This is a genomic window from Terrilactibacillus tamarindi, assembly GCF_009718825.1.
Taxonomy (GTDB): domain Bacteria; phylum Bacillota; class Bacilli; order Bacillales; family Sporolactobacillaceae; genus Terrilactibacillus; species Terrilactibacillus tamarindi.
Window position 1 is genome coordinate 1 of sequence record NZ_WNHB01000020.1, and the last position, 56,630, is coordinate 56,630.

A 56,630-nucleotide genomic window follows, 5' to 3' on the forward strand; every position below is an offset into this window, starting at 1 on the left:
GCCAGGATCAAACTCTCCGAAGTACAGGATGTACAACTCCGGCGTTAGCCGAAGTACTTAGCCTGTTAGTTCATTTATAATGAACAAAAATAATTAAATCGTTTCATTTGATCCATCGCTCTTTTTTCAAAGAAATCAATCGGTATTACCCGTTTGATATTACGCTTGGCTTTTGTTTAGTTTTCAAAGAACAATCGTTTAAATGTTTGCCACTTGTTTAAGCAACTCTGTTATTATATCACTTTTTAACTAGTGATGTCAACAACTTTTTTTCAACATCATATTGAGTATTTAACTCAACAAATACTGCTTTAGTAGTTTATCAAAAAAACCAGTTGAATGTCAACTTTTTTGTGTTGTTCATAACAGCAACTCTAATAGTATATGCTTTTTTATTTAGGTTGTCAATACATAATTTATAAACACTTTAAAAATCCTTTTTAAAGACTACTTATTCATCAACCACATTTAAAACAAAATATCAATGATAGGACATAAAACAGAAAGCTAGGCCATAAAATTGTACAAACGTAAAACAGATGAGGTGTTTAAACATGAGATTTATTTGGGTTATTAATGGAACAAAATTAAGAAATACCATATTCATTCTAATTGCATCTTTCTTTGCAGCACTAGTTGCGTTTATACAAAACCAAGAAATGAGTGTCTTTTCAACAACCGAAGGTCCAAGAGCGTTAACAAGCGTCCATACGGAACAGCCTCATGTTGCTTTAACTTTCGATATTAGCTGGGGGGATGAGCAAATAAAGCCGATATTAGAAATACTTAAACAAAAAAATGTTAAGGCTACATTTTTTGTTTCTGGGGAGTGGGCTGAACGTCACCCTGAAATTATTGAGAAAATAAAAAAAGACGGTCATGAAATTGGATCACATGGCATGAATCATACAGCGTATACCAAATTGGATGACGGTGAAATAAGAAAAGATCTTACTTTAGCAGAATCATCCATCTATAAAGTCAGCAATCGGCGCACAACCTTGATGCGGCCACCTTATGGAAAAATTGATCATGACGTACTGAGTATCGCCTCTACACTCGATCAACAGGTCATTTTGTGGAGCGTTAATCCTCAAGATGATACAAATCCGGGTTATCAAAAAATAGCGGCTTATACCATTAATCATACTGAAAAAGGAGATATCATTCGACTTCACGCTTCTGATTCAGCTAAACAAACCTATCGAGCTCTTCCCTATATTATTGATAATATTCAGAAGAAAGGTCTATCTTTCACAACGCTATCCGACTTAATATCAGACACAAAAGTAAAAACAAAATCACTAAATTAGTAAAAAGGGTACTGAGGATAAAGTTCCCCGTAGCCCCATGTTATTATTGACTTTTTGCTTGTTGTGCTTTCAATTGCGTTTTTACGGCTTTTTCGATAGCTCCAGATAGTTGGGTTGCAAAGAGCGGGCTTGCTAACGTGTCTGCAACTACTTTTTGCATTTGCGACCGGAATTTCTTCGTTTTCATAAGATCTAAGTATTCATTTTGCATGTTTGGATCTTTTAAAATATCCATCATCATACTTTGATAACTTGGATCTTTCATTAATTGCTTCAATAAATCTTCATTCTTACTTTCCATTGTCTTTGCTAATTTCCCAGCAAACTCAGGATTGGAAATAAGAGTTGACCAATATTGTTGACCTTCTTTTGTTTCAAATTGTTGAATAATCGTATCTTTTACGTAGGCGTGATCTAAGACAAGTTCTTTTTTAACATCATTATCTTTAAGTATATCTTTTATCGTTTCTTTACCTTCATCGGTTTTAAGCATATCTATAACCATACGCTTTGTTTCCGGATAATTGGTATTATCAGATTTTGGTTGTGCAGCACAACTACTTAAATTTAGTATAGCGATCAAACAAAAGACAAAGCATATTACTTTCTTATACACCATGACCACCCCTTTCTTATTCCTTAATATGTAACCGAGAATCAAGAAATATTCTTCTAGAGCATTTAATTTTTAAATTGAATTTCGTCATGATTCTATCCTTACTATGCTCATACAAAAAACGTTTGCAGATTCGCAAACGTTTTTTGATATCAATCATTATTTTTTTATATGATGAACAACTTTCTCCGCAATCTCGTCGTATATTCTCCCGATTGGATGGTCATTAAAATATACACTTGGAGCAAAAACAGTGCTATTTTCATCTGGCTGTTGGAGTGGAATATGTCCTAAAAGTTCTGTATTAAGCACGTTGCTTAACTTCTCTCCTCCGCCGCGACCAAATACAAATTCAATTTCACCGGTTTTTTTACTTTGATAATATGCCATATTTTCAATAACACCAATAATTTCATGATTTGTTTTATGTGCCATTTCTCCCGCACGTGCAGCTACAAATGCTGCCGTTGGATGCGGAGTTGTGACGATAATTTCTTTCATATCCGGTAGCAATATGTGTGAGCTTAGGGCAACGTCTCCTGTACCAGGTGGCAAATCGATAATTAGAAAATCAAGCTCTCCCCAGTTCACTTCACTAAAAAAGTTGTTAAACATTTTCCCGAGCCTCGGGCCACGCCAAATAACCGGAGAGTTGTCTTCCACAAAAAATCCCATAGACATGACTTTAATACCAAATCGTTCAACTGGAATAATGTGATTATCGGCGGTCGTTGGTCTTTCTTCGATGCCCATCATGTCAGGAACACTAAAACCATAAATATCGGCATCAAGAATGCCAACCTTATGTCCAAGTCTACCTAGAGCAACTGCAAGATTAACCGATACAGTGGATTTTCCTACGCCACCCTTGCCGCTGGCGATACCAATAAAGACGGTTTTACTTCGTTTTGATAGTAAGGGTGAAACATCGTCTTCCGGTAACCCCCCTAATTTTTCTATTTCCTCTTCACTTAATTGTTCAAATCGAAGACCTACTGATTCAGCCCCCTGCTCTTTTAGCTTCTGAACAATAGCCTGTTGTACCTTCATTTGTTCTTCGGTTTTTATTTTAGCTAATGCGATCTTCAAGCTGACTAGATGCTCTTTAATACTTAATTGCCGTAAAGCACCTGTTTCGACTAAGTTTTTATGTAAATGTGGATCTTTAATTGTTTGAAGTATTGTTATAACCTGTTCTTTTGAAATCATGTCTTTCCCACCTTTGAAAAATTCATCGTCCACAATGATTACCACTTAGTATAACAAACTCAACTAAAAATTCCATTTAAAACAACCTTTTGAATAATATAAAACTTTCCTAATAAAAATAGGAAAGTCGAAGCAACCGATTCGATTATGGTTTTGGTGTTTTTTCATTAGTAAAATAGCGCATCATCCCTTCATAAATGGAAACCGCTACTTTCCTTTGATAATTACTTGTTGAAAGAAGGGCACGTTCTTCAGGATTAGATAAAAAACCAACTTCCACAAGTGCGGCCGGTGGCTTAATTTTCTTTAATATATAAACATGGTTAATGGGTTTAGCATACCGATCCGTATTTTCTAACTGCACTTTAATAGAATCTTGAATGAATTTAGCAAGAGATTCATTTTCTTTTGATTTCGGAAAATAAAAAGTCTGGGCTCCCCGCCATCTTTCAGAAGGAATGGCATTTAGATGGATACTAACAACACAATCAGGATCTGTCTTCTTGATTAATGCCACTCGTCGCATTAAATCCTGTGTCTTCCTCCTGCCGGTAGGATCTTCGTCGGCTAGGTCTTTATCTTCTTCACGTGTCATGACAACGACGGCACCGGATTGCTGTAAGTAATCTTTTAAATGCTCCGCTATACTGAGCGTCACGTTTTTTTCAAGTATACCCCCGCCAGTAGCCCCACCATCGGGTCCCCCATGACCTGCATCAAGAACGATGATACGGCCTGATAAAGGTAAATTCCAATGCTTTCCGGAATTTTGGCTAATCAGTTTATAATTGATAAGGCCAAAGATAAGAGCGGCAACACATATAAGTAATCCAACTTGTAGTTTGCTTATTTTCATTGTTCTCCCCCTGCCTGCCAGGTGGCATAATATAACCTTGTACATTATATGGGACAAGGGGAAAATATATCACGATAAATGTAAATTTAATGAAGACGCATGCGATATCGTTTTAACGCTGTTTCGAATCCTTCTTTCCACCAATAATATAGAAACGATTCACACGCTTTATAAATAGCTTCATTTTTTATATTATCTATATAATACCAAAAAATCCAAAAGTCATATAGATCATCCGTGAGCATTTTAAATGGTTCACGACTTCTCTGAAAAGCATTCGTCATTTCCTCGCCATAATAGCCTAATCGTGAGAAAGATGCACCGAGTAAAAATGATTCAACGGCATAGTCTATACACATGTCTACTACCGTTTGCATATATGATGAAACAGGCTCTAAAAATCCATCAAAGACATCCTTTATAGATTCCTGTATTTTTATTAACGAAACATCCTGCAGATTTTGTCTTTCAAAATCAATTTGCTTATGTCTGTATTTGTCATAAAAATCCATGACTTCTCCCAATATCATTCCCTCCTTTACTTATATCATCTAACAAGTAAAGGGAATCCAAACTAACACTTTTTGCCATGCTTTGTTTTGTGTTCCATTGAAAGGAATGATTTGGTATTCACGAAACATTAGAACTTCATCAACGACTCACGCAGGCAAGGACTTTTTAATGTTTAGAAAATGTTGTTTCAGGAACTTTTTCTACTCTTATTAGAGGTTGAGTGGATTTAAACCATTGTAAGCAAAAGATAAAAATTATAGCCATGTCAATGACATCTCCGCCGTAGTACATGAGCAAACTTCCTAATTCTGCTTGATTTTGCGGCACGCCAACTGGTGTATGTACAAAAATATACTTTGATAATATAGCATGACCAGCTAAAGCCAAAATCAACATAATTCCACGATATAGAAATGAAACGCGGTGAGGAATAGGGTCAATATATAAGATAGATATAGTAAAAAGATAACCAGCCATGAATACATGAATATGTATCAAAAGGTATAATAAAACATGATGGTGCATAAGCGAGAACAGCTCTGTACTATATATGAGCCATAGACCTCCTATATTGAGGATGACGGCTGTTATCGGGTGCGTCAATATCATTAAAGGCCATTTCCTTAACAAAGACGTAAGACGTCGTGCTAATGGAATGCTTAACATGCGTAGTAATAACGTCATTGGTCTAGATAATGCCATAAGTAAAGGCGCTAGCATGCCTAATAATAAGTGGCCGATCATGTGGACTGTAAAATTCATATGGGCATGACTGGCTAGAGGTCCGGCTACAGAAACTATTGCAAGAACGCCAAGAGTCCAAAAGACGATACGGTACTTCGGCCATGGTCTGTAGCGGCGGTTAGAAATAATGACAGCAAAAATATACCAGACAAAAATTATCACAAATGGCAGCGATAAAAGCAATTGAGGGCCTAATCCGATTATATAAAAAAAATCCGTTTCACCATTAAAATGATGACGATCATGCATGTTATTCATGTGACCTCGTTATTCTCCGTTTTTTATGGTTCATTGTAAAAAAAATTAAGCTAAATCCTATTAAAAGCATGATAACAGCGGCGACGTTCCACACTAAGTCATAAACAAACACATTTTCTACATAACGTATTTGATGGATGCGCATGAGTTTATGCTGGATTGTTCCATCATAAAGCTGGAACCCGCCTGCTCCTAGTAAGACTCCTCCCCACCATCTCGCCCGTTGCCATTCGTTTCGCCTCCTGAGATCAGCAAATAAAAAGAGACTTGCTATGGTAGCAAACCAGCTAAAAGCATGAAAAAGGCCATCTGAGATGAGCCCAATAGCGGTCGACGATTTATCATAAAAATGATGCCAATGCAAAAGTTGATGAAATATGGCCTCATCCATAAAGGCCACAAGACCTACCCCAAAAAGAAAACCTGACCATAGATTGCGACTTGAGAAGACTGAATGTTCTTCAGTATTTACATGGTGTTTTGAAGGTTTAATTTTACTATTCATTGATTATTCCTTTCTTTCTTATTAATGACCATTTCCTCCCTATTCCCTTATTAAACAAGTAACATTCAATTTTATAGATTCATTCTTGCCAAAAATTTCTCAAGATATGATATAACTAAAACTTTATTAATCACTCTCTATTAAAATAAAAATTTTTAAAAATAAGGCTCTGTTAAAGTTTAATGTTGATATCTTATAAAAGTAAAACTTCCTAATTTATGGAAGTTCTGCTTTTATAATATTTGCTTGTTAAACTAACGCATCTCGTTAATTCAAGAGAGTTATCAACATTTAAATTCCATCTTTAGAAACTCAAATGTGCTACCATTTGTATCTTGTAAAAAATGTCCTACATCTTTAAATCCAACTTTTCTGTATAATTTTATAGCTCTTTGATTAAAAGTTGCTACTGATAATGTGACTTTTTCAGGTTTATATTCTGTTTGAATAAAGTTAATACCTGCCCTTAAAAATTCTAATCCATTACCTTTTCCAGTTAAATCTGGTCTCATTCCTAAACCAATATCAAAAGTTCCGTCAGCAACCCTACTAATACTAAAAAAAGCAACCAATTCATTTTCTTTTGTTACAGCAAATGTAGAATTTCCTCGTTCTTCTGGATTTAAAAATTCGTCTAAATCCTCTTTATCAGCTTCCATATTATAAAAAGAATATTCACCATCATAATGCCAATTAAATGCAATATCTTCTGCTTGTTCTTGTGTCAAAACACTAAAATTATAAGCCATACAATCCCCCCTAATAATAAATCTTTCTTATTCCACATTACTGCTCTTTAGTTGGACAAGCAGGAATGTTTATATCGTGAATTTAGATAACCTAAGTGTATCATATGTTTCCATATTTTGTATTAAATTCCCCTTAATCATCAAGTCACTAATAGTAATAGGATTCCTTTGATGTTAAATGGATTCTAACACCTGAAACCAAACAAGGTAATTATTTAGATATTTAGTTGCAACTCCATTAAAACGTTGTATCCATCCTTTAAGCCTTCGGTGATAATTGTTAACGTTCTGGATATGATATAGCCCCTTTGTGCGAACCTTACCATCAGACTTGAACTGATAAATATCCATCCCTTTTTCAGCAGCATATGTTTTAAAAGCACGCCAAGAATCGGTGCATAAAACATTTTCATTTGAAAGTTTATGTCCGATAGCCTTGTCTAACTGCTCTTTTGTTAATCGACCCATTCCCAATGTCTGCGAAAAAGTCATCTTTTCACGGTCTCTTGCGACTAAGACACAAACTTGTTCGTTGCTTATGCCCCGTTTCTTAGCGGAACCTCCACGTTTGCGGGGTTTTCTGTCTTTTATCTTTCTTTGTCCTTTTTCTGAGTATAGAAAATAGGTCTCGTCCATTTCAACAATACCTTCAAAATTAGATATTTCCATTTGTTTTAATGATGATAAGAGTTTGTGCCTCCAGTAGAACAATGTAACGTGAGTAACATTACCAACTAATTCAGCAGATTTACGCAGAGAATATCCCTCTATCATACATTCGATGAATTTAATCCATTGATTGAGATGTCGTGTTCGATATAGAGCAGTATTTGTTAGGTCAGTAAATGTCTTTTTACACGCTTTACAGCGATAACGTTGCTTTTCTACTTCATCTCCATCCACAATCGTTGAGTATGTGCCATACCGAACGATATGTTCTGATTCGCAGTCAGGACAATGATAACCGCTCTTATTTTTGCGTTCAGATATTTCTTGCAGAACAGTTCCTGTCGAAGAAGATGCAGTAAGTGTATCAATTAAATACTCTCGTAGTCGGTGCTTTTCTGCTGGATTTAGTTTTTGAATGGCTTTAAGAATATCAGTTGCTCTCACGTTCATCACCACTTTTATATAGTTAAACCCATTATAGAACATAAGTTCCTATAAATCAAATTATCAACAACAGGCTTTAACAGAGCCAAAAATAAAAAAGACCCTCTCCACACAAGTGAAAAGAGTCTTGAAACGCAAGATTTTAACGTTTTGAGAATTGAGGTGCGCGACGAGCGCCTTTGAGTCCGTATTTTTTACGTTCTTTCATACGTGGGTCACGAGTTAAGAAACCAGCACGTTTAAGAGTTGAACGATATTCTGGATCAGCTTCAAGAAGAGCACGTGCAACGCCGTGACGTGCAGCTCCCGCTTGTCCTGTGAATCCGCCGCCTTTTACGTTGATAAGAACATCATAACGACCTTCAGTTTCAGTTGCAACAAGAGGTTGTCTAATGATCATTCTTAATGTTTCAAGGTCAAAATAGTCGTTGATTGATTGTCCGTTAACAACAATGTTACCGTCTCCAGGTACGAGTCTTACGCGAGCAACAGAGTTTTTACGACGACCAGTTCCGTAGTATTGTACTTGTGCCATGGTATTACCTCCTTTTTATATTATCCGCGAAGCTCGTAAGCTTCTGGTTTTTGTGCTGCATGTGGATGTTCGCTACCTTCATAAACATGAAGTTTTTTAGCCATTTGACGTCCTAGGCTGTTGTGTGGAAGCATCCCTTTGATTGTGATTTCAAGCATTTGACGAGCGCGAGTTTCACGCATTTCGCCTGCTGTACGTTCTTTCAATCCACCTGGATGTCCAGTGTGTCTGTAGTATTTTTTGTCAGCCAACTTGTTACCAGTAAGATGAATTTTTTCTGCATTGATAAGAATGACGTGATCACCAGTATCAACGTGTGGTGTAAATGTTGGTTTATGTTTACCGCGCAAGATCGAAGCTACTTCACTTGCAAGACGGCCAAGTGTTTGACCTTCAGCATCAATAACGAGCCATTTACGTTCAACGTTTTGGGCATTTGCCATAAAAGTTGTGCGCATGAGAGTTCCCTCCTTGGGTTATATCTATTTTCAAATGTCAGTTTTCATTTCATAAGTAAAGACCAATATCGTTTCGGGGCTAATAGTGGTCGAATTTCGAAATGCCAAAACATATCTTATAATATTTCAAACAAAAAGTCAAGTGAGCTTAAGAGGATTAATAGGTTACTTTCCACATGGTAAGCCCTTGTGCAGGGGCTGTTTGAGACGCATAGGATCGATCTTTTTTTTCTATGATATCTGCCACGTCTTTTGGTGCAAGTTTGCCTTTTCCCACGTCAAGAAGCGTTCCCACAATAATTCGAACCATTTGGTAAAGAAACCCACTTCCAATAACTTGAATCACCCATTCATGATTTGAATCTTCTATGATCGAAAGCTTGTGGATTGTTCTCACCTTATTTACAACCGGTGTATTGGCTGCACAAAAAGAGGTAAAATCATGTTCACCGAGAAATGCCTTTGCGGCTTCTTCCATTGCCTCTTTGTTCAGAGCCATAGGTATATGACACGTGTAGTTCCGCCTAAAGACATCTTTCTCTGTGTTAACAAGGAGTCGATAACGGTACTCTTTCTTTTTCACGTGATAGCGGGCATGGAAGTCCTCTGTGACCTCTTCCATCTTTCTAATGTAAATGTCATCTGGCAAGAGGCTGTTTAACGCTTTTTTCCAGTTTGCAAGTGGAATAGTGAGGTTCGTCGTATAATGGAACACCTGTTCATGAGCATGAACGCCTGCGTCGGTCCGACCCGAAGCAACGATTTTCACTTCAGACCCTTTATGTATTTTCTTAAGGACCGCTTCAATTTCCCCTTGCACGGTTCTTTTATTCGGTTGTATTTGATAACCAGAAAAGTTAGTCCCATCATATGTCACAGTACATTTCAGCTTAACCATAGATTAGATACCCCTTATTCTCATCAAAATTAAGGCCGTGACAAGGAATATAACAAGAACGAGAACGATTGAATCAGAACTCGACCATTTAAGCTCTCTAAATCTTGTCCGACCAACATCACCCCTGTATCCTCTCGATTCCATAGCCATAGCTAGGTCATCTGCACGTTTGAAGCTACTTACGAACAATGGCACCAGTAGTGGGACAATGGCTTTCATACGCTGCCTTAATGGGCCTGTCGAGAGATCTGAACCTCTTGCTGCCTGAGCCTTCATGATTTTATCCGTTTCCTCCATTAAAGTCGGAATAAACCGAAGGGAAATCGACATCATTAGTGCAAATTCATGTACAGGAACCTTTATTTTTTTCAAAGGTGAAAATAAAACTTCAATCCCGTCGGCAAATGAGATAGGGGGTGTCGTCAAGGTTAATAGTGTTGTTATCATCACAATGATCGTAATACGTAAGGTAATAAATATGGAAAAGACGAGGCCACCCGACGTGATATGAATGACTCCATAATCGATTAAGGGCTTACCCCCATCCATACTCAAAACATTGACAATGAATGTAAATAACAGAATAAAAAATACCGGTTTGAGTCCTCGATAAATAAACCGAAGCGGCAATTTGGATGCTGCGACACTGATGCAGGTGAATAAAAACAACATCCCATAAGTTGTCCATGAATTGGCTATAAAGATAATACAAACAAGAATAAAGACACTAATCAACTTTGAGCGTGGATCTAATCGATGTAGGTAAGAATCGCCCGGGAAATATTGCCCAATAATAAGATTGTTCATCTTATCACCCCTTTCTCACCGTTTTTAGAGCTCGAATAATCTCATCAGCTGTATCTTCTATTGAGAAGACGGGTTTTATGACCTTTAAATCCTGCTTAGCATAAAAAAGTCTTAAAAATTGCATGCTTTGAGGAAGATCGAGCCCTAACTTTTTCAACGCCTCTATCTGTATAAACACATTCTCTGGAGAATCATGCATGGCGACCGTTCCTTTATCCATGACAACCATTTGGTCAGAATAATAGGCTGCATCCTCCATACTATGTGTGACCATAATGGTTGTCCATTGTCTATCTTCATGAAGTTGCTTAAACAACGACATAATGTCTTTTCTCCCTTCGGGATCTAGACCCGCTGTAGGTTCATCTAGAATGACGACTTGGGGCTCTATCGCTAAAACCCCAGCAATCGCCACTCGCCTCATTTGACCGCCGCTTAGATCAAATGGTGAACGGGATAGAATGTCGGTATCTAACCCAACCTGTTTAATGGCCCACCTAGCCCTTCTCTTGGCCTCTGCCTCCGATATACCAAAATTAATCGGACCAAAGCAAATATCTTTCAAAACGGTCTCTTCAAAAAGTTGATGTTCTGGATATTGAAAAACCATGCCTACCTGTTTTCGTAATTCCTTTAAGTTAGACACTTTCTTTCTAGAATCAATGGATATGGAGCCTATCTGTATTGATCCCGATGAAGGCTTTAATAAACCATTAATATGTTGAACTAACGTCGACTTACCCGAACCGGTTTCTCCTACAATAGAGGTAAAGGACTGTGATGAGATTTGAAGATTAATATCCTTTAACGCTATTCTTTCAAAAGGTGTTTTTGGATGATAAAGGTGGGTTAATTGGTTGAATATAATGTCCATAGCTCGTTCACCAACTCTTCTTCAAATAAAGCATTGTCTGATATCTCTAAACCTTTTTCCTTCAAACAGCGTCTTAATTTTATCGTAAAAGGTAAATCTAGACCAACTTTTTCAAAATCATTGGTCGATTGAAAAAGATCTCTTGGTTTCCCTTCTTTAATCACTTTACCATCATTCATTACAATCATTCGATCAGCGTGAATGACTTCTTCTAAATCATGTGTAATAGAAATAACTGTTATATTATTCTCTTTATTTAAATGTCGCATAAGCTTCATAACAGACTTTCGTCCTTCTGGATCGAGCATCGATGTAGCTTCATCTAAAATAATAATCGAAGGCTCTAATGCAATGATGCCGGCAATCGCTACACGCTGTTTTTGTCCTCCAGATAATTGATGGGGCTCTCTATCAACATAATCAAACATTCGAACTTGTTTTAAAGATGTTTCTAATCTTTTTAACATCTCTTGGCGCTCAATACCGCTATTTTCCATACCAAAAGCCACATCATCTTTGACCGTTGCGCCAACAAATTGATTATCTGGATTTTGAAAAACCATGCCTACCGTTCGGCGAATGTCCCAAAGTTTCTCTTTGTCTGTCGTATCCCAGTGAAGAACCGATATGGTCCCTTTTTCAGGCATAATCAAACCCTTTAAACATTTAGCGAGCGTTGATTTACCTGAGCCGTTGTGACCCGTTATCGCAAGCCACTCACCTTGGTAAACGGTTAAGTTAATATCTTCTAATATCCAATTAGTTTCTTTCTCATATCGATAATAAACATTTGAAACGTCTATGATTGGGTTCTCCTTCTGTTTCACAGCTATATCCTCCAAAATCTACCCATTGAACTTCATTTTAACATGAATTACGATTACCGCCTATTTCAACGAATAAAAATGCGTTAAAGTTTAAGAATAGATGATTATAGAGAAGATAAAATGAAGCTTTATCAGTGGGGATTTTCTTCATCCACCGCTGATTGTAAGCCTAAAACAATTGGGCTCATAGAGGCAGTAGGAATGGTCGTTTACACACGTTGCCTTGAGGTAGTGGTCAATACTCGCCGTTAATGCGGGATAAAAAAAACAGGAATAAAGTTCTAAAGAACTCATTCCTGTAACGTATCAATAATTAAACTAATTCGATGATTGCCATTTCGGCGCCATCACCGCGACGAGGTCCTAATTTAAGAACTCGTGTGTAACCACCTTGACGTTCTTCATAGCGTTTTGCAATATCATCAAATAATTTTTGAACAGCCTTTTGACCAGACTCTTCATCAGCCACTTCATTACGTACAAAACTAGCTGCTTGACGTCTAGCGTGAATGTCACCACGCTTACCTAGAGTGATGAGTTTCTCAACGAAAGAACGGAGCTCTTTCGCTTTTGAATGCGTTGTTGTGATTCTTTCATTGATGATTAGATCTGTAGCAAGATCACGGAACAAGGCTTTACGGGCACTTGAATCACGACCTAATTTTGCGTATGCCATAGCCACATACCCTCCTTTATCATTATTTCATTTTCTTTTTTGCGCAAAAAAGAAAGAATGTTTGCTGTTATACTTCTTCTCTAAGACCTAAGCCTAGATCTTCGAGTTTCTCTTGAACTTCTTCGAGAGATTTCCGTCCAAGATTTCTGACTTTCATCATATCTTCTTCTGATTTCTGAGCCAGTTCCTGTACAGTATTAATACCGGCACGTTTCAAACAGTTGTATGAACGTACAGATAAATCGAGCTCTTCAATTGTCATTTCAAGCACTTTTTCTTTTTGATCTTCTTCTTTTTCAATCATAATTTCTGCATTTTGTGCTTGATCGGTTAATCCCACAAAGATATTAAGATGTTCCGACAAAATTTTAGCTCCTAGTGAAACGGCTTCTTCTGGTCTAATGCTTCCGTCTGTCCAAACATCTAAAGTTAATTTATCGAAGTTTGCAACTTGACCAACACGGGTTTTTTCAACTTGGTAGTTAACACGTGAGACAGGTGTATAGATTGAATCAATTGGAATGACACCAATTGGTAACTCATCTGTATTGTTACCATCAGCTGGAACATAACCACGTCCACGCTTGGCTACCATTCTCAAATGAAAATGAGCACCTGATTCTAAAGTCGCAATTTCTAACTCAGGGTTTAAAATTTCGACATCACTATCATGGATAATATCGGCAGCCGTAACTTTACCTTCACGCTGCACATCAATTTCGAGTGTTTTATCCTCTTCTGCATAAAGCTTTAATGCTAGCTTTTTGAGATTAAGAATGATAGTTGTTACATCTTCTACAACACCTTCAATTGTTGAAAACTCATGAAGTACAGTGTCGAATTGTACTGTCGTAACTGCAGCACCTGGGAGGGAAGATAGTAAAATTCGGCGCAGCGAATTTCCTAATGTTGTACCATACCCACGTTCAAGCGGTTCAACGACAAACTTGCCATACGTTGCATCATCTGCAATTTCGACTGCTTCGATTTTCGGCTTTTCGATTTCAATCATCCAACAAAACCCTCCTTAAAAACGTCGAAACTTCGGTTAGATGGTCTAACCGAAATTCCCCGTATATTTCCCAACCCTGGGTATACGGTGTTAGCTTAATCAAAGCTGTCTCGTCCAATATTACGAATAATATCCATTATTAACAAATTTTCAAAAGATATACGTACAAACTAGACGCGACGACGTTTAGGCGGGCGACATCCGTTGTGAGGCACTGGAGTTACATCGCGTATAGCAGTCACTTCAAGACCAACCGCTTGAAGCGCACGAATTGCAGCTTCACGACCGGCCCCTGGTCCTTTTACGGAGACTTCAATCGTTTTCATACCATTTTCCATAGCTGTTTTACCAGCTGTTTCAGCAGCTGTTTGTGCAGCAAATGGAGTTGATTTACGAGAACCTCTAAATCCAAGGCCACCTGCACTTGCCCAAGAAATCGCATTACCGTGCGGATCCGTAATAGTTACAATTGTATTATTAAAAGTTGAACGAATGTGGGCAATACCACTTTCAATATTCTTTTTGACACGACGTTTACGCGTACGTTGTTGTTGTTTTGCCATGAACTTGTCCCTCCTTTACTTATTTTTTCTTGCCAGCGATTGTACGAGCTGGTCCTTTACGAGTACGTGCATTGTTTTTGGTGTTTTGACCACGAACGGGTAAACCACGACGATGACGGACTCCTCTGTATGAACCAATTTCGATTAGACGTTTAATATTGAGGGAAACTTCACGGCGAAGGTCACCTTCAATTTTGTATTTATCAATAACCTCACGAATGCGAGTTAATTCTTCTTCAGTAAGATCTCTTACGCGTGTATCTTCAGAAACCCCTGCTTTAGCAAGAATCTCTTGAGCTGTTGTTTTACCGATACCAAAGATATACGTTAATGAAATAACTACACGTTTTTCTCTTGGTACATCGACACCTGCGATACGTGCCATATATTAATACACCTCCTATTATCCTTGTTTTTGTTTATGTTTAGGATTTTCACAAATTACCATAACGGTACCTTTGCGACGAATCACTTTGCATTTTTCACACATTGGTTTGACTGATGGTCTTACTTTCATTGTGATACCCTCCTTTATAACGTAGAACTCTCATTACTTATGTCTGAAGGTAATTCGTCCACGTGATAAATCATATGGTGATAGTTCCACCGTCACTTTATCACCAGGCAAAATTCGAATGTAGTGCATACGAATCTTACCAGATACGTGAGCTAGTATCTTATGACCATTTTCTAACTCGACACGAAACATCGCATTTGGCAATGGTTCTATCACGGTGCCTTCCACTTCAATGACATCTTCTTTAGCCATCGACTGACTCACCCTTCCTCTAGTCACTGACTTTTTTCATTCATAAATTGTGCAACAGCAAAACGTATCTTTCCATTCGTGACACGTCCTGTTTCTTTAATACTCTCATATACTTCGTTCGAAACATAAGGCTCGAGGTCAAGATGGTTGATATTCTTTTTTTTAGCTTTATCAAATTTGCGTTTGTCTCCATCCGCAACTTCGACAAAACGATCATTAAGAATGTTAACAATAACACAATAACTGCCCGCTTCCCTGCCTTTTAAGACTTTAGCGATCTGTCCCGGGACAGGTTTTTCATCTGAGACACTTACCAATCAATCATCACCTTCACTTATGGCTTTGTCAAGATTTCATAACCGTTTTCTGTAATAACAATGGTATGTTCATAATGAGCTGCGTTTTTGCCGTCTTCAGTGACAATTGTCCAGTCATCAGCTTCAATGATATTCACAAAACGGCTTCCTGCATTCACCATAGGCTCGACTGCAAGGACCATACCTGGCAAAAGACGTGGCCCACGTCCTGGACGTCCAAAGTTAGGTATATCTGGTTCTTCGTGTAAGTCGCGACCAACCCCGTGACCAACAAGTTCACGAACAATGGAAAATCCATTGGACTCAACATATGTTTGGATAGCGTGGGATATGTTGGATAGTCCAACACCTGGCTTTGCTTGTTCCAAACCATGATATAAAGACGTTTCAGTTACTGAAAGAAGCTTGCGGTTTTTGTCAGAAATTGAGCCAACTGCAAATGTCCAAGCAGAATCGGCATGGAACCCCTGGTAACGTGCACCAACATCAATACTAATGATGTCACCTTCTTCAAGAATCCTTGAACCTGGAATGCCATGAGCAAGTTCATCATTTACGGAGGTACAAATACTTCCAATAAATCCATCGTAACCTTTAAAAGAAGGATAAGCATCCCGGTCTTTAATAAACTTTTCTGCTAAGCTATCAAGTTCAATTGTTTTTACACCAGGATAAATAGCTTTTTCAAGCTCCTTTAAGCATAAGGCAACAATTCTACCAGCAGCTCTAATTTTTTCAATATCACTTGTTGATTTCAGCTTGATCACTTAAGTTCTCCAAGAATATGTGCAACTGAGTGAAATACGTCTTTAATATCTTGGTTTCCATCAAGCGTTTTTAAATAGCCTTTTTGGCTATAAAAATCAAGTAAAGGTTGTTGTTGTTGAATGTTAACCTGCAAACGTTGCTGAACCGTATCCTCATGATCATCAGGTCGCTGCACAAGTGTAGCGCCGTCTTTATCACAAACGCCAGGGCGCTTAGGAGGATTAAACTCGATATGGTATGTCGTCCCACATTCAGGACACACACGACGACCTGTTAACCGTTTCATCAATTTACTTTGATCAACATCGATATAGAGTACAGCATCTATTTGACGATGGCTCTCTGACATAATTGTTTCCAAAGCTTCAGCTTGTAAAACAGTTCTTGGGAAACCATCAAGTAGAAAACCTTTTATGCAATCATCTTTACCTAAACGTTCACGAACAATACCAATCGTGACTTCATCTGGAACGAGATTACCTGCATCCATATATGATTTTGCTTCTTTTCCAAGCTCAGTTTGATCTTTGATTGCCTGCCTAAACATATCCCCAGTTGAGATATGAGGCAAATCGTAGTTTTCAACAATTTGTTCTGCCTGAGTACCTTTTCCGGCACCGGGTAGTCCCATAAGAATTAGGTTCATTCTACCCCTCCATCACAAGATTCATAAAAAGTCTATCTTTTCATAAATCCTTTATAATTCCTTTTAACGAGCTGACCTTCAATCTTTTTCATCGTATCCAAGGCTACACCGACAACGATGAGCAAACTTGTTCCACCAATACGAACACTAGTTGGAAGATTCCCTATATCAGCAAAAATCATGGGCAATAATGCAATAAGCGCCAAGAAAATAGAACCGATAAAGGTTAAACGGTATAGAATCGACGTTACAAACTCTTCGGTGTTTTTACCAGGCCTTATTCCCGGAATATATCCACCCTGCTTATTCAAATTATCCGCCATTTTTTCAGGATTAACTTGAACAAAAGTATAAAAGTAGGTAAAGGCAATAATTAATACCGCATAGATGATCATACCAGTTACTGTCGTATAGTCAAATACATTGGTAATCCAACGCGTGACAGCATTACTTGGGAAGAAACGAGCAATTGTAGGTGGTGTAATCATCAAAGAAATAGCGAAAATAACTGGAATTACGCCTGCAGCATTGACTTTTATCGGCAAATGCGTTGCTTCTCCAACATACGTTTTAGTCCCTATTGTACGTTTCGCGTATTGAATAGGTATTTTTCTTATTCCTTGTTGAACAAAAATGGTCCCTACAACAACAGCTAAGACAACAAGCAATATGACCAATAGTTCAAGGACTTGCAGGAACGTATTTGTAGCGTTTTGGAAGCGATCGATATAAATTTGATTTATACTCGTAGGTATACGAGCAACAATCCCAGCAAAGATAATAATTGAAATACCATTACCAATACCATGAGCCGTAATTTGTTCGCCTAACCACATTAAAAACGCTGTACCAGCCGTTAAAATTATAGCAATGGTTACGTAAGTCCATATAGAAGGATTTTCAACTAGTCCGGGGAATTGCGCGTTAAATCCAATTGAAAGACCGATGGCTTCGAAAAAGCCAAGAAATATCGTACCATATCTCGTTACTTGAGAAAGCTTACGACGCCCCATTTCACCTTGCTTTGACCATTCTGTAAACTTTGGCACAACATCCATCTGCAAAAGTTGCACAATGATGGATGAAGTGATGTAAGGCATAATACCCATCGAAAGAATCGAGAAGTTTTGCAGTGCCCCACCGCCAAAAGTATTAAACAAACCGAAAACACTTGAATCATTTAAATTAATGATATCAGTGTTAATGTTTGGTACCGGAATAAAGGTTCCGAGTCTAAAAATAATGAGCATTACAAGTGTAAAAATAATTTTGCGACGTATTTCTTTCACTCGCCACATACTGGAGATCGTCTGAAACATTAGATCACCTCAATGTTTCCGCCAGCCGCCTCAATTGCTTCTTTGGCAGAAGCAGAGAATTTGTGTGCTTTTACAGTCAATTTCTTGTCAAGTTGACCTTGGCCAAGAACTTTCACGCCGTCATTTAATTTACGAATGACACGGTTTTGTAAAAGCAATTCTGGTGTTACTTCTGTACCTTCATCGAATTTACTCAACGTTTCAAGGTTCACAAGGCTATACTCTTTACGTGTAGGGTTTTTAAAGCCTCGTTTTGGTAAACGCTGAATGAGAGGCATTTGTCCACCTTCAAATCCTGGGCGTACACCACCGCCTGAACGTGATTTTTGTCCTTTTTGACCACGGCCAGAAGTTTTACCAAGACCTGAGCCATATCCACGACCGACACGTTTGCGCGCATGGCGTGAACCTTCTGCTGCTTTTAATTCATGGAGTTTCATATTGGCACCTCCTCTTAATTAGTAATCTATATTATTCGTTAATTTCGTTAACCTCTAATAGATGTGATACTTTGTTAATCATACCACGGATTGCATCGTTATCTGGTTGAACAACCGTTTGGTTAGTTTTAGTAAGACCCAACGTTTTAACAGTTACGCGTTGAGACTCAGGACGACCAATAACGCTTCGTTTGAGGGTGATTTCAAGTTTGTTTGCCATTGTCATTTCCCCCTTATCCTAGCAATTCTGCTACTGATTTGCCACGCAATTTAGCAACATCTTCAGCACGTTTTAAGCTTTTAAGACCAGCAACGGTTGCACGAACCATGTTCGTAGGGTTGTTGGATCCAAGAGATTTAGAAAGAATGTCACCAAGACCTGCTAATTCGAGCACGGCACGAACTGGACCACCAGCAATAATACCAGTACCTTCTGAAGCTGGTTTCAACAACACGCTTCCTGCACCGAATCTACCTGTTACTTGGTGTGGGATGGTTGTATTAACAACTGGTACGCTAAACATATTTTTCTTAGCGTCTTCGATTGCTTTACGGATTGCTTCTGGAACCTCTTGGGCTTTACCAGATCCAAAACCAACATTACCTTTTTTGTCGCCTACAACGACTAAGGCAGCAAAACGAAAACGACGTCCACCTTTAACAACTTTTGCTACACGATTAATTGTAACAACACGTTCTTCTAATTCTGATTTGTTACGATCATTATTTGCCATGAATTCCCCTCCTTTTTTATTAGAATTTTAATCCTGCTTCACGGGCACTATCAGCAAGGGCTTTTACACGTCCATGATAAAGGTATCCGCCTCTATCAAACACGACTGTATCAACACCTTTTTCCAAGGCACGTTTTGCAATCAATTCGCCAACTTTTTGAGCTGCTTCTACGTTATTTCCTCTATCAATATCGAAATCTTTGTCAACAGAAGATGATGATACTACCGTAACACCTTTAGTATCGTCAATGAGTTGAGCATAGATATGTTTTGAAGAACGGAAAACATTCAAACGTGGTCGTTCTGTAGTTCCTACTACCCGACGACGAACGTGTTGATGTCTTTTTTTACGTGCGGCATTTTTATCTTGCTTTGTGATCATAGACTCAAGTCACTCCTTTCCGCTATAATGCTACTTATTTACCAGTTTTACCTTCTTTACGGCGTACGTGTTCGCCTTCGTAACGAATCCCTTTACCTTTGTAAGGTTCAGGTGGGCGAATTGAACGAATGTTAGCTGCAACAGCGCCAACACGTTCTTTGCTTATACCAAGAACAGAAACTTTGTTATTTCCTTCAACGTTTATCTCAATACCTTCTTCAGGTACGATTTCAACAGGATGTGAGTAACCAACGTTTAACACAAGATTCTTACCTTGTTTGCTAGCACGGTAACCTACACCAACAAGTTCAAGTTTCTTCTCGTAACCTTTCGTTACACCTTCAACCATGTTACTAATCAAACTGCTTGTTGTTCCGTGTAAAGAACGGTGTTGTTTTGAGTTCGTTGGAACAGAAACTACGATATGATTTTCTTCTTGTTTAATATTCATATCAGTATGAAACTTGTGGCTAAGTTCACCTTTAGGTCCTTTTACTGATACGTGATTGCCCTCGATCGTGACTGTAACATCGTTTGGTACAGCAGTAGGTCTTAAACCAATTCGAGACATCGTGACACCTCCATTCTTTGTATCTTTAATTACCAGACATAAGCAAGAACTTCGCCGCCAACTTGTTGTTTGCGAGCTTCTTTGTCCGTAATGATTCCTTTAGATGTTGATACGATAGCAACTCCAAGTCCACCAAGAACACGTGGCACTTCATTTGCTTTTGCGTAAACACGAAGACCAGGTTTACTGATACGTTTTAAACCAGTAATAACACGTTCGTTGTTAGATCCGTATTTTAAGAAAATACGAATGACACCTTGTTTAGCATCTTTAATGTATTCTACGTCTTTAATAAAGCCCTCACGCTTTAAGATTTCAGCAATTGCTTGTTTGACTCTTGAACCAGGTAGTTCTAACTGTTCATGTCGAACAGTATTCGCATTACGAATGCGAGTCAGCATATCCGCTACTGGATCTGTCATGACCATTCAAAACAACCTCCTTCCCTTAACTTGGTTTTACCAACTTGCTTTTTTTACGCCTGGAATTTGTCCTTTATATGCGAGTTCACGGAAGCAAATTCTGCATAATTTAAATTTCCGTAATACGGAATGCGGACGACCACAACGTTCACAACGTGTATATTCTTGAACAGCGAATTTTTTTTCACGTTGTTGCTTAATGATCATTGATTTTTTAGCCAAAATTATTCCCTCCTTGCAACGATTTATTTAGCGAATGGCATACCAAGAAGAGTTAATAGCTCGGCAGCTTCTTCGTCTGTATTTGCTGTTGTTACAACAACAATGTCCATGCCGCGTACTTTGCTCACTTTATCATAATCGATCTCAGGGAAAATAAGTTGTTCACGAACTCCTAGTGTATAGTTTCCACGTCCATCAAAAGCTTTTTTTGATACGCCACGGAAGTCACGTACACGAGGGAGTGATACTGTAACAAGTTTATCTAAGAAATCATACATACGTTCTTTACGTAAAGTTACTTTAGCTCCAATAGGCATTCCTTCACGCAATTTGAAACCTGCAATTGATTTTTTAGCACGAGTTACAACTGGTTTTTGACCAGCTAATGCAGTCAATTCTTCAACAGCACTATCAAGAGCTTTAGAATTTGAAACAGCATCACCGACGCCCATGTTTATAACAACTTTTTCTATTTTTGGAACTTCCATTACAGAAGAGTAGTTAAATTTTTCAACTAAAGCTGGAACAACTTCCTTCTGGTATTTCTCTTTGAAACGGCTCATGCGTTTACCTCCTTTCAAAGACGGCATTAATTATCGAATACTTCGCCTGATTTTTTGGCGAATCTCACTTTATTGCCGTTCTCTATTCTATAACCTACACGAGTAGGTTCGTTTGTTTTTGGATCAAGTGGCATCACGTTTGAAACATGAATAGGTGCTTCAAATTCAACAATACCACCTTGTGTACTCATTTGATTTGGTTTTGAGTGTTTTTTCACGACATTCACACCTTCAACAACCACACGTTGTTTGGATGGGAATGCTTCAAGAATGACACCTTGTTTACCTTTATCTTTACCAGAGATAACTTGGACCTTATCTCCTTTTTTAACATGTAAATGAGCCATGGAAGAGCGCACCTCCTTCTTTACTTACTTTGCGATTATAATACTTCCGGAGCGAGCGACACGATTTTCATGAACTGCCCTTCACGTAATTCACGTGCAACAGGTCCAAAAATACGCGTACCGCGTGGGCTTTTGTCATCACGGATAATGACAGCAGCATTTTCATCAAAGCGGATGTAAGAACCATCAGTACGGCGCATGCCTTGTTTTGTACGAACAACAACAGCTTTAACAACTTCGCCTTTCTTAACAACGCCTCCTGGTGTAGCTTGTTTAACCGAAGCAACAATCACATCACCAATATTAGCTGTCTTTCTTCCAGAACCACCGAGAACTTTAATTGTTAAAATTTCACGTGCTCCAGAGTTATCAGCAACTTTTAAACGGCTTTCTTGTTGAATCATTCAACGTTACCTCCCTTCAGCTTATCACCTGAAATAGGTTAGATAATAACTGCTTCTTCTACTATATCGACTAAACGGAAACGTTTGTCTTTTGAAAGTGGGCGTGTTTCCATAATTCTTACTTTATCACCGATTTTCGCTTTATTTTCTTCATCATGTGCTTTATATTTTTTAGAATATTTCACACGTTTTCCATAAAGCTTATCTTTTTTATATGTTTCAATTAATACTGTAATGGTTTTGTCCATTTTATCAGAGACAACACGACCAACATATTCTTTACGACTATTACGATCTTCAGTCATTCGGAAAACCTCCTCTCATCAACCGTTTTGGATTTTCAATTCACGCTCACGCAATACTGTTTTAGCACGAGCAATTGATTTTCTAACTTCGCGAATACGAGCAGGATTTTCCAATTGTCCCGTAGCTAACTGAAAACGTAAGTTAAACAATTCTTCTTTTAGGGACTGTACATTTTGTTCTACTTCAGCAGTGGTTAAATTACGAATTTCATTAGTTTTCACTTGCGTCACCACCCACTTCTTCCCGTTTTACGAATTTCGTTTTAACTGGTAATTTGTGTGATGCAAGACGAAGAGCTTCACGAGCTATGTCTTCTGTAACACCACCAACTTCAAATAATACACGGCCTGGTTTTACAACAGCTACCCAACCTTCAGGTGCCCCTTTACCGGAACCCATTCGAACTTCAAGAGGTTTAGCTGTGTAAGGCTTTTGAGGGAAGATTTTGATCCAAACCTTACCGCCACGTTTCATGAAACGTGTCATCGCGATACGAGCCGCTTCAATTTGACGGCTAGTTACCCATGAAGATGTTTGTGCTTGCAAGCCATAATCACCAAAAGTAACTGTTTGGCCGCCTTTCGTACGTCCACGCATTTTGCCACGATGTTGTCTACGATATTTAACACGTTTAGGCATTAACATGATTATTTTCCTCCTTCCTTATTTTTCGTTCCTTTCGTTGGAAGGACTTCGCCACGGTAGATCCAAACTTTAACACCAAGTTTGCCGTATGTTGTAGCGGCTTCAGCTGTACCATAATCGATATCAGCACGCAAGGTATGAAGTGGTACTGTACCTTCGCTATAGTCCTCAGAACGAGCAATATCAGCGCCACCAAGACGTCCTGATACTTGCGTTTTAATTCCTTTTGCTCCAGCTCTCATAGCTCTTGTAATTGTTTGTTTTTGAGCACGACGCCATGAAATACGTCCTTCTAATTGACGAGCAATATTTTCAGCGACAAGTTTTGCATCCATGTCGGCTTGTTTAATTTCAAAAATGTTAACATGCACTTTTTTGCCTGTTAAGTCATTAAGAGCTTTTCTTAAAGATTCAACTTCTGAACCACCTTTACCAATAACCATACCAGGTTTGGCAGTTTTGATGGTTACGTTGATGCGGTTAGCAGCACGTTCAAGTTCAATAGAAGAAACTGCAGCATCTTTAAGTCTAGTTTCAATATATTTACGGATTTTGATATCCTCATGGAGATATTCAGCATAATTTTTATCTGCATACCATTTGGATTCCCAATCGCGAATAACGCCAATTCTAAACCCTATTGGATTAACTTTCTGTCCCACGTATTATCCCTCCTTTTGTTCTGATACGATGACTGTAATGTGACTCGTACGTTTGTTGATTTTGCTTGCACGTCCCATAGCACGAGGTCGGAAACGTTTCAAAGTTGCGCCTTCGTCAACAAATGCTTTAGTTACAACTAAGTCATTAGCTTCTAAATCATAGTTATGCTCCGCATTGGCAATCGCTGAGTTTAATACTTTTTCAATGATAGGAGAAGCTGCCTTCGGTGTATTGCGAAGGATAGCAATCGCTTCACCAACTTGTTTGCCCCGAATAAGATCCATCACTAAACGTGCCTTACGAGGAGCAATACGTACTTGTTTTGCAACAGCTTTAGCTTGCATGTGTTATTCCTCCTCTCTATTAACGGCTCGTTTTTTTATCAGATGCACTGTGTCCGCGATACGTACGAGTAGGTGCGAATTCACCTAATTTATGTCCTACCATATCTTCAGAAACATAGACTGGCACATGTTTACGGCCATCATAAACCGCGATTGTGTGTCCGATAAAATCAGGAAAAATTGTTGAACGACGTGACCAAGTTTTGATCACTCTTTTTTCATTTTTTTCATTCATGTTTGTTACTTTGACCATTAGATGATCATCGACAAAAGGTCCTTTTTTAAGGCTACGACCCATGAATAGACCTCCTTCCTTATTAGAAAATTAATCGTTATTATTTTTTACGACGACGAACGATAAACTTATCTGAAGGTTTATTACGTTTTCTAGTTTTGTAACCAAGAGTTGGTTTACCCCAAGGAGACATTGGTGATTTACGTCCGATTGGTGCACGTCCTTCACCACCACCATGTGGGTGATCATTAGGGTTCATGACAGAACCACGGACCGTTGGACGTTTACCTAACCAACGAGAACGACCAGCTTTACCAACAGAAACGAGTTCGTGTTCTAGATTTCCAACTTGACCAATTGTTGCACGGCAAGTTTCAAGAATCATGCGAACTTCACCAGAACCGAGACGTACAAGAACGTATTTACCTTCTTTACCAAGGATCTGTGCTTCAGCACCAGCTGAACGTACAAGTTGACCGCCGTTTCCTGGTTTTAATTCGATATTGTGAATAATAGTACCGACAGGAATATTTTTAAGTGGTAAAGCATTACCTACTTTAATATCCGCATCTGCACCAGACATGATTGGTGTACCTACTTTGATACCTTTAGGTGCAAGAATATATCTTTTTTCACCATCAGCGTAGTTGATTAACGCGATGTTTGCTGTACGATTTGGATCATATTCGATTGTAGCAACGCGTCCTGGTATTCCATCTTTGTTACGTTTGAAGTCAATAATACGATACTTTCTTTTGTGTCCGCCACCTTGATGACGTACTGTCAATTTACCTTGGTTGTTACGACCAGCATTTTTAGATAGGCCAGTTACTAGAGATTTCTCAGGTTTATTTGTTGTAATCTCTGCAAAATCTAATGAAGACATGTTACGTCGACCATTAGAAGTTGGTTTATACTTTTTGATTGGCATGTCGGTTTCCCTCCTTCTCTATTTATTAATTAAACACCTTCGTAGAAGTTAATTTCATTGCTATCTGGTGTTAATGTTACAACCGCTTTTTTGCGTGCAGATGTATAACCAGAATAACGACCGAAACGTTTTGGTTTACCTTTAACGTTCAATGTGTTTACTTTAGAAACTTTAACGCCAAATATACCCTCAACTGCACGTTTGATTTCTGATTTATTCGCTTTACGGTCAACAACAAAAGTATATTTTTTATCAGCCATGATATCCGTTGAATGTTCCGTAATGACGGGGCGCTTAATAACATCACGTGGATCTTTCATTATCCTAGCACCTCCTCTAACTTAGCTGCTGCTTCCTTAGTTACAATCAATTTGTCGTGAGATACGACATCAAGAACATTTACTTCAGGAGCAGTTAGCACTGTTACACCAGGAATGTTACGAGATGATAAAACGACAGATTCGTCAAGCTCTGAAGTGACGATAAGAGCTTTTTTCGTTACCGATAAATTCGTTAGTACATTTGAAAACTCTTTTGTTTTAGGTGCTTCAAATGCTAGGTTATCAAGCACAACCACTTCATTATCTTTAACTTTAGAAGAAAGTGCCGATTTGATTGCTAGACGACGTGCTTTTTTAGGTAACTTGTAGCTGTAACTACGTGGTGTTGGTCCAAATACAGTACCACCACCTACCCATTGTGGTGATCGAATAGAACCTTGACGTGCACGTCCAGTTCCTTTTTGACGCCATGGTTTACGTCCGCCACCTCTTACTGCCGAACGATTTTTTGTTGCATGGGTACCTTGACGGCGTGAAGCTTGTTGCATCACGATGGCTTGGTATAAAACATGTTCATTTGGTTCAATTCCGAACACGCTATCTGCGAGTTCAATATTTCCAACTTCAGATCCTTTTTGATCTAATACAACTAATTTTGGCATGGAAGCATCCTCCTTTCTTATTTAGCTTTTACAGCACTTTTAATCGTAAGGTAGCTTTTTTTAGCTCCAGGCACGTTGCCTCTGATTAACAAGAGATTACGTTCAGTGTCTACTCTTACAATTTCAAGGTTTTGTACAGTGATTTGTTCTCCACCCATACGTCCTGGGAGAGCTTTACCTTTAAATACACGAGCCGCATCAACTGCACCCATTGAACCAGGACGACGGTGATAACGAGAGCCGTGTGCCATAGGTCCACGAGATTGGTTGTGACGTTTGATAGAACCGGCAAAACCTTTACCTTTTGAAGTTCCTGTAACATCAACAACGTCTCCAGATTTAAACAAATCTACTTTGATTTCTTGTCCGAGTTCATACTCGTCAAGATTTACATCACGGAATTCCTTAATGAAGCGCTTAGGCGCTGTTTTAGCTTTTTCAGCAAGACCTTTTTCTGGTTTAGTTGCGCGTGATTCTTTTTGATCATCGAAACCAACTTGAATAGCTGAGTAACCATCACTTTCAACAGTTTTCTTTTGAAGAACAACATTACTTGCTGCTTCAACAACTGTTACAGGGATTACATCACCGTTATCAGAAAAGATTTGTGTCATGCCGATTTTTTTCCCTAAGATTCCCTTGGTCATCCGTAACACCTCCTAATAATTTTATTTAATTTTATAATTTGATTTCAATGTCTACACCGGATGGAAGATCCAATCTCATTAATGAATCAACTGTTTGTGGTGTTGGCTCTACAATATCAATTAAACGCTTATGCGTGCGCATTTCGAATTGTTCTCGAGAATCTTTGTATTTATGAACAGCACGAAGAATAGTGTAGATTGATTTTTCAGTTGGCAATGGGATCGGCCCCGATACCTTTGCCCCCGAACGTTTTGCAGTGTCTACAATTTTTTCTGCTGATGAATCTAAAATACGATGATCATAAGCTTTTAAACGAATACGAATTTTTTGCTTTGCCATGATAATTCCCTCCTTTTCGTCCATTTTTGGAAACAGACTACTCCGCGAAAATATCCGAACACCCCACCTTGGCAAAGGAGCCGGGTGTGTCCGCAACCTTCCGCATCATCGCTATACCCAACCACTCTATTATACACTGGCCTAGGTGCCAGTGCAAGAGTAATCTCTAATAACTACTGTTTAATTTCACTTTGTCTATTATATAAAGTTTTGCTAGAAAGATCAAATGTTTTATGAAAGTATTTTATTCCTATTTTTTCCGTGTGCTTGACCTTAGTTAATGGATTTGATGTAGAAATGGGTTTTTTCATTTTTCTTTCTCTAATTCTAACTAGCAATTTGTAAACATACTTATCTATAAAAACCACTTTAATGGACATGTTTTTTGCATTAAAAAAGAGTGCCTGTTACGGCACTCTTTTGAAGATACAGTTATTATTCGCTGATTGATGCCACAACGCCAGCGCCTACAGTACGTCCGCCTTCACGAATTGTGAATTTAGTACCGTCTTCGATTGCGATAGGAGCGATCAATTCAACAGTCATTGTTACGTTATCGCCAGGCATAACCATTTCCACACCTTCAGGAAGGCTAATTGTACCCGTTACATCAGTTGTACGGAAATAGAATTGTGGGCGATAGTTAGAGAAGAATGGAGTATGACGACCACCTTCTTCTTTAGTTAAAACATAAACTTCAGCACTGAATTTTTTGTGTGCATTTACAGTACCTGGTTTTACGAGTACTTGACCACGTTCAACTTCAGAACGATCAACACCACGTAAAAGAGCACCAATGTTGTCACCAGCTTCAGCGAAGTCGAGAAGTTTACGGAACATTTCAACACCAGTTACAGTTGTTTTCTTAGGAGCTTCAGTTAAACCTAAGATTTCAACTTCGTCACCGACTTTAACTTGACCACGTTCTACACGACCAGTTGCAACTGTACCACGACCAGTGATTGAGAATACATCTTCGACTGGCATCATGAATGGTTTGTCAGTGTCACGTTCTGGAGTTGGGATGTATGAATCAACTTCGTTCATAAGTTCAAGAATAGCTTCTTCGTATTTAGCATCACCTTGAAGAGCTTTCAATGCAGAACCTTTGACAACTGGAACGTCATCGCCAGGGAATTCATATTCAGTAAGTAAATCGCGAACTTCCATTTCTACAAGTTCAAGTAATTCTTCGTCATCAACCATGTCGCATTTGTTTAAGAATACAACGATTGAAGGAACACCACATTGACGAGAAAGAAGAATGTGTTCACGAGTTTGTGGCATTGGGCCATCAGCTGCAGATACAACTAGGATAGCTCCGTCCATTTGAGCTGCACCAGTGATCATGTTTTTTACATAGTCAGCGTGTCCTGGGCAGTCAACGTGTGCATAGTGACGTTTTTCAGTTTCATACTCAACGTGTGCAGTTGAAATAGTAATACCACGTTCACGTTCTTCTGGAGCACCATCGATTGAATCGTAAGCGCGAGCTTCAGCACCACCAGATTTTGAAAGAACAGTAGTGATAGCTGCTGTTAGAGTTGTTTTACCATGGTCAACGTGACCAATTGTTCCAATATTAACATGCGGTTTAGAGCGTTCGTATTTTGCTTTACCCATGAGTATATTTCCTCCTTTAATCTCTAAAAGAAAGTTTTAAGTAATTTATTTGTAGTAAGAGGGGGACAAGCAGAGATCCACTGTCCACAACTTAGCTTACAATAAAACGAATGATTACACAACCAAAACTCATTAGTCATTTAAACTATTAAATGAGACTTATGCGCCAGTTGCTTTAGAAATGATCTCTTCACTAACAGATTTAGGAACTGCTTCGTAGTGATCAAATTGCATAGAGTAAGTACCACGGCCTTGAGTGCTTGAACGAAGCGTCGTTGCATAACCAAACATTTCTGCAAGTGGAACGTGTGCATTAACGACCTGCGCACCGGCACGAGCTTCCATACCATCAACGCGTCCACGACGGCTCGTAATATCACCCATAATGTCACCGAGATATTCCTCAGGCATTACAACTTCAACTTTCATAATTGGCTCAAGGATAACTGGATCACATGCGTCTTTAGCTTTTTTAAGAGCCATAGATGCTGCAATCTTAAAGGCCATTTCGTTTGAGTCAACATCATGATAAGATCCATCTACAAGTCTTGCCTTTACGTCGATTAATGGATAACCGGCTAGCAAACCATTTTGAAGTGAATCTTTTAAGCCGGCTTCAACCGCTGGAATATATTCACGAGGAACAACCCCACCGACGATTTTGTTTTCAAATACAAATCCGCCGCCTTCTTCAAGTGGTTCAAATTCGATCCAAACGTGTCCGTATTGTCCACGTCCACCTGATTGGCGAACAAATTTACCTTCAACTCTACCTGCTTTTTTAATTGTTTCACGGTAAGCTACTTGAGGTGCACCTACGTTAGCTTCAACTTTGAATTCACGGCGAAGACGATCAACAATAATATCTAAGTGAAGTTCACCCATACCACCGATGATTGTTTGGCCAGTTTCTTCATTAGTTTCCGTTTTGAAAGTCGGATCTTCCTCAGCAAGTTTAGCAAGAGCAGCACCCATTTTATCTTGATCTGCTTTTGATTTTGGCTCAATAGCAACGTGAATAACAGGTTCAGGGAATTCCATAGATTCAAGGATAACGAGATTTTTTTCATCACAGAGAGTATCTCCTGTTGTCGTATCTTTCAAACCTACGGCAGCCGCGATATCTCCAGAATAAACCGTTTTGATTTCATTTCTGTGGTTCGCGTGCATTTGAAGGATACGTCCCATACGTTCACGTTTACCTTTTGTTGAATTTTGAACATATGAACCAGCGTCAGCTGTACCAGAATAAACACGGAAGAATGTTAATTTACCAACATAAGGGTCGGTCATAACTTTAAAAGCAAGTGCAGAGAAAGGTTCTTTATCATCTGCATGACGCTCTACTTCTTCTTCAGTATCTGGGACAACACCTTTGATAGATGGAACATCAAGTGGTGAAGGAAGGTAGTCGATAACTGCATCAAGAACAAGTTGAACCCCTTTGTTTTTAAAAGCGGATCCACAAAGCATTGGATACAATTTAACATCACAAGTACCTTTACGGATACCAGCTTTGAGTTCTTCTACAGTGACTTCTTCACCTTCAAGATATTTCATCATTAAATCTTCATCAAGTTCACAAACTGCTTCGACAAGTTTGTCGTGGTATTCTTGTGCTTGATCTTTATATTCATCAGGAATTTCACGCGCATCCGTTCTAGTTCCCAAGTCATCTTCATAGAAATAAGCTTTCATTTCTACTAAATCAATGATTCCTTCGAAGTTATCTTCAGCTCCGATTGGAAGTTGAATTGGGTGTGCATTTGCTTGAAGACGATCGTGCATGGTCTTCATAGAGTACAAGAAATCAGCACCGATTTTATCCATCTTATTAACAAACACGATACGTGGAACGCCGTATGTTGTTGCTTGACGCCAAACTGTTTCCGTTTGCGGTTCAACACCTGACTGTGCATCTAGTACAGCGACAGCGCCATCAAGTACACGGAGTGAACGTTCAACTTCTACAGTAAAGTCTACGTGTCCAGGTGTATCAATGATGTTGACACGGTGGTTATTCCACTGAGCTGTTGTCGCAGCTGACGTAATCGTGATACCACGTTCTTGTTCTTGCTCCATCCAGTCCATTTGTGAAGCACCTTCATGTGTTTCACCAATTTTGTGGATACGACCCGAATAGAAAAGGATACGCTCTGTTGTTGTTGTTTTACCAGCATCAATGTGTGCCATGATGCCGATATTACGAGTCTTTTCCAAGGAGAATTCTCTAGCCATGTTGTTCTCTCCTTCCTTTTAGTATTTTTCTTACCAACGATAGTGGGCGAATGCTTTGTTAGCTTCGGCCATTTTGTGCATATCTTCACGTTTTTTAACTGAAGCACCCGTATTGTTAGAAGCATCGATGATTTCGTTAGCAAGTCTTTCTACCATCGTTTTTTCACCACGAAGACGTGAGTAATTCACGAGATAACGAAGACCAAGTGTTGTACGGCGTTCTGGACGTACCTCCACTGGTACTTGGTAGTTTGAACCACCTACACGGCGAGCTTTAACTTCTAAAACAGGCATAACGTTTTTAAGTGCCTGATCAAAAACTTCCATAGGGTCTTGATTAGTACGTTCTTTGACTAAATCAAATGCTTTATAAAGGATTGTTTGGGCAATTCCTCTTTTACCGTCTTTCATAATTCGGTTGATTAAACGAGTAACAAGTTTTGAATTGTAAAGCGGATCTGGCAATACATCACGCTTTTCAACAGGACCTTTTCTTGGCATTATAACCCCTCCTTTCAATTTTATTTAAAATTATTTAGGTTTTTTTGCGCCGTATTTTGAACGACCTTGTTTACGGTCATTAACAGCTGCTGTATCAAGAGCTCCACGTACGATGTGATAACGTACACCAGGAAGGTCTTTTACACGACCACCACGAATAAGGACAACGCTGTGTTCTTGTAAGTTATGACCAATACCAGGGATATAAGCGTTCACTTCAATGTTGTTTGACAAACGAACACGTGCATATTTACGAAGCGCTGAGTTCGGTTTCTTTGGAGTTAACGTACCAACACGAGTACATACACCACGTTTTTGTGGAGAAGATTCGTTTGTTAAAGATTTTTTGAAGCTATTATAACCTCTGTTAAGTGCTGGTGAATCTGATTTTTTCGTTTTAGACTTACGTCCTTGACGAATAAGTTGATTAATTGTAGGCATTATTTTTTCCTCCCTTCAAATATTTTAAACCCACTGATCCAGGCGGTTCATTTTTGATCAAAAAATTTGTTTTTGCACAATTAAAAAACTTGCCGCAAAAACATTATCTTTTTATAGCGACCGCTGCTGCGCCAACATCAATGCCACAAGCTTTACCAAGCTTCTTCATTGAGTCAACTACATGTATCGGTACATTTAGCTGTTTAGCTAGTTCTATGACTTTATTGATCACACGATAATCAGCGTCTTCAGCAATAACAACTTCTTTAATTTGGTTGTCTTTAAGAGCTTTAAGCGCCTGCTTCGTACCAATAATTATTCCGCTTTTCGCCTGTGTTACTTTATCATAAGACATACTGATATCCTCCAAAGCAACAAGGTGTCAGGAGCACTCAGTAATAATAACACCGAGCACTCCTCCTTGTCAATACTCTTTAACTTTCTTGATTTACAAGTTCTTCTTTTTCAACCGCTTGGCCTTCGTTTTTCTCTTCAGGCTCCATTGGTTTAGCCATTTTGATGTCACGATAGTTTGGCATTCCTGTTCCTGCTGGAACAAGTTTACCAATGATAACATTCTCTTTTAAGCCGAGAAGTTCATCGCTTTTACCTTTGATAGCAGCATCCGTAAGAACACGTGTTGTTTCCTGGAAGGATGCAGCAGATAAGAATGATTCAGTTTCAAGAGATGCTTTTGTAATCCCAAGTAGAACAGGTCTTCCCGTTGCAGGAACATTTTCTGCAACTAATACATCCCTGTTAACGTCTTTGAATGCATGAATATCTACTAAAGCACCTGGCAAGATATTTGTATCACCAGAATCTGTCACTCTAATTTTACGCAACATTTGACGTACCATGACCTCAACGTGTTTATCGCCAACTTCTACCCCTTGCATACGGTATACTTTTTGAACTTCTCGAAGGAGATATTTTTGTACACCAGAGACACCAGCTACATGAAGTAGTTCTTTTGGATCAATAGATCCTTCCGTTAGAACCTGACCTGGTACAACTTCATCGCCAATAGCTACTTTTAATCTCGCACCTAGAGGTACTGTGTAACTGCGTGATTCAAGTTCTCCTTGAATAGTCACTTCACGTTTATCTTTGAGCTCATTGATGGCTGTTACTTTACCGGATAGCTCGGTAATTGTTGCTTGCCCTTTTGGATTTCTTGCTTCAAATAGCTCTTGAATACGAGGAAGACCTTGTGTGATATCATCACCAGCAACCCCACCAGTGTGGAATGTACGCATGGTTAACTGTGTACCTGGTTCACCGATAGACTGTGCAGCAATAATACCAACAGCTTCACCAACTTCAACTTCCGAGCCTGTTGCTAAGTTACGGCCATAGCATTTTTTACATACGCCATGTCGTGTTGCACATTTGAACACTGAGCGAATGCTCACTTCATCGATGCCGGCGCCAACAATTTTAGTAGCCGTATCTTCATCAATTTCTTCGCCTTTTTTCACAAGAATTTCATCGTTCTCAGGGTTATATACCGTTTCGTGTGCTGTACGCCCAACTAAACGATCATATAAGCTCTCAATTTCTTCATTACCTTCTTTAATCGCACGAACAACGAGCCCTTGGTCCGTTCCACAGTCTTCTTCACGCACAATAACATCTTGTGCCACATCAACAAGTCGACGAGTCAAGTAACCTGAGTCAGCCGTTTTAAGGGCCGTATCAGCAAGACCTTTACGGGCACCGTGTGTGGAGATGAAGTATTCTTGAACGGTTAATCCTTCACGGAAACTAGAACGAATTGGAAGTTCAATGATACGTCCAGATGGGTTTGCCATCAACCCACGCATACCAGCGAGTTGAGTAAAGTTAGAAGCATTACCACGAGCTCCCGAATCACTCATCATGAAAATTGGGTTCGTTTTTTCAAGAGAGTTCATCAGTTTGGCTTGGATGGTATCCTTCGCACGACTCCAAATGGAGACCACGCGTTCATAACGTTCTTCTTCCGTTATAAGACCTCTTCTGAACTGTTTTAATACTTTATTGACTTTTTCTTCAGCTTCGTTAAGAATATCTTGTTTCTCAGGTAACACGATAATATCCGCAACACCTACTGTGATCCCTGCTTTAGTTGAATAGGCAAAACCAAGCGATTTCATGCGGTCAAGCATTTTGGATGTTTCGGTCATTCTGAAACGTTTAAATACTTCAGCAATGATGTCACCGAGCATGCCTTTTTTAAATGGTGAAATTTCATCACGTGCTTTTATTTCATCAACGACGTTCGTTCCCATTGGGACAAAGTATTTGTCCGGCGTTGCAACTTCTAGATTGTATTTCGTCGGTTCATTCATGTAAGGGAATGATTTAGGTAAGATCTTATTAAAGATTAACTTACCAACCGTGGTTAATAAATACTGCTTATTTTGTTCTTCTGTAAAAGTCTCATTATTAACAGCTGAAGCTGGTACGGCAATACGAGTATGCAAGTGTACATAGCCGTTTTGATAAGCCATAATGGCTTCGTTGTCGTCTTTAAAGACTTTTCCTTCACCGATAGCCCCTTTTCTTTCAAGGGTTAAGTAATAGTTTCCAAGCACCATATCCTGTGAAGGTGTAACAACTGGTTTACCATCTTTCGGATTCAAGATATTTTGTGCAGCTAGCATGAGCAATCTTGCTTCCGCTTGTGCTTCTGCGGATAGAGGTACGTGAACAGCCATTTGGTCCCCATCAAAGTCAGCGTTGTAAGCTGTACATACGAGTGGGTGCAAACGAATAGCTCGGCCCTCAACGATTGTAGGTTCAAAAGCTTGTATTCCTAGTCTGTGCAGCGTCGGTGCACGGTTAAGAAGAACTGGATGCTCCTTAATAACTTCCTCAAGAACGCCCCAAACGTCTGGATGAATTTTTTCAACCTTACGTTTTGCACTTTTAATATTATGGGCAATCCCTTTAGCCACAAGTTCTTTCATGACAAACGGTTTGAATAGTTCAAGTGCCATTTCTTTTGGCAATCCGCATTGGTACATATGAAGATTTGGACCAACGACGATAACCGAACGACCTGAATAGTCAACACGTTTACCAAGAAGGTTTTGACGGAAACGTCCTTGTTTCCCTTTCAACATATGAGATAACGATTTTAACGGACGGTTACCTGGACCTGTTACAGGTCTGCCACGGCGACCATTATCGATTAATGCATCGACAGCTTCTTGTAGCATACGTTTTTCGTTTTGTACAATAATGCTAGGTGCACCTAAATCAAGCAACCGTTTTAAACGGTTATTACGGTTAATAACTCGACGATAAAGATCATTTAAGTCAGAAGTTGCAAAACGTCCACCATCTAATTGAACCATCGGTCTAAGTTCTGGTGGTATAACCGGAAGAACATCTAAAATCATCCAAGACGGTTCATTTTCTGAATTTCTGAACGCTTCAAGAACTTCGAGACGTTTGATTGCACGTGTACGACGTTGACCTTGAGCTGTGTGGAGTTCCTCTTTTAAGGCATCTGCTTCTTTTGCTAATTCAACATCTTGGAGAAGTTTTTTTATGGCTTCTGCACCCATACCTGCTTTAAATGTATTACCGTATTTTTCACGATAATTACGATATTCTTTTTCGGATAACAATTGTTTTTTCTCAAGTGGCGTATCGCCAACATCGGTAACAACATATGATGCAAAATAGATAACTTCTTCTAGAGCACGAGGTGACATGTCTAATAGAAGGCCCATACGGCTTGGTATTCCTTTAAAATACCAAATATGTGAAACAGGTGCAGCTAATTCAATGTGACCCATCCGTTCTCGACGTACTTTTGCACGTGTCACTTCAACACCGCAACGGTCACATACAACACCTTTGTATCTTACACGTTTATATTTACCACAGTGACACTCCCAGTCTTTTGTTGGGCCGAAAATACGCTCACAAAAAAGACCATCCTTTTCTGGCTTAAGTGTTCGGTAGTTTATTGTTTCTGGTTTTTTTACTTCCCCGCGTGACCATGATCTTATTTTATCTGGTGATGCAAGACCAATTTTCATGTACTCAAACTTATTAACATCCAACAAGGGGGCAACCTCCCTTATAAATTCAGTGTTTTATTATCGTTCACCGAGAATTAGAATAAACAATCCAAAATGTCATCTCAAAGAATTTTGCTTAGAGAAAAGAATTTAACCAACGACGAACGAAGTCGCCGTTGGAAATTCATTATTATACATTCACACTTGCGTTTTCATTTGCAGGTTCCTCTTCGTCATCAATATCACGGATATCAATCTCTTCTTTGGTGCCAGAGAGAATCTTAACATCCATACCTAGACTTTGTAGTTCTTTAATTAATACTTTAAAGGACTCTGGAACACCTGGTTCAGGTACATTTTCACCTTTAACAATAGATTCATATGTTTTCACACGACCCACGACGTCATCCGATTTAACAGTAAGAATTTCTTGTAATGTGTAAGCAGCACCATAAGCTTCAAGTGCCCAAACTTCCATTTCCCCGAAACGTTGTCCTCCAAATTGTGCTTTACCACCAAGAGGTTGCTGCGTAACGAGTGAATATGGACCTGTAGAACGTGCATGTAGTTTATCATCAACCATGTGCGCAAGTTTAATCATATACATGATACCAACTGATACACGGTTGTCGAATGGTTCCCCTGTTCGACCGTCATAAAGTACGGTTTTCCCGTCTCTTGACATACCTGCTTCAGCAAGTGTATCCCAAACATCGTCTTCTCGAGCACCATCGAATACAGGTGTTGCAACTTTCAAACCAAGTTCTCTTGCAGCCATACCAAGGTGCAATTCGAGTACTTGACCGATGTTCATCCGTGATGGTACCCCGAGAGGATTTAACATGATATCGAGAGGTCGACCGTCCGGCATAAACGGCATATCTTCTTCAGGTAATATACGAGAGATAACCCCTTTATTACCGTGACGTCCAGCCATTTTATCCCCTTCGTGTATTTTACGTTTTTGAACAATATATACACGAACAAGTTCGTTTACACCTGGTGGTAATTCATCACCGTCTTGACGATTGAAGATTTTCACATCGTGGACAATACCGCCTCCACCGTGAGGAACTCTTAGTGATGTATCACGTACTTCACGCGCTTTTTCTCCAAAAATGGCGTGAAGCAGTCTTTCTTCTGCTGTGAGCTCAGTAACTCCTTTTGGTGTTACCTTACCCACAAGTATATCTCCATCTTTCACTTCCGCACCGACTCGAATAATACCTCGGTTGTCGAGATTATGCAAAGCGTCTTCCCCAACGTTCGGGATATCACGCGTAATTTCTTCTGGTCCGAGTTTCGTGTCACGTGCATCCGATTCATATTCTTCTATGTGAATCGATGTATAGACATCATTTTTCACGAGATTCTCGCTCATGATGATCGCATCTTCATAGTTATAACCATCCCAAGTCATGAAGCCAACAAGGACGTTACGACCTAAGGCTAATTCACCTTTATCCATGGATGGACCATCTGCAAGGATTTCACCCTTATCAACAACCGTACCTTTTTCAACAATCGGTACTTGATTATAGCAGGTTCCTTGGTTAGAACGTTCGTATTTTTGAAGTTTATAAGTTACGAGGTCACCCTCGACATCTCGTCCACCTACTTCTTCAATGGTACGGATCTTAATGTATTTAGCTGATACATACTCAACGCGTCCACGATGCTTAGCACGAATAGCAGCACCTGAATCTCTCGCTGATACATATTCCATCCCTGTTCCAACGATTGGTGAATCTGGAACAAGTAGTGGAACCGCTTGACGTTGCATGTTCGCACCCATCAAGGCACGGTTAGAGTCATCATTCTCCAAGAACGGAATACATGCCGTAGCGGCAGATACTACCTGTTTCGGTGAAACGTCCATGTAGTCTACACGTTCTTTTTTAACAACGATGTTTTCACTACGAAAACGTGAAATGATCTCGTCTTCTACAAAATAACCATCATCATCAAGTTTGGCATTGGCTTGAGCAACAACATAATTATCCTCTTCGTCTGCCGTTAGATAATCAATATGTCCCGTTACTTTACCCGTTTCAGGGTCCACTCGACGATACGGTGTTTCAATAAATCCAAATTTATTTACTCTCGCATAACTAGAAAGCGAGTTAATTAACCCGATGTTCGGGCCCTCAGGTGTTTCAATCGGACACATACGACCATAGTGAGAGTAGTGAACGTCACGAACTTCAAATCCAGCACGTTCTCTAGTCAATCCACCTGGTCCGAGGGCTGAAAGACGACGTTTGTGCGTAAGTTCAGCAAGTGGGTTCGTTTGGTCCATGAATTGAGAGAGCTGAGAACTACCAAAGAATTCTTTTATCGATGCGATAACCGGTCGAATGTTGATTAATGCTTGAGGCGTAACTGCATTTGTATCTTGAATCGACATTCTTTCACGTATCACACGTTCCATTCTGGATAAACCAATTCTAAATTGGTTTTGTAATAATTCACCAACGGATCTTAGACGACGATTACCTAAATGATCAATGTCATCCGTGTCGCCAATCCCGTGCAATAAATTAAAAAAGTAATTAATTGAAGCTAAAATGTCTGCTGGAGTAATGTGTTTAACTGATGTGTCAATTTTCCCATTACCCATGACTTTGATTATTTTATCGCCGTCTTCATCATTAGGAGAATAAACGCTAATTGATTGAACAGTGATATTTTGTCCTTCTGCTACACCATCTGCTGGTGTATAATCGTTGTAGCCCATTTTCTCTTCAATAATAGGTAATAGGCGGTCTAACATACGACGGTCAAGCAAGGTGCCTTCATCGGCAACAATTTCACCCGTTTCAGGATCAATCAACTTTTCTGCTAGTCTTTGATTAAAAAGACGATTCTTAATGTGAAGTTTTTTATTAATTTTATACCGTCCAACATTCGCTAAATCATAGCGTTTTGGATCAAAAAAGCGACTTTCTAGTAAACTTTTTGCATTATCCACTGTTGGCGGCTCACCAGGGCGAAGACGTTCATAAATTTCGATCAACGCTTTTTCTGTACCTTCAGTATTATCCTTTTCTAAGGTATTCTTAAGGTATTCATCTTCACCTAGTAAATCGATGATTTCTTGATCAGAGCCAAACCCTAATGCACGTAAGAGCACGGTCACTGGAAGTTTCCTTGTCCGATCTATTCTTACATAAACGACGTCTTTGGCATCTGTCTCATATTCTAACCAAGCGCCGCGGTTTGGAATAACAGTAGCGGTAAAGCCTAGTTTACCATTTTTATCGAACTTTTCATTGTAGTATACGCTAGGCGAACGAACAAGCTGAGATACAATAACACGCTCAGCTCCATTGATTATAAAAGTTCCCGATTCTGTCATTAACGGGAAATCTCCCATAAAGACCTCTTGTTCTTTAACTTCCCCGGTTTCTTTGTTAATGAGACGTACTTTTACTCTCAGCGGCGCAGCGTAAGTCACATCGCGAGACTTAGATTCATCAACTGAATACTTCGGTTCTCCTAAGCTATAGTCAATAAACTCTAAAACAAGATTGCCAGTAAAGTCTTCTACTGGAGAAATGTCTTGAAACATTTCCCTGATGCCCTCATCAAGAAACCACTGATATGAGGCTGTTTGAATTTCAATGAGATTAGGGAGTTCTAACACTTCTTTTATTCGCGCATAACTCCTGCGTTGGCGGTGCCGTCCGTATTGTACGAGTTGACCTGTCAACTGATTCACCCCTCAAATCATGCATATTGAAAAATCGGTAAACGACTATATTTGCTTACCGTGATACAAAAACATTTGATTAGTATAACCACTATTTTATAAAACTATACACCTAAAAAAGTGCATTTTATTGGCATTTAGTTATATTAACACAATGCAAAATGTTTGTCAAAGCTTTTTTGCTTGAAAAATATAATAACCTTTATTGCGTTTAACCGTTGTAACATCATCATAGAGCTCTTCGAGATATTTTAAAGCAGATGGAGCACCTTGTTTCTTCTGAATGACAACCCATAGATCTCCGCCTTTGACCAAATGGCCATGTGCTTCACGAAAAATACTGTGAACAACTTGTTTTCCTGCACGAATGGGCGGGTTCGTTAAAATGGCAGCAAATGTGCCTTCCACTTTTTCAAAACGGTCGCTTTGAAAGACCGTTGCTTGAACACCATTTTTCTGGGCATTTTCTTTAGCAAGTTGGACAGCCCTCTCATTTACATCAACCATCGTAACGTGTCGATCAGAAAAACATTTGGCTAAGGTTATGCCAATAGGTCCATACCCACACCCCATATCCAATAGGTCTCCCGGAACTTCCGGAAGTATAAAGGATTCAATGAGACTCCTACTTCCAAAGTCAATGTCGCCTTTTGAAAAAACACCTCTATCAGTTATAAACGTGATTGGCATATTTCTAATTTTTGTTTCAAATTGTTGCCTGTTACTTTCCGTTTGCGGTTGTTTTGAATAATAATGTTCCATTATCAAACCATCCTTTTTTGAACTAAAAGAAGAATTATAAAACTCCAATCCCCTTGTTCAAGTCTTAGTGGGCAAGCATTCATCCAAGGCACACCAATCGGTTATAGCCATTACCTATTGCCGCTATCATGAAGCGCCAAACAGAGGTATCCACTTTCTATCTTAACCTTTTTTAAAGTGGAAAAAAAAGCCCGCTAAATATAAGCGGGCCTTTTTTTAAAAAAGAATTACTTAAGTTCTACAGATGCGCCAACTTCTTCAAGTTTACCTTTTAATTCTTCTGCTTCTTCTTTAGCAATACCTTCTTTAAGTGCTTTTGGAGCGTTGTCTACAAGGTCTTTTGCATCTTTCAAGCCGAGGCCAGTGATTTCGCGAACAACTTTAATGACTTTGATTTTTGAGCTACCTGCAGATGTAAGGACTACATCAAATTCAGATTTTTCTTCAGCAGCGCCTTCACCAGCAGCTCCGCCTACAACTGCAACTGGAGCTGCAGCCGTTACGCCAAATTCTTCTTCGATTGCTTTTACGAGATCGTTTAATTCTAAAACTGACATTTCTTTAACTGCACCGATGATATCTTCTTTAGTCAATGCCATGATATATATCCTCCTTAAATTTCACATAAATTATTTTTTAGTTGGTAAAGTCTTAAATTAAGCCCCTTGTTCTTCTTTTTGATCTGCAACAGCTTTAGTAGCGAGCGCAAAGTTGCGGATTGGAGCTTGAAGAACGCTAAGCAACATAGAGAGAAGTCCTTCTCTTGAAGGGAGATCTGCAAGAGCTTGAATTTGTTCAAGAGCTGCATAGTTACCTTCGATAATGCCACCTTTAATTTCTAACGCATCGTGTTCTTTCGCAAAAGTATGAAGTACTTTCGCTGGAGCAACAACATCTTCCGAGCTGAAAGCAACAGCTGTCGGACCAGTTAATACGCCATCAAGATCTGTTAATTCAACTTCTGCTGTAGCGCGTCTGATCAAAGTGTTTTTATATACTTTGAATTCAACACCTGCTTCACGAAGTTGTTTACGTAGTTCGGTTACTTCAGCCACATCAAGGCCACGATAGTCAACAACAATGGTTGACACGCTGTTTTTAAGTTTGTCAGCAATTTCACTAACAACTTGTTTTTTTGCTTCAATAGCCGTACCCATTTCGTCATCCACCTCCTAATGATATTTACCGTACACCATGCGGGAAGTTACGAGACAAACATGTAAAAGCCCTCAGGTCGAGTCGACATGAGGGCACGTATCTATCTAACATCGTTAAAATTCGTTGTTATCAAGAAAAAATCTCGTATCACCTCGGTAGGAATACATTAAGCACTATTTCGCTCCTACTGTCTACGGTTTATTCAATTATAACCAAAATCTATTATATAATCTTTTATCTTTTATGTCAATAAAAGATTTAATAAGTTTCCAAGTAGAAATTATGATCAAGCTTGTGCGCTAACTTTAACACCAGGGCCCATTGTTGAAGAAATGGCTACGTTTTTAATGTAAGTTCCTTTAGCAGCAGCTGGTTTTGCTTTAATTAGCGTTTCAAGTAGAACATTAAAGTTTTCGACAAGTTTTTGATCATCAAAAGATACTTTACCGATAGGAACATGGACATTTCCGTCTTTTTGCGCACGGTATTCAACTTTACCTGCTTTAATTTCTTTAACAGCTTTCGTTACATCGAAAGTAACGGTTCCTGTTTTAGGGTTAGGCATAAGGCCTTTTGGTCCAAGGACACGACCAAGTTTACCAACTTCAGCCATCATGTCTGGAGTCGCAACAATGACATCAAATTCAAACCAACCACTGTTGATTTTAGCGATGTATTCTTGATCACCTACAAAATCAGCACCTGCTGCTTCTGCTTCTTTCGCTTTTTCACCTTTTGCAAAAACGAGAACCGTTTGTGTTTTACCTGTTCCATTTGGTAATACAACAGCACCACGGACTTGTTGATCGTTTTTACGAGTATCTACGCCTAAACGAACAGCTACATCGATTGATTCGTCGAATTTAGCAGAAGCCACTTGTTTAACAAGATTTACAGCTTCGCTAATGTCATATGCCTTTTGACGATCGATTGTTTTAACAGCTTCTTGATATCTTTTTCCTTTTTTAGTCATTTCATTTTCCTCCTTTGTGGTTATAGCGGTTTTACCTCCCACTAAATAAGGGTTGCGGACAATGCCCGGCAACCCCAACTGCAAGCATGTACATTTCTACTTGTCAGCAAAGTTAAACTTTAAATACAGTGGTTTAATTAGTCTTCTACGACTATACCCATGCTACGAGCTGTACCTTCTACCATTCGCATAGCAGATTCTACATTAGCAGCATTTAAGTCAGGCATTTTTAGTTCAGCAATCGCACGTACTTTATCACGTTTGATTGTTGCCACTTTTTTCGTATTAGGTTCACCAGATCCTGATTCAATACCGCATTCTTTTTTAAGAAGAACAGCAGCTGGTGGAGTTTTTGTTATAAAAGTAAATGAACGATCTTCAAATACTGAGATTTCAACTGGGATAATAAGTCCAGCTTGATCTGAAGTACGCGCATTGAATTCTTTACAGAAACCCATGATATTGATGCCTGCTTGACCTAAAGCCGGACCAACTGGTGGCGCTGGATTAGCTTTACCTGCAGGGATTTGTAATTTAACAACTTTAATGACTTTTTTAGCCACGAGACACACCTCCTTAGTCCATGATGTGGTAACGGGTTAGCCCCTCCCACTTATCGTCTTGCTTTCATGTCTCACTTGAAGGCAAAAGATAAAACCTTGCAAACATCAAAATTATACAATTAATAGTAAGAGAATGCAAGGCTTTTATAATTTTTCAACTTGATTAAAGTCTAATTCAACGGGTGTTTCTCTTCCAAACATATTGACATGTACTTTAATTTTGCCTTTTTCAATATCAATATCCTCAATGCTACCTACAAAATCAGCAAACGGACCTTCCTTTACTTTGACTTGTTCTTTAAGCTGGAAGTCAATGTCTGTCCGTGCTTCTTTCATACCCATTTGTTTAAGTATGCTATCCACTTCTTCAGGCAGAAGAGGCATAGGTTTGGAACCAGCGCCAGAAGAACCAACAAATCCAGTAACACCTGGCGTGTTTCGTACAACATACCAAGAATCATCCGTCATAATCATTTCAGTGAGTACATAACCGGGAAAAACCTTCTTGATCGCCGATTTTTTTTGGCCATTTTTAATTTCCGTTTCTTCTTCAACTGGTACTAAAATACGAAAGATTTTATCAGACATCCCCATTGATTCAACACGTTTTTCCAGATTGGTTTTGACTTTATTTTCGTAGCCAGAGTATGTATGAATAACATACCAATTCTTCTCCATGACTCATTTCCTCCAAACCTTTTTTCCTAACCTGCACTAAATTAGCGGGTGCAATTATTAAGAATCCGCCTCTAATAAACAAGATTTCTTTTTCCCTAAACTTAGACCAAATTTTACTATAGTATACCTTTTCTTGCCAAAATTAAAAAGGCAGTCTATTAGAGCTGCCAAAAGTTTATTAGCCTGTTATTAATTTTAACAGTCTTGATACACCAAGATCAACTACCGCAAAAAACACCGTTAAAAATACCACTGTTACGATAACCGTAATCGTATAATTAACCATTTCTTTACGAGTCGGCCAACTGACTTTTTTCATCTCAGTTCCAATGTTCTTGAAAAAATTACCTGTACCTTTCACTATGCTTGCCATAGACTAAAATACCTCCAAAACATTCTACTTTGTTTCTCGGTGCAGAGTATGCCTATTACATGTTTTGCAAAACTTATTAACTTCTATGCGCTCTGGATTTGTTTTTGTGTTTTTAGCCGTTGTATAATTTCTTTGATGACAAACCGAGCATTCAAGAGACACTTTCTTCCTCATTGCAAACACCTTTTTTTCTAATTTAAAAAGTTCAAGAATAGTCTTGTTTGAACTTCTTGTATGTCATTAGTAAAATATAAAGATCTAATGATGAGTATCTATCAACTTAAGTCATATTCATGACCATATATTCGTTAAAATAGGTATTTTATGTTTTCCACCTAAAATAAAGGATGACCCCACATCTATGAAAATAAGTTTATTCATACCATTTCCAATTTAACACATGGGACTTTTCATGTCAATCAACGTCAAATCGGTGAATGGGTTAAAGAAAACTTGCCTTGCAGTTCATATACGGCGCAGACAGAGGGCTCGTTGCATTTATACTGTTATGAACGAACCGTCAAGTCACCCGCATCTTTTGGCTATTTAGCTATACTTTATACCTTAACTTTTTATAATTTCTTAAAGTGTAAAAGAAATACCACAGCCTACACTGTGGTTCAGAAAAGAATGATTTAATCTATCTTGACACCATCTAATCGACTCGTTTCGAAATTAAATCTAATGAGATTGACAAATACGACTCTAGCAACCTTATTAACTTATCCATAAGGTTTATAACTTAAAAATAATCATTTGTAAAACCGATTGCTATCACTATATTCTTTGTTTATCCCGCCTTAACGGCAAGTAAAGACCCCCACCTCAAGATTATGAGTATTCAAAGAAGATAGGTGGGGGATGAAGAAAACCCCCCACGGATGGAAGTTTCACTTTATAAACTCATTTCTTTAATTTGAAGATATCTTTCCAACTTACGTTTTATACGTTGAAGGGCATTATCAATGGATTTCACATGGCGTTTCAGGTCTAAAGAAATTTCTTGATAACTTCTTCCATCAAGATATAGTTTTAAGACTTTTTGTTCTAAGTCACTTAACAACTCCGAAAGCTTGTCCTCAATATCTGCAAATTCTTCTTGATTGATAAACAATTCTTCAGGGTTTGTTACTTTAGGACCGCATATAACGTCCATCAAAGTACGATCTGATTCCTCATCAAAAATAGGCTTATCCAAAGAGACATAGGAATTTAAGGGGATATGCTTCTGACGTGTGGCTGTTTTCACCGCCGTAATAATTTGTCTAGTTATACAAAGTTCTGCAAACGCTTTAAAAGAAGAGAGCTTGTCCCCTTTGAAATCTCGAATTGCTTTATATAGGCCGATCATACCCTCTTGAATAATGTCTTCCCGATCCGCACCAATTAAAAAGTATGACTTTGCTTTCGCACGTACAAAATTTTTATACTTAAAAATTAAATATTCTAGTGCATGTATATCTCCAATATGAACCATTTGTACAATTTGTTCATCATCTAGTTCGCTGAACTTTACATTATCGGTGGTAATCCAATTTGGGTTTAATCTCACGTCAATCCCTCCGACCTAGTCATACTAAGTGTAGAAACATTATACAGTAAAATATTCTGAATCGTCAAGATCTTTAAAGGCCTCTTCGCCATTTTTCAAATAATTCTTCAATTTCTTTATTTAAAGGGATTTTTGATTTTGTTTTTTTCTGGATAGAATGTTTAATATCTAACGAAATCTGTCTTTCAATATTTTTTAACTCAATGAGGAGTTCACGAGATGATTTACGCAAAGCCCCTTGAGAGAATACCGTCCATTGTTCAGTCCCATCAGAGGTTGCCACATGAATTTGTGTTTTAACGTTTTTTAACTTCTTAATCACTCTTTCAATACGCTCATCTGCCGTTTCATTTTCCTTTGTATAGATGACCTCTACTCGGGATTGTTTTGTGATGGTTTCTTGTCCTGGTACAAGATGAGCATCAAAAATAATAACCACTTTCCAGCCTGTATAGGCCTGATATTCAGCCATTCTATCAATAAGCTGTGACCGAGCAGCTGCAAAGTCATTCGTTCTTAGCTCTTGCATTTCTTTCCAAGCGCCAATGACATTGTAGCCGTCCACAAGTAGGATATCCATCCTTATCAGTCCTCTAGCTTATTTCGTTTTCGATAAACTTCATACATCAAAATAGCTGCCGCAACAGATGCATTTAGTGAGGTTACATGGCCTGCCATTGGGATACTGATGAGATAGTCACATTTTTCTCTAACAAGACGAGACAATCCTTTCCCTTCATTACCCATCACAAGGCATATAGGCATATCAAACTCAGCTTTCCGATAATCTTGACTGCCTTCCGCTGCTGTTCCAGCAAACCATATGCCTCTTTCTTTTAATTCATCGATGGTTCTTGCCAGATTTGTTACTCGAGCGACTGGAATATATTCAATCGCCCCTGTTGAAGCCTTAGATACCACTTGGGTTAATCCAGCTGCACGACGTTTTGGGATAATAACACCATGTGCACCGACACTGTCTGCTGTCCTAAGAATGGATCCTAAATTATGAGGATCTTCAATTCCATCTAAAAGAATAAAAAAGGGTGTTTCATTCTTTTTTTCTGCTAATTGAAACAAATCATCTATATCCGCATATTCATAGGCAGCAATGGATGCTACAATGCCTTGATGTGTGGAAGAATTGGTTAGTTGATCTAATTTTTTTCTTGGAACAAACTGAATCGTAACGCCTTTTTGCCCCGCTTTATCAATGAGCTGCTTAACCCCATGGCTTTCTTTATTAATCCATAATTTATTGATTTCTCTGCCAGCTTCGAGTGCTTCTAAAACAGCATGTCTTCCAATAATAAATTCATTATCACTCATGGTTTACCAGCCCCCTTTCATTTATCTATTGGATGATATTCAAATAGTAAACGCATCAATTGCTCAATGCGCTTACCTTGGTCATTAAAATGCAAATAACCGATCAACGCTTCGAAAGCCGTACTATAATTATATGTTAAAACATCTGTGTTTTTTGGAATGGAGTAGGATTTTGCATTCCTCCCCCGTTTAATGACTTGCAATTCTTCAGTAGAAAAAAAATCTTGTTCCATTAGGTATTTTAAATAGGCTGCTTGGGCTTTGGCGGAAACATAAGAGATAGCTTTCTGATGCAGCTGCTGTGGTTTTACACGTCCATTAATAATAAGTTCTTGACGGACGTAATACTCCATGATGGCATCTCCCATATAGGCTAGCGCTAAACTATTTATAGTTAAAGGATTGACTTGATCACTCATATGTTAAACCCTTTTCCAGCGAATACCTTGCGCTGTATCTTCAAGTATAATCCCTTGATCTTTTAATTCATCACGTATTTGGTCAGCAACAGTGAAATTTCTTGTTTTTCGTGCTTCTTCCCGTTTTTGGATGAGTTGTTCAATTTCAGCATCAAGAAGCTCTTCTTCTACCTGTAATTTAAGTCCTAATACGCCTGCCAGCTCCTCAAAAACTTGTTTGTATGCTGTTAATAGAGCGATAGACGAATTATTTTCTTCAAGAATTTTATTAATATCCTTAGCCAAGTCAAAAAGAACAGCAATTGCGTTGGCTGTATTGAAATCATCATCCATTTCCTGTATAAAACGTTCTTTAAATTTTTCAAGTTCTTTTGTCTTTGTAACGAGCTCATCTTCCGAAAGAAGATCAGCACTTCTCTCCAAGCGGTGCACGAGATTATAGTAGCTTGTTTTTAGTCTTGAAAATGCTTGCTCTGCATCGCTTAATAACGCATCACTAAAGTTAATTGGATGTCGGTAATGGACCGTTTGAATGAAGAAACGAACGACATTCGGATCGTATTTTTTAATTATTTCATGAACTAAGATAACATTACCAATCGATTTTGACATTTTTTCATTATCGATTTTGATAAAACCATTGTGCATCCAGTAATTGGCCATGGCATGTTCATGCAGGGCTTCGGATTGTGCTATTTCATTCTCATGGTGTGGAAAGGCTAAATCTTGTCCTCCAGCATGAATATCAATTGTGTCACCTAAATACTTTTCAACCATCGCAGAGCATTCAATATGCCAACCGGGACGGCCTAATCCCCATGGACTATCCCAAGTGATTTCCCCAGGTTTTGCTGCTTTCCAAAGGGTAAAATCTAATGGGTCTTCTTTCTTTTCACCTACATCAATTCGAGCCCCAACTTTGAGTTCATCAATCGATTGATGCGATAATTTCCCATAAGATTTAAAGGCTCTTGTACGGAAATAAACATCCCCCTCCGATTCATACGCATACCCTTTATCCACAAGCTTTTTGATGAACAATATAATTTCATCCATAGTTTCCGTTGCTCGTGGATGAATATCGGCTTGTAAGACGTTTAGAGCGGAAACATCTTCTTTATAAGCCTGAATAAATCGCTCTGCAATCTCAAGTACTGACTGGTTTTCTTCGATCGATTTATTGATGAGACGATCGTCAACATCTGTGAAATTAGAAACATATTTCACTTCATAACCACGGTACATTAGGTAGCGTCTAACAGTATCGAATACCACGGCTGGTCTTGCATTCCCAATATGAATATAATTATATACCGTCGGTCCGCATACATACATTTTTACTTTGTTTTTCTCTATCGTTTTAAAAGGTTCTTTATTTCTAGTTAGCGTATTATAAATACGAATGCCCATCTCATCACTGCCTTTCTATCTTCTGTTAAAAATTCTCCTTCGCACTCAAAACTATGACGACTGTCATTCCATCATATAGGGTAAACTTCAATTCCCACTGATTGAAATCCTGAACCAATCGGACTTTTACGGGCAATTAATAACCATCTATCCTTTTCGATTTCCCTCATCCTTTTAGGTGGGAGGTGGGTGCTTTACTTTCCGTTAAGCAGGATGAAATGGAACTAAAATGAACAAATTCCCTAGTCTCTAAATACGCGTCTTTTCTTTTTTTAATGTTTCAATTTCTCTTTGTAATTGATTGATCAATTCTTCCATTTGGTTAAATTTATCCGAAATAGGATCTGGCAAGTCAGAATGGTTAAGATCATGGTGATGTATTTTCTTACCATTTTGCCTCACAATCCGCCCAGGAATACCTACAACCGTCGAGTTTGGAGGAACATCATGAAGCACAACCGATCCCGCACCTATCTTTGAATGATCGGCAATGGTAATTGAGCCTAATACTTTTGCTCCTGCTGATATTAAGACATCATTTCCAAGCGTAGGATGCCGTTTCCCTTTTTCTTTTCCTGTTCCCCCTAAAGTGACCCCTTGAAAAACAGTTACATCATCCCCAATTTCACACGTTTCACCAATAACAACACCCATACCGTGATCAATGAAGAACCTGCGACCTATTTGAGCGCCAGGGTGTATTTCAATTCCCGTAAGAAACCGGCTAAATTGTGATAGTAATCGAGCTAGAAATAAACACTTTTTACGCCACAACCAATGAGCGAACCGGTGAAACCATATGGCATGAAGTCCAGAATAAGTTAGAATGACTTCTAGTTTGTTTCTAGCTGCGGGATCTTGATCAAAAACCGTAGCTAAATCTTCTCGCATAACCCCCCGCATACCTTAGGAACCTCCTATCTTTAAACTCTTTTATCATAAGCTTTATAAATGAGAGTTCAAAAAGGCGACAAATTAGAAGCAAGAAGGTCAAGGCGGCGCCGTTTTGAGGACCGGCCTTCCACAGGATGTGGTGGCTTCAACGTTGCTCACAGGACGTGAGCGATTTTAGTTGAAGATCCTCTTGGCGGGCGCCCGAGATTCGCAGCTTATCATTTGGTGACTTTTTGAACAACCTCTTTTAATGCTCTTTTTTGTGTAAAAAAAGCGTCCCTATGTCCAATGACACAAAGACGCGGTAGTTTGCGTGGTTCCACTTTGTTTGAGATTTATTATCTCCACTTAAGATTGTTAACGATATAATAATACCGCTTTTGCCTACTATTGGTTCAGCAAAAGACTCAGAGGTGCACTTCAGCCTATCTTTTCTTAGATCACTTTCAGCCTAGATGATCTTCTCTTGTAAAGAAATCGATTGACTTACTCTCCTCTTCAACATTTTTAATTATGATATTTTCAATATAAGCTACAAAAGGTATAAATAACAGTACTTTTGAACAAAAGTATTATTCATCTGCCCATTCAATATTTTATCCATCCATTTAATTAAACGTGCACGTCCTATTTGGATTCGATAAAACGATTCATTCGGGCAATCACTCGTTCTTTTCCTAATAGCTCAATGGATTGTGGCAATTCTGGTCCATGCATTTCTCCCGTTGTCACAATACGGATAGGCATGAAAAGTTTTTTCCCTTTTTGTCCCGTGGTTTTTTGTGTGACCTTAATTCTTTTCTTAATTTCATCAGCTGTAAAGTCTTCTAAGGTCATTAACTCATCTCTAAACACACGAATGACTTCAGGAACTTGTTCTTCATTAATGACTTCTGCCTCTTCATCATTATATGAGACTTCTTCTGTAAAAAACAAGTCTGTTAGCTCAACAATTTCTGCTCCATATTGCAATTGACTATGGTAAAGGGAAATGAGTTTAACAGCCCATTCTCTTTGTTCATCTGAAAGATTTTCAGGTAATCGACCTGCTTTGATCAAATGCGGTAAAGCGAGGTCAACCACTTTTTCTAATGGCAAGGCTTTAATGTAATGGTTGTTCGTCCATTTCAATTTTGTAGCATCAAATACGGCAGGCGATGTACTTAATCTTTCTGGATCAAAAATCTCAATCAATTCATCTCTCGAAAAGATTTCTTCTTCTCCCTTTGGTGACCAACCCAAGAAAGCGATGAAATTAAATAAAGCTTCTGGTAAGTAGCCAAGTTCTTTATATTGTTCAATATACTGAACGATGCTTTTGTCGCGTTTACTTAATTTCTTACGACTTTCACCGACGATTAATGTCATGTGACCAAAAATGGGTCTTTCAAAGCCAAGGGCATCATAGATCATTAATTGTTTTGGCGTATTCGAAATGTGATCTTCACCACGTAGGACATGCGTCATTTTCATTAGATAATCGTCAATTACCACTGCAAAGTTATAGGTGGCAATACCGTTTTTCTTTACAATGACAAAATCACCAATGTCATTTGATTCAAATGATAAGTGCTTTTTCACAATATCATCGAATTCAATTGTTTGATTCTCAGGCACACGAAAACGAATACTTGGCTTTCTTCCTTCAGCTTCAAGACGTTCATGATCTTCATGCGTTAAATGGCGACACTTACCTGAGTATCTTGGCGTTTCTCCTCTAGCCATTTGACCTTCACGTTCTTGTTCTAATTCTTCCTCAGTACAATAGCATTTATAAGCAAACCCTTTATCTAAAAGCTCTTGGGCATATTTTTGGTAAATATCAAGGCGTTCCGTTTGTCTGTATGGCCCATATTCTCCACCGACGTCGATACTTTCATCCCAATCAATCCCTAGCCATTTTAAGTAGGTTAATTGATTAAGCTCTCCGCCTTCAACGTTTCTTTTTTGATCTGTATCTTCAATTCGAATAATGAATTTTCCATTTGTATGTCTTGCATACAAATAGTTAAAGATAGCGGTCCTTGCATTTCCTATATGTAAAAACCCAGTAGGACTCGGCGCATACCTTACTCTAACTTCTTTATCCATCGTTTTACGTCACCACTTTCGTTTTGTCTACACTATTTTAGCACTGTTACGTGTTTCTTTGAAGTTTTTCATCATTTTTTATTATTGAGATTTTAGTAGTATGTGTTCAAAAAGGTCACAAATTCGTAGCTTATCATTTGGTGACTTTTTGAACTTCCTCTAATAGGCAAACAGCCTGAGCCGCTATACCTTCTCCCCTCCCCGTAAAACCCAACCTTTCCGTGGTCGTTGCTTTAACATTAATTTGCTCGACTTGTGCTTCTAGAAGTTCAGCAATGACCTCCCGCATTGGAGAGATATAAGGAGCCATTTTGGGTTTTTGGGCAATAATGACACAATCCATATTACCTAATTTATATCCTTTTTCTTTCACTCGCTTGTATACCTGTGATAATAATTCCTTTGAGTCTGCATCCTTATAGGCCTCGTCTGTATCTGGAAAATGTTTTCCGATATCCCCCTCACCAATTGCGCCTAATAGGGCATCACTAATTGCATGAAGAAGAACATCTGCATCCGAATGTCCTAATAGACCTTTCTCATAAGGGATGGTGATTCCTCCAATAATTAATAAGCGGTCTTCTGCAAATGCATGTACATCATATCCTTGTCCAATCCGCATCGCGATTCCCCCCATGATTCAATTCAAAGTAGTGTTCGGCTAAGATTAAATCCTCAGGTGTCGTTAGTTTGATGTTTTGGTAATCACCTTCTACAACAGCCACAGGTTTTCCTAGTTGTTCTAAAAGAGAGGCGTCATCTGTAACAACAAATCCTCTTTTTTCTCCCTCAACATGTGCGTTATAAATAGTAGAAAGCCGAAAAGCTTGTGGTGTCTGGACAGCCCACAAGCTCGAACGATCAATGGTTTCTTGCACTTGATGATGTGACACTTTTTTTATTGTATCTTTCACTTTAACAGCTAAAATAGCGGCTCCCATTTTTTCTGCTGAAAGAGCCACCTTTGTTATCTCCTTTTGTTTGATAAAAGGACGAGCGCCATCGTGAATAAGAACCAAAGGATCGTGATTCGATTCTTCTTTCATAGCTTGTAACCCAAAGAAAACACTTTCCTGTCTCTCCCTGCCGCCTTCTACCACTTGTTTGACTTTTGTTATGTGAAACTCCGTTAATAAATCTTGTATCTCGTCTATTTCTCGTTTGTTAGCTACAAGGTAAATCCCTTTACACGCTTCATCATTTTCAAATACTTGACATGTATGTATAACCACTGGAGTTTGTTTAATCTCTAATAGAACTTTGTTCTTCTCTTTTCCCATTCGTTGACCTTTCCCAGCCGCCAACACGAGTACATTATAAGCCATGAAAACCTCCAAAATTAAACAACCATTAAGATAATAGTAAACAAAGATTCTATTTATCTCTTCAACTTTAAAATATAAAAATTATAATACCCACCAACTTATTTACCTTAAACATATAACAGTTACTAAAGATAGGCACCAAGCGTGAGATGACACCCACGCTTGTGCCTAGACCATTTTGATAAAAAATTAAACTATCTTACAGTGCCTGTTCTAACAGCTTCGGTTTTGCAAAAATCATTCGGCCTGCAGAGGTTTGTAAAACACTTGTAATGATAACATCGATGGTTTTTCCAATGTAACGCCGACCTTCTTCAACAACAATCATCGTTCCATCATCAAGATAACCAACACCTTGATTTTGCTCTTTACCATCTTTTATAACCTGTACATTTAATTCTTCTCCAGGTAATACAACCGGTTTAACAGCGTTGGCCAAATCATTAATATTAAGAACTGTCACTCCTTGTAATTCACAAACCTTATTTAAGTTAAAATCATTCGTTACGACGATACCCGAAACAAGTTGAGCGAGTTTTACAAGTTTACTATCCACTTCTGAAACTTCTTCAAAATCACCCTCATAAATTTCTACCTTGATTTTGAGTTCTTTTTGAATTTTATTTAGAATATCAAGACCCCTACGACCACGGTTTCGTTTTAATGCATCCGATGAATCTGCAATATGCTGCAATTCTTCTAAAACAAAGCGCGGGATAACGAGAACTCCTTCAAGAAAACCTGTTTGGCATATATCAGCAATCCTACCATCAATAATAACACTTGTATCTAATATTTTAAAAATTTTCCCGGAAGGCGCTGTCATTTCGTCACCATCATACTCTTTCCTACGATCTTTACTCTTAGTTATATGAAAAAGATTGATAAGTTCATCACGCTTTTTGAAACCCACTTGAAAAAAGAAATAAGACAGAAACAAGTAAATAAAAATGGGAAGTACGGTACTAATCCCGACAATGTTTAATCTTTCTAATGGGATTTGAATTAAAAAAGCAATGACTAAACCAAAAACAAGCCCGATCGTTCCAAACAATACATCTGTGACGGGAGCTTTAATAATCTTTTCCTCAAAAGCTTTAATTAAGCCTACTAATGAATCAACAAACCAATATGTGAGCAAGAAAAAGATAATAGCACCTATAACCATTCCTGTATAGGGTGTATATAACCACGATGGTATGCTTTGGCCAAAATTTAACAATGTAATAACTCTAGGAATATAAACAAATCCAAGTGTTCCACCTAACAATATGCATAACAATTGAATCATACGTTTCATCATTCCCAATCACCTCCTCCTACCATTATAGACAGATTTACAAGATTCAAACGGTTCATGAAAAATATTAATAATATGATATAATAGCCGATCACCATGCCAGTTAAATGACACGGTCAATAAATAATTGTTGTTGAATCCGTTCGAAACCTTCTTTAATTTTCTTTGCTCGTTTTTCCCCAACACCTGCCACTTTGTCTAAGTCTTTGATTCCCGCTCGTACAAGATGGTTCATATGACCAAACGTTTGGACAAGGTTATCAATGATTGTTTGCGGCAACCGAGGTATCCGATTCAACATCCGATACCCGCGCGGATATAGAATATCCTCATATTGATCTTCTCTAGAAGAGTACCCTAATAATTTGATAATGACTTGATCTTTCAATAAATCCTCTGTCGACAATTTTGTTAATTGCTCCAGGACAAGTTGTGCATTTGTAGATTCATCCAGCATGTAATCTCTTATAAGCAAAAGAGCTTCTTCTTCGACATTCATGATAAGTTCAGTCATTTGCATTCGTATCAGTCTACCTTCGGTGCCAAGTTCATTAATATAATTATTTATCTCCTCCTTTATTCGTAATACTCTTCCTATACGATGAATGACGAGGGTAAGTTCCTGAATCGTAACAAGTTCTTCAAATTCTAAAGCACCCAAATTAACTAATCCCTTATCTAGAGCCGCGCGATATTTTTCTAGTGTCTGCATAGCCTGGTTTGCTTTCGTTAAAATAACGCCGATATCCTGCAGAGCATACCGCAGGTGACCCTTATAGAGGGTAATAATGCTTCGTCTTTGTGAAATCGAAACAACCAAATTGCCTGTTTGTTTAGCCACACGTTCAGCCGTTCGATGTCGAATGCCTGTTTCAACCGAGGGAATCCCATAATCAGGGACTAATTGTGTGTTTGCAAACAAAATGGTTTTACAATCTTCACTAAGTATGATTGCTCCGTCCATCTTCGCAAGTTCATAAAGAGCAGCCGGAAGTAGAGGACAATTGATTGTAAATCCTCCTTCGACAAGATGCTGCATCTTCTCGTCAAAGCCAATCACAATGAGCCCACCCGTCCCAGCCCTTAGTACATTGTCAATACCATCGCGAAGTAATGTCCCAGGAGCTATCAACTTAAGTATCTGATTGATAGAATGCTGTTGGGTTGAATTCATTTGGTGCGCCTCCTAATGCATAATCCATCGCTTCCTTTACCGTAGACACGCCTATGACTTCCATATCCTTAGGTATCGTCCATCCACCTAAGTTTTTCTCAGGAATAAAAGCTCTTCCGAACCCTAATTTATAGGCTTCATTGACGCGTTGTTCAATTCTGGACACCCGCCTTACTTCTCCTGTTAAGCCAACTTCACCTAAGAACACATCGGAAATTTGGGTGATTTGATCCTTAAAACTAGAGGCTATACTGATCGCTACGGCTAAATCTGTTGCAGGTTCATCTAATTTTATACCACCTGCTACATTAACATAAGCATCCTGATTTTGAAGTAAAAGTCCCACACGTTTTTCCAATACGGCCATTAATAAAGATATACGGTGATGATCAATACCCGTCGCCATTCTTCTCGGATTTCCAAAACTTGTTGGAGAAATAAGAGCTTGAATTTCGACAAGAACAGGTCTTGTACCTTCCATGGCTGAAACGACAGCTGATCCAGCCACTCCTTTCGTTCGCTCTTGTAAAAAGACTTCTGATGGATTAGACACTTCGACAAGTCCCGCTTCCTTCATTTCAAACACACCCATTTCATTCGTAGAACCAAAG

At 38.7% G+C, this 56,630-nt stretch carries 72 protein-coding genes, 1 pseudogene and 2 other annotated features (1 of these 75 running past the window's edge); of the genes and pseudogenes, 1 reads left to right on the plus strand and 72 read right to left on the minus strand.

The genetic code is table 11. The features are described 5' to 3' along the window. Window positions 1-554: 554 nt before the first annotated feature. Window positions 555-1,313 carry a polysaccharide deacetylase family protein gene (locus tag GMB86_RS11980; RefSeq protein WP_155220274.1) on the plus strand — a complete coding sequence of 253 codons (759 nt, stop codon included), beginning with the start codon at window positions 555-557 and terminating at the stop codon, window positions 1,311-1,313. Window positions 1,314-1,356: 43 nt separating this feature from the next. On the opposite strand, the gene gerD is transcribed toward GMB86_RS11980, so the two are convergent. The 72 genes and pseudogenes from gerD to radA form a co-directional block, all read right to left on the minus strand. Beyond that, complete coding sequence (gene gerD / locus GMB86_RS11985; protein ID WP_155220276.1) at window positions 1,357-1,929, minus strand: spore germination lipoprotein GerD; 573 nt, start codon at window positions 1,927-1,929, stop codon at window positions 1,357-1,359. A gap of 159 nt (window positions 1,930-2,088) precedes the next feature. Further along, entirely contained in the window at window positions 2,089-3,138 is a 1,050-nt protein-coding gene (locus GMB86_RS11990) for an Mrp/NBP35 family ATP-binding protein (RefSeq protein WP_155220396.1), read from the minus strand. 145 nt (window positions 3,139-3,283) lie between these two features. After that, window positions 3,284-3,994 carry an N-acetylmuramoyl-L-alanine amidase CwlD gene (cwlD, locus tag GMB86_RS11995; RefSeq protein WP_155220278.1) on the minus strand — a complete coding sequence of 237 codons (711 nt, stop codon included), beginning with the start codon at window positions 3,992-3,994 and terminating at the stop codon, window positions 3,284-3,286. 86 nt (window positions 3,995-4,080) lie between these two features. Beyond that, window positions 4,081-4,518, minus strand: a complete 438-nt coding sequence (locus tag GMB86_RS12000) for a DUF2521 family protein (protein ID WP_196220217.1) — start codon at window positions 4,516-4,518, stop codon at window positions 4,081-4,083. A gap of 154 nt (window positions 4,519-4,672) precedes the next feature. After that, window positions 4,673-5,509: a cytochrome c oxidase assembly protein gene (locus GMB86_RS12005; RefSeq protein WP_155220282.1), complete on the minus strand. Its 837-nt coding sequence runs from the start codon at window positions 5,507-5,509 to the stop codon at window positions 4,673-4,675. Then, the gene (locus tag GMB86_RS12010; RefSeq protein ID WP_155220284.1) at window positions 5,502-6,014 is read right to left on the minus strand and encodes a DUF2243 domain-containing protein; all 513 of its coding nucleotides are present in this window, start codon (window positions 6,012-6,014) and stop codon (window positions 5,502-5,504) included. Before GMB86_RS12010 ends, GMB86_RS12005 begins: the two co-directional genes overlap by 8 nt. 284 nt (window positions 6,015-6,298) lie before the next feature. Continuing rightward, window positions 6,299-6,763, minus strand: a complete 465-nt coding sequence (locus GMB86_RS12015) for a GNAT family N-acetyltransferase (protein ID WP_155220286.1) — start codon at window positions 6,761-6,763, stop codon at window positions 6,299-6,301. Window positions 6,764-6,832: 69 nt separating this feature from the next. Continuing rightward, window positions 6,833-7,882: pseudogene (locus GMB86_RS12020) on the minus strand (IS1595 family transposase). A gap of 136 nt (window positions 7,883-8,018) precedes the next feature. After that, complete coding sequence (gene rpsI, locus GMB86_RS12025; protein WP_155220288.1) at window positions 8,019-8,411, minus strand: 30S ribosomal protein S9; 393 nt, start codon at window positions 8,409-8,411, stop codon at window positions 8,019-8,021. Window positions 8,412-8,431: 20 nt separating this feature from the next. Next, window positions 8,432-8,869: a 50S ribosomal protein L13 gene (gene rplM / locus GMB86_RS12030; RefSeq protein WP_155220290.1), complete on the minus strand. Its 438-nt coding sequence runs from the start codon at window positions 8,867-8,869 to the stop codon at window positions 8,432-8,434. Window positions 8,870-9,026: 157 nt separating this feature from the next. Continuing rightward, the gene (truA, locus tag GMB86_RS12035; protein ID WP_155220292.1) at window positions 9,027-9,767 is read right to left on the minus strand and encodes a tRNA pseudouridine(38-40) synthase TruA; all 741 of its coding nucleotides are present in this window, start codon (window positions 9,765-9,767) and stop codon (window positions 9,027-9,029) included. 3 nt (window positions 9,768-9,770) lie between these two features. Continuing rightward, entirely contained in the window at window positions 9,771-10,574 is an 804-nt protein-coding gene (locus GMB86_RS12040) for an energy-coupling factor transporter transmembrane component T family protein (RefSeq protein WP_155220294.1), read from the minus strand. Between the two features lie 4 nt (window positions 10,575-10,578). Next, a complete protein-coding gene (locus GMB86_RS12045; RefSeq protein ID WP_155220296.1) occupies window positions 10,579-11,448 on the minus strand; it encodes an energy-coupling factor ABC transporter ATP-binding protein in 870 nt (289 codons plus the stop codon). Next, window positions 11,424-12,275 carry an energy-coupling factor ABC transporter ATP-binding protein gene (locus GMB86_RS12050; protein WP_329602907.1) on the minus strand — a complete coding sequence of 284 codons (852 nt, stop codon included), beginning with the start codon at window positions 12,273-12,275 and terminating at the stop codon, window positions 11,424-11,426. Before GMB86_RS12050 ends, GMB86_RS12045 begins: the two co-directional genes overlap by 25 nt. 313 nt (window positions 12,276-12,588) lie before the next feature. Further along, window positions 12,589-12,951: a 50S ribosomal protein L17 gene (gene rplQ, locus GMB86_RS12055; RefSeq protein WP_155220300.1), complete on the minus strand. Its 363-nt coding sequence runs from the start codon at window positions 12,949-12,951 to the stop codon at window positions 12,589-12,591. A 67-nt stretch (window positions 12,952-13,018) separates the two neighbouring features. Beyond that, window positions 13,019-13,963: a DNA-directed RNA polymerase subunit alpha gene (locus GMB86_RS12060; protein WP_155220302.1), complete on the minus strand. Its 945-nt coding sequence runs from the start codon at window positions 13,961-13,963 to the stop codon at window positions 13,019-13,021. A 170-nt stretch (window positions 13,964-14,133) separates the two neighbouring features. After that, window positions 14,134-14,526, minus strand: a complete 393-nt coding sequence (gene rpsK / locus GMB86_RS12065) for a 30S ribosomal protein S11 (protein WP_155220304.1) — start codon at window positions 14,524-14,526, stop codon at window positions 14,134-14,136. Window positions 14,527-14,545: 19 nt separating this feature from the next. Next, complete coding sequence (gene rpsM, locus GMB86_RS12070; protein WP_155220305.1) at window positions 14,546-14,911, minus strand: 30S ribosomal protein S13; 366 nt, start codon at window positions 14,909-14,911, stop codon at window positions 14,546-14,548. 18 nt (window positions 14,912-14,929) lie between these two features. Continuing rightward, entirely contained in the window at window positions 14,930-15,043 is a 114-nt protein-coding gene (gene rpmJ, locus GMB86_RS12075; RefSeq protein ID WP_026688601.1) for a 50S ribosomal protein L36, read from the minus strand. 33 nt (window positions 15,044-15,076) lie between these two features. Next, entirely contained in the window at window positions 15,077-15,295 is a 219-nt protein-coding gene (gene infA / locus GMB86_RS12080) for a translation initiation factor IF-1 (RefSeq protein ID WP_132747132.1), read from the minus strand. Between the two features lie 23 nt (window positions 15,296-15,318). Further along, on the minus strand, window positions 15,319-15,612 hold the full coding sequence (locus GMB86_RS12085) for a KOW domain-containing RNA-binding protein (protein WP_155220307.1): 294 nt from the start codon (window positions 15,610-15,612) through the stop codon (window positions 15,319-15,321). A gap of 17 nt (window positions 15,613-15,629) precedes the next feature. Further along, window positions 15,630-16,379, minus strand: a complete 750-nt coding sequence (map, locus tag GMB86_RS12090) for a type I methionyl aminopeptidase (protein ID WP_329602908.1) — start codon at window positions 16,377-16,379, stop codon at window positions 15,630-15,632. Next, window positions 16,376-17,026, minus strand: coding sequence for an adenylate kinase (locus GMB86_RS12095; RefSeq protein ID WP_155220309.1), 651 nt, complete (start codon window positions 17,024-17,026; stop codon window positions 16,376-16,378). The genes map and GMB86_RS12095 overlap by 4 nt, the downstream gene beginning before the upstream one ends. 32 nt (window positions 17,027-17,058) lie before the next feature. Further along, window positions 17,059-18,345, minus strand: a complete 1,287-nt coding sequence (gene secY / locus GMB86_RS12100; protein WP_155220311.1) for a preprotein translocase subunit SecY — start codon at window positions 18,343-18,345, stop codon at window positions 17,059-17,061. Further along, window positions 18,345-18,785, minus strand: a complete 441-nt coding sequence (gene rplO / locus GMB86_RS12105; protein ID WP_155220313.1) for a 50S ribosomal protein L15 — start codon at window positions 18,783-18,785, stop codon at window positions 18,345-18,347. The genes secY and rplO overlap by 1 nt, the downstream gene beginning before the upstream one ends. 31 nt (window positions 18,786-18,816) lie before the next feature. Beyond that, window positions 18,817-19,005 carry a 50S ribosomal protein L30 gene (rpmD, locus tag GMB86_RS12110; RefSeq protein WP_155220400.1) on the minus strand — a complete coding sequence of 63 codons (189 nt, stop codon included), beginning with the start codon at window positions 19,003-19,005 and terminating at the stop codon, window positions 18,817-18,819. A 13-nt stretch (window positions 19,006-19,018) separates the two neighbouring features. Continuing rightward, window positions 19,019-19,519 (minus strand): 30S ribosomal protein S5, encoded by a 501-nt coding sequence (rpsE, locus tag GMB86_RS12115; RefSeq protein ID WP_155220315.1) that lies wholly within the window; start codon window positions 19,517-19,519, stop codon window positions 19,019-19,021. A 19-nt stretch (window positions 19,520-19,538) separates the two neighbouring features. After that, entirely contained in the window at window positions 19,539-19,901 is a 363-nt protein-coding gene (rplR, locus tag GMB86_RS12120; RefSeq protein WP_155220317.1) for a 50S ribosomal protein L18, read from the minus strand. A gap of 34 nt (window positions 19,902-19,935) precedes the next feature. Then, window positions 19,936-20,472, minus strand: a complete 537-nt coding sequence (gene rplF, locus GMB86_RS12125; protein WP_155220319.1) for a 50S ribosomal protein L6 — start codon at window positions 20,470-20,472, stop codon at window positions 19,936-19,938. Between the two features lie 29 nt (window positions 20,473-20,501). Next, window positions 20,502-20,900, minus strand: a complete 399-nt coding sequence (rpsH, locus tag GMB86_RS12130) for a 30S ribosomal protein S8 (protein ID WP_155220321.1) — start codon at window positions 20,898-20,900, stop codon at window positions 20,502-20,504. Between the two features lie 30 nt (window positions 20,901-20,930). Next, window positions 20,931-21,116 (minus strand): type Z 30S ribosomal protein S14, encoded by a 186-nt coding sequence (locus GMB86_RS12135; RefSeq protein ID WP_141191467.1) that lies wholly within the window; start codon window positions 21,114-21,116, stop codon window positions 20,931-20,933. 23 nt (window positions 21,117-21,139) lie between these two features. Further along, entirely contained in the window at window positions 21,140-21,679 is a 540-nt protein-coding gene (gene rplE / locus GMB86_RS12140) for a 50S ribosomal protein L5 (protein ID WP_155220323.1), read from the minus strand. A gap of 26 nt (window positions 21,680-21,705) precedes the next feature. Further along, window positions 21,706-22,026, minus strand: coding sequence for a 50S ribosomal protein L24 (gene rplX / locus GMB86_RS12145; RefSeq protein WP_155220325.1), 321 nt, complete (start codon window positions 22,024-22,026; stop codon window positions 21,706-21,708). A gap of 35 nt (window positions 22,027-22,061) precedes the next feature. Continuing rightward, on the minus strand, window positions 22,062-22,430 hold the full coding sequence (gene rplN, locus GMB86_RS12150; RefSeq protein ID WP_141191470.1) for a 50S ribosomal protein L14: 369 nt from the start codon (window positions 22,428-22,430) through the stop codon (window positions 22,062-22,064). Between the two features lie 38 nt (window positions 22,431-22,468). After that, window positions 22,469-22,735, minus strand: a complete 267-nt coding sequence (gene rpsQ, locus GMB86_RS12155) for a 30S ribosomal protein S17 (RefSeq protein WP_155220327.1) — start codon at window positions 22,733-22,735, stop codon at window positions 22,469-22,471. Between the two features lie 18 nt (window positions 22,736-22,753). After that, window positions 22,754-22,957 (minus strand): 50S ribosomal protein L29, encoded by a 204-nt coding sequence (rpmC, locus tag GMB86_RS12160; protein ID WP_141191472.1) that lies wholly within the window; start codon window positions 22,955-22,957, stop codon window positions 22,754-22,756. Next, on the minus strand, window positions 22,947-23,381 hold the full coding sequence (gene rplP / locus GMB86_RS12165) for a 50S ribosomal protein L16 (RefSeq protein WP_155220329.1): 435 nt from the start codon (window positions 23,379-23,381) through the stop codon (window positions 22,947-22,949). The genes rpmC and rplP overlap by 11 nt, the downstream gene beginning before the upstream one ends. A 2-nt stretch (window positions 23,382-23,383) precedes the next feature. Further along, complete coding sequence (rpsC, locus tag GMB86_RS12170) at window positions 23,384-24,043, minus strand: 30S ribosomal protein S3 (RefSeq protein ID WP_329602909.1); 660 nt, start codon at window positions 24,041-24,043, stop codon at window positions 23,384-23,386. A gap of 3 nt (window positions 24,044-24,046) precedes the next feature. After that, window positions 24,047-24,388 carry a 50S ribosomal protein L22 gene (gene rplV / locus GMB86_RS12175; RefSeq protein WP_155220331.1) on the minus strand — a complete coding sequence of 114 codons (342 nt, stop codon included), beginning with the start codon at window positions 24,386-24,388 and terminating at the stop codon, window positions 24,047-24,049. 19 nt (window positions 24,389-24,407) lie between these two features. Further along, window positions 24,408-24,686, minus strand: coding sequence for a 30S ribosomal protein S19 (gene rpsS, locus GMB86_RS12180; RefSeq protein ID WP_155220333.1), 279 nt, complete (start codon window positions 24,684-24,686; stop codon window positions 24,408-24,410). 37 nt (window positions 24,687-24,723) lie between these two features. Next, on the minus strand, window positions 24,724-25,554 hold the full coding sequence (gene rplB / locus GMB86_RS12185; RefSeq protein ID WP_155220335.1) for a 50S ribosomal protein L2: 831 nt from the start codon (window positions 25,552-25,554) through the stop codon (window positions 24,724-24,726). Window positions 25,555-25,583: 29 nt separating this feature from the next. Beyond that, window positions 25,584-25,874: a 50S ribosomal protein L23 gene (gene rplW / locus GMB86_RS12190; RefSeq protein ID WP_155220337.1), complete on the minus strand. Its 291-nt coding sequence runs from the start codon at window positions 25,872-25,874 to the stop codon at window positions 25,584-25,586. Then, window positions 25,874-26,497, minus strand: coding sequence for a 50S ribosomal protein L4 (gene rplD / locus GMB86_RS12195; protein ID WP_155220339.1), 624 nt, complete (start codon window positions 26,495-26,497; stop codon window positions 25,874-25,876). Before rplD ends, rplW begins: the two co-directional genes overlap by 1 nt. A 17-nt stretch (window positions 26,498-26,514) precedes the next feature. Then, window positions 26,515-27,144 (minus strand): 50S ribosomal protein L3, encoded by a 630-nt coding sequence (gene rplC / locus GMB86_RS12200; RefSeq protein WP_155220341.1) that lies wholly within the window; start codon window positions 27,142-27,144, stop codon window positions 26,515-26,517. A gap of 31 nt (window positions 27,145-27,175) precedes the next feature. Continuing rightward, complete coding sequence (gene rpsJ, locus GMB86_RS12205; protein WP_141191481.1) at window positions 27,176-27,484, minus strand: 30S ribosomal protein S10; 309 nt, start codon at window positions 27,482-27,484, stop codon at window positions 27,176-27,178. A gap of 435 nt (window positions 27,485-27,919) precedes the next feature. Continuing rightward, window positions 27,920-29,107 (minus strand): elongation factor Tu, encoded by a 1,188-nt coding sequence (gene tuf, locus GMB86_RS12210; RefSeq protein ID WP_155220343.1) that lies wholly within the window; start codon window positions 29,105-29,107, stop codon window positions 27,920-27,922. A 159-nt stretch (window positions 29,108-29,266) separates the two neighbouring features. Further along, the gene (gene fusA, locus GMB86_RS12215) at window positions 29,267-31,345 is read right to left on the minus strand and encodes an elongation factor G (protein WP_155220345.1); all 2,079 of its coding nucleotides are present in this window, start codon (window positions 31,343-31,345) and stop codon (window positions 29,267-29,269) included. 30 nt (window positions 31,346-31,375) lie between these two features. Beyond that, window positions 31,376-31,846 (minus strand): 30S ribosomal protein S7, encoded by a 471-nt coding sequence (gene rpsG, locus GMB86_RS12220; RefSeq protein WP_141604576.1) that lies wholly within the window; start codon window positions 31,844-31,846, stop codon window positions 31,376-31,378. Between the two features lie 30 nt (window positions 31,847-31,876). Beyond that, the gene (gene rpsL, locus GMB86_RS12225; RefSeq protein ID WP_141191484.1) at window positions 31,877-32,287 is read right to left on the minus strand and encodes a 30S ribosomal protein S12; all 411 of its coding nucleotides are present in this window, start codon (window positions 32,285-32,287) and stop codon (window positions 31,877-31,879) included. Window positions 32,288-32,390: 103 nt separating this feature from the next. After that, complete coding sequence (locus tag GMB86_RS12230) at window positions 32,391-32,642, minus strand: 50S ribosomal protein L7ae-like protein (RefSeq protein ID WP_155220347.1); 252 nt, start codon at window positions 32,640-32,642, stop codon at window positions 32,391-32,393. A gap of 79 nt (window positions 32,643-32,721) precedes the next feature. After that, window positions 32,722-36,351 carry a DNA-directed RNA polymerase subunit beta' gene (gene rpoC / locus GMB86_RS12235; RefSeq protein ID WP_155220349.1) on the minus strand — a complete coding sequence of 1,210 codons (3,630 nt, stop codon included), beginning with the start codon at window positions 36,349-36,351 and terminating at the stop codon, window positions 32,722-32,724. 145 nt (window positions 36,352-36,496) lie between these two features. Continuing rightward, complete coding sequence (gene rpoB, locus GMB86_RS12240) at window positions 36,497-40,018, minus strand: DNA-directed RNA polymerase subunit beta (RefSeq protein WP_155220351.1); 3,522 nt, start codon at window positions 40,016-40,018, stop codon at window positions 36,497-36,499. 168 nt (window positions 40,019-40,186) lie between these two features. Then, complete coding sequence (locus GMB86_RS12245; RefSeq protein WP_329602910.1) at window positions 40,187-40,783, minus strand: class I SAM-dependent methyltransferase; 597 nt, start codon at window positions 40,781-40,783, stop codon at window positions 40,187-40,189. A 224-nt stretch (window positions 40,784-41,007) separates the two neighbouring features. Beyond that, the gene (rplL, locus tag GMB86_RS12250) at window positions 41,008-41,379 is read right to left on the minus strand and encodes a 50S ribosomal protein L7/L12 (protein WP_155220355.1); all 372 of its coding nucleotides are present in this window, start codon (window positions 41,377-41,379) and stop codon (window positions 41,008-41,010) included. A 57-nt stretch (window positions 41,380-41,436) separates the two neighbouring features. Continuing rightward, the gene (gene rplJ, locus GMB86_RS12255; RefSeq protein WP_155220357.1) at window positions 41,437-41,937 is read right to left on the minus strand and encodes a 50S ribosomal protein L10; all 501 of its coding nucleotides are present in this window, start codon (window positions 41,935-41,937) and stop codon (window positions 41,437-41,439) included. A gap of 54 nt (window positions 41,938-41,991) precedes the next feature. Then, window positions 41,992-42,153: a sequence feature (ribosomal protein L10 leader region), on the minus strand. A gap of 71 nt (window positions 42,154-42,224) precedes the next feature. Further along, window positions 42,225-42,911, minus strand: a complete 687-nt coding sequence (gene rplA, locus GMB86_RS12260; protein WP_155220359.1) for a 50S ribosomal protein L1 — start codon at window positions 42,909-42,911, stop codon at window positions 42,225-42,227. A 137-nt stretch (window positions 42,912-43,048) separates the two neighbouring features. Next, window positions 43,049-43,474, minus strand: a complete 426-nt coding sequence (gene rplK / locus GMB86_RS12265; RefSeq protein WP_141191491.1) for a 50S ribosomal protein L11 — start codon at window positions 43,472-43,474, stop codon at window positions 43,049-43,051. Window positions 43,475-43,618: 144 nt separating this feature from the next. After that, entirely contained in the window at window positions 43,619-44,152 is a 534-nt protein-coding gene (nusG, locus tag GMB86_RS12270) for a transcription termination/antitermination protein NusG (protein WP_155220361.1), read from the minus strand. A gap of 178 nt (window positions 44,153-44,330) precedes the next feature. After that, the gene (gene secE, locus GMB86_RS12275) at window positions 44,331-44,525 is read right to left on the minus strand and encodes a preprotein translocase subunit SecE (RefSeq protein WP_155220363.1); all 195 of its coding nucleotides are present in this window, start codon (window positions 44,523-44,525) and stop codon (window positions 44,331-44,333) included. Window positions 44,526-44,549: 24 nt separating this feature from the next. Next, window positions 44,550-44,699 (minus strand): 50S ribosomal protein L33, encoded by a 150-nt coding sequence (gene rpmG / locus GMB86_RS12280; protein WP_155220364.1) that lies wholly within the window; start codon window positions 44,697-44,699, stop codon window positions 44,550-44,552. A gap of 721 nt (window positions 44,700-45,420) precedes the next feature. Further along, complete coding sequence (sigH, locus tag GMB86_RS12285) at window positions 45,421-46,002, minus strand: RNA polymerase sporulation sigma factor SigH (protein WP_155220402.1); 582 nt, start codon at window positions 46,000-46,002, stop codon at window positions 45,421-45,423. Between the two features lie 148 nt (window positions 46,003-46,150). Then, entirely contained in the window at window positions 46,151-46,657 is a 507-nt protein-coding gene (locus tag GMB86_RS12290; RefSeq protein WP_155220366.1) for an NYN domain-containing protein, read from the minus strand. 5 nt (window positions 46,658-46,662) lie between these two features. Then, a complete protein-coding gene (gene rlmB, locus GMB86_RS12295) occupies window positions 46,663-47,406 on the minus strand; it encodes a 23S rRNA (guanosine(2251)-2'-O)-methyltransferase RlmB (protein ID WP_155220368.1) in 744 nt (247 codons plus the stop codon). Window positions 47,407-47,423: 17 nt separating this feature from the next. Then, window positions 47,424-47,825 (minus strand): Mini-ribonuclease 3, encoded by a 402-nt coding sequence (locus GMB86_RS12300; protein WP_155220370.1) that lies wholly within the window; start codon window positions 47,823-47,825, stop codon window positions 47,424-47,426. A gap of 3 nt (window positions 47,826-47,828) precedes the next feature. Then, the gene (cysS, locus tag GMB86_RS12305; RefSeq protein WP_155220372.1) at window positions 47,829-49,235 is read right to left on the minus strand and encodes a cysteine--tRNA ligase; all 1,407 of its coding nucleotides are present in this window, start codon (window positions 49,233-49,235) and stop codon (window positions 47,829-47,831) included. A gap of 249 nt (window positions 49,236-49,484) precedes the next feature. Continuing rightward, window positions 49,485-50,138: a serine O-acetyltransferase gene (cysE, locus tag GMB86_RS12310; protein ID WP_155220374.1), complete on the minus strand. Its 654-nt coding sequence runs from the start codon at window positions 50,136-50,138 to the stop codon at window positions 49,485-49,487. A 283-nt stretch (window positions 50,139-50,421) separates the two neighbouring features. Continuing rightward, window positions 50,422-50,640 (minus strand) — a binding site (T-box leader). A gap of 116 nt (window positions 50,641-50,756) precedes the next feature. Next, on the minus strand, window positions 50,757-52,220 hold the full coding sequence (gltX, locus tag GMB86_RS12315) for a glutamate--tRNA ligase (protein ID WP_155220376.1): 1,464 nt from the start codon (window positions 52,218-52,220) through the stop codon (window positions 50,757-50,759). A 133-nt stretch (window positions 52,221-52,353) separates the two neighbouring features. After that, window positions 52,354-52,842 (minus strand): 2-C-methyl-D-erythritol 2,4-cyclodiphosphate synthase, encoded by a 489-nt coding sequence (gene ispF / locus GMB86_RS12320; RefSeq protein ID WP_155220378.1) that lies wholly within the window; start codon window positions 52,840-52,842, stop codon window positions 52,354-52,356. Continuing rightward, on the minus strand, window positions 52,820-53,545 hold the full coding sequence (gene ispD / locus GMB86_RS12325) for a 2-C-methyl-D-erythritol 4-phosphate cytidylyltransferase (protein WP_155220380.1): 726 nt from the start codon (window positions 53,543-53,545) through the stop codon (window positions 52,820-52,822). Before ispD ends, ispF begins: the two co-directional genes overlap by 23 nt. 199 nt (window positions 53,546-53,744) lie before the next feature. Next, window positions 53,745-54,848 carry a PIN/TRAM domain-containing protein gene (locus GMB86_RS12330; RefSeq protein WP_155220382.1) on the minus strand — a complete coding sequence of 368 codons (1,104 nt, stop codon included), beginning with the start codon at window positions 54,846-54,848 and terminating at the stop codon, window positions 53,745-53,747. 100 nt (window positions 54,849-54,948) lie between these two features. Beyond that, window positions 54,949-56,019 (minus strand): DNA integrity scanning diadenylate cyclase DisA, encoded by a 1,071-nt coding sequence (gene disA / locus GMB86_RS12335; protein WP_155220384.1) that lies wholly within the window; start codon window positions 56,017-56,019, stop codon window positions 54,949-54,951. After that, on the minus strand, window positions 55,979-56,630 hold the end of the coding sequence (gene radA, locus GMB86_RS12340; protein ID WP_155220386.1) for a DNA repair protein RadA. Its footprint extends 758 nt past the window's final position; 652 of the gene's 1,410 nt are visible here — the last part of the coding sequence; its start codon lies beyond the right edge, outside the window; it ends in the stop codon at window positions 55,979-55,981. The genes disA and radA overlap by 41 nt, the downstream gene beginning before the upstream one ends.

Bases quoted from the DNA above. Each gene is read 5' to 3' on its own strand.
- rpsI (WP_155220288.1), bottom strand. From the start codon at position 8,411: ATGGCACAAGTACAATACTACGGAACTGGTCGTCGTAAAAACTCTGTT.
- rpmG (WP_155220364.1), bottom strand. From the start codon at position 44,699: ATGAGGAAGAAAGTGTCTCTTGAATGCTCGGTTTGTCATCAAAGAAAT.
- rpsK (WP_155220304.1), bottom strand. From the start codon at position 14,526: ATGGCAAAACAACAACAACGTACGCGTAAACGTCGTGTCAAAAAGAAT.
- rpsQ (WP_155220327.1), bottom strand. From the start codon at position 22,735: ATGACTGAAGATCGTAATAGTCGTAAAGAATATGTTGGTCGTGTTGTC.
- rplD (WP_155220339.1), bottom strand. From the start codon at position 26,497: ATGCCAAAATTAGTTGTATTAGATCAAAAAGGATCTGAAGTTGGAAAT.
- GMB86_RS12060 (WP_155220302.1), bottom strand. From the start codon at position 13,963: ATGATTGAAATCGAAAAGCCGAAAATCGAAGCAGTCGAAATTGCAGAT.
- rplP (WP_155220329.1), bottom strand. From the start codon at position 23,381: ATGTTAATGCCTAAACGTGTTAAATATCGTAGACAACATCGTGGCAAA.
- rplO (WP_155220313.1), bottom strand. From the start codon at position 18,785: ATGAAACTCCATGAATTAAAAGCAGCAGAAGGTTCACGCCATGCGCGC.
- disA (WP_155220384.1), bottom strand. From the start codon at position 56,019: ATGAATTCAACCCAACAGCATTCTATCAATCAGATACTTAAGTTGATA.
- rpsM (WP_155220305.1), bottom strand. From the start codon at position 14,911: ATGGCACGTATCGCAGGTGTCGATGTACCAAGAGAAAAACGTGTAGTT.
- fusA (WP_155220345.1), bottom strand. From the start codon at position 31,345: ATGGCTAGAGAATTCTCCTTGGAAAAGACTCGTAATATCGGCATCATG.
- rplR (WP_155220317.1), bottom strand. From the start codon at position 19,901: ATGATCACAAAGCAAGATAAAAATGCCGCACGTAAAAAAAGACATCAA.
- rpmD (WP_155220400.1), bottom strand. From the start codon at position 19,005: ATGGCAAACAAACTTGAAATCACCCTCAAACGAAGCGTTATTGGTCGT.
- GMB86_RS12230 (WP_155220347.1), bottom strand. From the start codon at position 32,642: ATGTCTTATGATAAAGTAACACAGGCGAAAAGCGGAATAATTATTGGT.
- GMB86_RS11990 (WP_155220396.1), bottom strand. From the start codon at position 3,138: ATGATTTCAAAAGAACAGGTTATAACAATACTTCAAACAATTAAAGAT.
- rpsH (WP_155220321.1), bottom strand. From the start codon at position 20,900: ATGGTCATGACAGATCCAGTAGCGGATATGCTGACTCGCATTCGTAAT.
- rplJ (WP_155220357.1), bottom strand. From the start codon at position 41,937: ATGGGTACGGCTATTGAAGCAAAAAAACAAGTTGTTAGTGAAATTGCT.
- rpsJ (WP_141191481.1), bottom strand. From the start codon at position 27,484: ATGGCAAAGCAAAAAATTCGTATTCGTTTAAAAGCTTATGATCATCGT.
- GMB86_RS12015 (WP_155220286.1), bottom strand. From the start codon at position 6,763: ATGGCTTATAATTTTAGTGTTTTGACACAAGAACAAGCAGAAGATATT.
- infA (WP_132747132.1), bottom strand. From the start codon at position 15,295: ATGGCTAAAGAAGATGTCATTGAAGTGGAAGGCACCGTGATAGAACCA.
- cysS (WP_155220372.1), bottom strand. From the start codon at position 49,235: ATGGGCATTCGTATTTATAATACGCTAACTAGAAATAAAGAACCTTTT.
- ispF (WP_155220378.1), bottom strand. From the start codon at position 52,842: ATGCGGATTGGACAAGGATATGATGTACATGCATTTGCAGAAGACCGC.
- rplC (WP_155220341.1), bottom strand. From the start codon at position 27,144: ATGACCAAGGGAATCTTAGGGAAAAAAATCGGCATGACACAAATCTTT.
- GMB86_RS12095 (WP_155220309.1), bottom strand. From the start codon at position 17,026: ATGAACCTAATTCTTATGGGACTACCCGGTGCCGGAAAAGGTACTCAG.
- secY (WP_155220311.1), bottom strand. From the start codon at position 18,345: ATGTTTCAGACGATCTCCAGTATGTGGCGAGTGAAAGAAATACGTCGC.
- secE (WP_155220363.1), bottom strand. From the start codon at position 44,525: ATGGCAAGCATAGTGAAAGGTACAGGTAATTTTTTCAAGAACATTGGA.
- truA (WP_155220292.1), bottom strand. From the start codon at position 9,767: ATGGTTAAGCTGAAATGTACTGTGACATATGATGGGACTAACTTTTCT.
- GMB86_RS12300 (WP_155220370.1), bottom strand. From the start codon at position 47,825: ATGAGTGATCAAGTCAATCCTTTAACTATAAATAGTTTAGCGCTAGCC.
- ispD (WP_155220380.1), bottom strand. From the start codon at position 53,545: ATGGCTTATAATGTACTCGTGTTGGCGGCTGGGAAAGGTCAACGAATG.
- rplM (WP_155220290.1), bottom strand. From the start codon at position 8,869: ATGCGCACAACTTTTATGGCAAATGCCCAAAACGTTGAACGTAAATGG.
- rplL (WP_155220355.1), bottom strand. From the start codon at position 41,379: ATGGCATTGACTAAAGAAGATATCATCGGTGCAGTTAAAGAAATGTCA.
- rplQ (WP_155220300.1), bottom strand. From the start codon at position 12,951: ATGGCATACGCAAAATTAGGTCGTGATTCAAGTGCCCGTAAAGCCTTG.
- rplB (WP_155220335.1), bottom strand. From the start codon at position 25,554: ATGCCAATCAAAAAGTATAAACCAACTTCTAATGGTCGACGTAACATG.
- rpsE (WP_155220315.1), bottom strand. From the start codon at position 19,519: ATGGCAAATAATGATCGTAACAAATCAGAATTAGAAGAACGTGTTGTT.
- tuf (WP_155220343.1), bottom strand. From the start codon at position 29,107: ATGGGTAAAGCAAAATACGAACGCTCTAAACCGCATGTTAATATTGGA.
- cysE (WP_155220374.1), bottom strand. From the start codon at position 50,138: ATGCGGGGGGTTATGCGAGAAGATTTAGCTACGGTTTTTGATCAAGAT.
- rplE (WP_155220323.1), bottom strand. From the start codon at position 21,679: ATGAGCCGTTTCAAAGAGAAATACCAGAAGGAAGTTGTTCCAGCTTTA.
- GMB86_RS11980 (WP_155220274.1), top strand. From the start codon at position 555: ATGAGATTTATTTGGGTTATTAATGGAACAAAATTAAGAAATACCATA.
- rpsG (WP_141604576.1), bottom strand. From the start codon at position 31,846: ATGCCAAGAAAAGGTCCTGTTGAAAAGCGTGATGTATTGCCAGATCCG.
- rpsL (WP_141191484.1), bottom strand. From the start codon at position 32,287: ATGCCTACAATTAATCAACTTATTCGTCAAGGACGTAAGTCTAAAACG.
- rplA (WP_155220359.1), bottom strand. From the start codon at position 42,911: ATGACTAAAAAAGGAAAAAGATATCAAGAAGCTGTTAAAACAATCGAT.
- rpsS (WP_155220333.1), bottom strand. From the start codon at position 24,686: ATGGGTCGTAGCCTTAAAAAAGGACCTTTTGTCGATGATCATCTAATG.
- GMB86_RS12290 (WP_155220366.1), bottom strand. From the start codon at position 46,657: ATGGATATCCTACTTGTGGACGGCTACAATGTCATTGGCGCTTGGAAA.
- rplF (WP_155220319.1), bottom strand. From the start codon at position 20,472: ATGTCTCGAATTGGTTTAAGACCTACTGCTGTACCAAACGATGTTACA.
- rplX (WP_155220325.1), bottom strand. From the start codon at position 22,026: ATGGCTCATTTACATGTTAAAAAAGGAGATAAGGTCCAAGTTATCTCT.
- GMB86_RS12005 (WP_155220282.1), bottom strand. From the start codon at position 5,509: ATGAATAACATGCATGATCGTCATCATTTTAATGGTGAAACGGATTTT.
- sigH (WP_155220402.1), bottom strand. From the start codon at position 46,002: ATGGTTCATATTGGAGATATACATGCACTAGAATATTTAATTTTTAAG.
- gltX (WP_155220376.1), bottom strand. From the start codon at position 52,220: ATGGATAAAGAAGTTAGAGTAAGGTATGCGCCGAGTCCTACTGGGTTT.
- GMB86_RS12040 (WP_155220294.1), bottom strand. From the start codon at position 10,574: ATGAACAATCTTATTATTGGGCAATATTTCCCGGGCGATTCTTACCTA.
- rlmB (WP_155220368.1), bottom strand. From the start codon at position 47,406: ATGAGTGATAATGAATTTATTATTGGAAGACATGCTGTTTTAGAAGCA.
- rplW (WP_155220337.1), bottom strand. From the start codon at position 25,874: ATGAAAGATCCACGTGATGTTATTAAGCGCCCCGTCATTACGGAACAT.
- rplV (WP_155220331.1), bottom strand. From the start codon at position 24,388: ATGCAAGCTAAAGCTGTTGCAAAACAAGTACGTATTGCTCCTCGTAAG.
- GMB86_RS12330 (WP_155220382.1), bottom strand. From the start codon at position 54,848: ATGATGAAACGTATGATTCAATTGTTATGCATATTGTTAGGTGGAACA.
- GMB86_RS12010 (WP_155220284.1), bottom strand. From the start codon at position 6,014: ATGAATAGTAAAATTAAACCTTCAAAACACCATGTAAATACTGAAGAA.
- cwlD (WP_155220278.1), bottom strand. From the start codon at position 3,994: ATGAAAATAAGCAAACTACAAGTTGGATTACTTATATGTGTTGCCGCT.
- rplN (WP_141191470.1), bottom strand. From the start codon at position 22,430: ATGATTCAACAAGAAAGCCGTTTAAAAGTTGCTGATAACTCTGGAGCA.
- rpmJ (WP_026688601.1), bottom strand. From the start codon at position 15,043: ATGAAAGTAAGACCATCAGTCAAACCAATGTGTGAAAAATGCAAAGTG.
- nusG (WP_155220361.1), bottom strand. From the start codon at position 44,152: ATGGAGAAGAATTGGTATGTTATTCATACATACTCTGGCTACGAAAAT.
- GMB86_RS12045 (WP_155220296.1), bottom strand. From the start codon at position 11,448: ATGGACATTATATTCAACCAATTAACCCACCTTTATCATCCAAAAACA.